60 protein-coding genes (1 of these 60 only partly in view) are annotated in these 57171 nt (G+C 58.7%); 19 read left to right on the top strand and 41 right to left on the bottom strand.

Going from position 1 to position 57171, the window contains the following annotated elements; translation table 11 throughout:
• A partial coding sequence (locus ILT44_RS07385) for a hypothetical protein (protein WP_204238932.1) occupies positions 1–261 on the top strand: 261 nt, incomplete at its 5' end.
• A 66-nt stretch (positions 262–327) separates the two neighbouring features.
• Here the strand turns inward: ILT44_RS07385 and ILT44_RS07390 are convergent.
• The 18 genes from ILT44_RS07390 to flgF all read right to left on the bottom strand — a co-directional run bounded on the left by ILT44_RS07390 (position 328) and on the right by flgF (position 14857).
• Positions 328–1179: a CheR family methyltransferase gene (locus ILT44_RS07390; protein ID WP_204238933.1), complete on the bottom strand. Its 852-nt coding sequence runs from the start codon at positions 1177–1179 to the stop codon at positions 328–330.
• Entirely contained in the window at positions 1176–2291 is a 1116-nt protein-coding gene (locus tag ILT44_RS07395; protein ID WP_204238934.1) for a protein-glutamate methylesterase/protein-glutamine glutaminase, read from the bottom strand. The genes ILT44_RS07390 and ILT44_RS07395 overlap by 4 nt, the downstream gene beginning before the upstream one ends.
• 4 nt (positions 2292–2295) lie before the next feature.
• Complete coding sequence (locus ILT44_RS07400; RefSeq protein WP_204238935.1) at positions 2296–2679, bottom strand: response regulator; 384 nt, start codon at positions 2677–2679, stop codon at positions 2296–2298.
• 52 nt (positions 2680–2731) lie between these two features.
• Complete coding sequence (locus ILT44_RS07405) at positions 2732–3181, bottom strand: hypothetical protein (protein WP_204238936.1); 450 nt, start codon at positions 3179–3181, stop codon at positions 2732–2734.
• Positions 3178–3522 carry a magnesium transporter CorA family protein gene (locus tag ILT44_RS07410; protein WP_204238937.1) on the bottom strand — a complete coding sequence of 115 codons (345 nt, stop codon included), beginning with the start codon at positions 3520–3522 and terminating at the stop codon, positions 3178–3180. Before ILT44_RS07410 ends, ILT44_RS07405 begins: the two co-directional genes overlap by 4 nt.
• A 40-nt stretch (positions 3523–3562) precedes the next feature.
• On the bottom strand, positions 3563–4066 hold the full coding sequence (locus ILT44_RS07415) for a rod-binding protein (protein WP_204238938.1): 504 nt from the start codon (positions 4064–4066) through the stop codon (positions 3563–3565).
• A gap of 47 nt (positions 4067–4113) precedes the next feature.
• Complete coding sequence (locus ILT44_RS07420; RefSeq protein ID WP_204238939.1) at positions 4114–4512, bottom strand: hypothetical protein; 399 nt, start codon at positions 4510–4512, stop codon at positions 4114–4116.
• A 6-nt stretch (positions 4513–4518) separates the two neighbouring features.
• On the bottom strand, positions 4519–5274 hold the full coding sequence (gene fliR, locus ILT44_RS07425; protein ID WP_204238940.1) for a flagellar biosynthesis protein FliR: 756 nt from the start codon (positions 5272–5274) through the stop codon (positions 4519–4521).
• Entirely contained in the window at positions 5271–7346 is a 2076-nt protein-coding gene (gene flhA / locus ILT44_RS07430) for a flagellar biosynthesis protein FlhA (RefSeq protein WP_204238941.1), read from the bottom strand. The genes fliR and flhA overlap by 4 nt, the downstream gene beginning before the upstream one ends.
• A 127-nt stretch (positions 7347–7473) precedes the next feature.
• Positions 7474–7740, bottom strand: a complete 267-nt coding sequence (locus ILT44_RS07435; protein WP_204238942.1) for a flagellar biosynthetic protein FliQ — start codon at positions 7738–7740, stop codon at positions 7474–7476.
• A 1-nt stretch (position 7741) separates the two neighbouring features.
• Positions 7742–8137, bottom strand: coding sequence for a flagellar hook assembly protein FlgD (flgD, locus tag ILT44_RS07440; protein WP_204238943.1), 396 nt, complete (start codon positions 8135–8137; stop codon positions 7742–7744).
• 14 nt (positions 8138–8151) lie between these two features.
• Positions 8152–8571 (bottom strand): flagellar biosynthesis repressor FlbT, encoded by a 420-nt coding sequence (gene flbT / locus ILT44_RS07445; protein WP_204238944.1) that lies wholly within the window; start codon positions 8569–8571, stop codon positions 8152–8154.
• A complete protein-coding gene (flaF, locus tag ILT44_RS07450; protein WP_204238945.1) occupies positions 8568–8915 on the bottom strand; it encodes a flagellar biosynthesis regulator FlaF in 348 nt (115 codons plus the stop codon). Before flaF ends, flbT begins: the two co-directional genes overlap by 4 nt.
• 16 nt (positions 8916–8931) lie before the next feature.
• Positions 8932–9993: a flagellar hook-associated family protein gene (locus tag ILT44_RS07455; protein ID WP_204238946.1), complete on the bottom strand. Its 1062-nt coding sequence runs from the start codon at positions 9991–9993 to the stop codon at positions 8932–8934.
• 3 nt (positions 9994–9996) lie between these two features.
• Positions 9997–11460, bottom strand: a complete 1464-nt coding sequence (flgK, locus tag ILT44_RS07460) for a flagellar hook-associated protein FlgK (protein WP_204238947.1) — start codon at positions 11458–11460, stop codon at positions 9997–9999.
• A 31-nt stretch (positions 11461–11491) separates the two neighbouring features.
• Positions 11492–12706 (bottom strand): flagellar hook protein FlgE, encoded by a 1215-nt coding sequence (locus ILT44_RS07465; protein ID WP_204238948.1) that lies wholly within the window; start codon positions 12704–12706, stop codon positions 11492–11494.
• Between the two features lie 94 nt (positions 12707–12800).
• A complete protein-coding gene (gene fliI, locus ILT44_RS07470) occupies positions 12801–14123 on the bottom strand; it encodes a flagellar protein export ATPase FliI (RefSeq protein ID WP_204238949.1) in 1323 nt (440 codons plus the stop codon).
• An 8-nt stretch (positions 14124–14131) separates the two neighbouring features.
• On the bottom strand, positions 14132–14857 hold the full coding sequence (gene flgF, locus ILT44_RS07475; RefSeq protein ID WP_204238950.1) for a flagellar basal-body rod protein FlgF: 726 nt from the start codon (positions 14855–14857) through the stop codon (positions 14132–14134).
• A 212-nt stretch (positions 14858–15069) separates the two neighbouring features.
• Between flgF and motA the strand changes: the two genes are divergently transcribed.
• From motA to ILT44_RS07515, 8 genes are all read left to right on the top strand, one after another.
• On the top strand, positions 15070–15951 hold the full coding sequence (motA, locus tag ILT44_RS07480; RefSeq protein WP_204238951.1) for a flagellar motor stator protein MotA: 882 nt from the start codon (positions 15070–15072) through the stop codon (positions 15949–15951).
• 3 nt (positions 15952–15954) lie between these two features.
• Entirely contained in the window at positions 15955–16884 is a 930-nt protein-coding gene (locus ILT44_RS07485) for a flagellar motor switch protein FliM (protein WP_204238952.1), read from the top strand.
• The gene (locus tag ILT44_RS07490) at positions 16868–17179 is read left to right on the top strand and encodes a hypothetical protein (RefSeq protein WP_204238953.1); all 312 of its coding nucleotides are present in this window, start codon (positions 16868–16870) and stop codon (positions 17177–17179) included. The genes ILT44_RS07485 and ILT44_RS07490 overlap by 17 nt, the downstream gene beginning before the upstream one ends.
• Before the next feature lie 11 nt (positions 17180–17190).
• Positions 17191–17547 carry a flagellar motor switch protein FliN gene (fliN, locus tag ILT44_RS07495; protein WP_204238954.1) on the top strand — a complete coding sequence of 119 codons (357 nt, stop codon included), beginning with the start codon at positions 17191–17193 and terminating at the stop codon, positions 17545–17547.
• A 14-nt stretch (positions 17548–17561) separates the two neighbouring features.
• Positions 17562–18590, top strand: a complete 1029-nt coding sequence (locus ILT44_RS07500) for a flagellar motor switch protein FliG (RefSeq protein WP_204238955.1) — start codon at positions 17562–17564, stop codon at positions 18588–18590.
• A gap of 17 nt (positions 18591–18607) precedes the next feature.
• A complete protein-coding gene (flhB, locus tag ILT44_RS07505) occupies positions 18608–19672 on the top strand; it encodes a flagellar biosynthesis protein FlhB (RefSeq protein WP_204238956.1) in 1065 nt (354 codons plus the stop codon).
• On the top strand, positions 19669–20172 hold the full coding sequence (locus ILT44_RS07510) for a BspJ family T4SS effector nucleomodulin (RefSeq protein WP_204238957.1): 504 nt from the start codon (positions 19669–19671) through the stop codon (positions 20170–20172). The genes flhB and ILT44_RS07510 overlap by 4 nt, the downstream gene beginning before the upstream one ends.
• Positions 20173–20417: 245 nt before the next feature.
• A complete protein-coding gene (locus ILT44_RS07515) occupies positions 20418–20891 on the top strand; it encodes an AprI/Inh family metalloprotease inhibitor (protein ID WP_204238958.1) in 474 nt (157 codons plus the stop codon).
• Positions 20892–20930: 39 nt separating this feature from the next.
• Here the strand turns inward: ILT44_RS07515 and ILT44_RS07520 are convergent, their stop codons facing one another.
• From ILT44_RS07520 to flgB, 16 genes are all read right to left on the bottom strand, one after another.
• Entirely contained in the window at positions 20931–21557 is a 627-nt protein-coding gene (locus tag ILT44_RS07520; protein WP_239467988.1) for a transglycosylase SLT domain-containing protein, read from the bottom strand.
• Positions 21499–22884 carry a flagellar hook-length control protein FliK gene (fliK, locus tag ILT44_RS07525; RefSeq protein WP_204238960.1) on the bottom strand — a complete coding sequence of 462 codons (1386 nt, stop codon included), beginning with the start codon at positions 22882–22884 and terminating at the stop codon, positions 21499–21501. Before fliK ends, ILT44_RS07520 begins: the two co-directional genes overlap by 59 nt.
• Positions 22881–24167: a MotC family chemotaxis protein gene (locus ILT44_RS07530; RefSeq protein WP_204238961.1), complete on the bottom strand. Its 1287-nt coding sequence runs from the start codon at positions 24165–24167 to the stop codon at positions 22881–22883. Before ILT44_RS07530 ends, fliK begins: the two co-directional genes overlap by 4 nt.
• Positions 24168–24172: 5 nt before the next feature.
• A complete protein-coding gene (locus ILT44_RS07535) occupies positions 24173–25372 on the bottom strand; it encodes a MotB family protein (protein ID WP_204238962.1) in 1200 nt (399 codons plus the stop codon).
• Positions 25369–26031 carry a hypothetical protein gene (locus ILT44_RS07540; RefSeq protein ID WP_204238963.1) on the bottom strand — a complete coding sequence of 221 codons (663 nt, stop codon included), beginning with the start codon at positions 26029–26031 and terminating at the stop codon, positions 25369–25371. Before ILT44_RS07540 ends, ILT44_RS07535 begins: the two co-directional genes overlap by 4 nt.
• Positions 26031–27668 (bottom strand): flagellar basal-body MS-ring/collar protein FliF, encoded by a 1638-nt coding sequence (gene fliF / locus ILT44_RS07545; RefSeq protein WP_204238964.1) that lies wholly within the window; start codon positions 27666–27668, stop codon positions 26031–26033. Before fliF ends, ILT44_RS07540 begins: the two co-directional genes overlap by 1 nt.
• A gap of 121 nt (positions 27669–27789) precedes the next feature.
• The gene (gene fliP / locus ILT44_RS07550) at positions 27790–28527 is read right to left on the bottom strand and encodes a flagellar type III secretion system pore protein FliP (protein ID WP_204238965.1); all 738 of its coding nucleotides are present in this window, start codon (positions 28525–28527) and stop codon (positions 27790–27792) included.
• A 57-nt stretch (positions 28528–28584) separates the two neighbouring features.
• Positions 28585–29094: a flagellar basal body-associated FliL family protein gene (locus tag ILT44_RS07555; protein WP_204238966.1), complete on the bottom strand. Its 510-nt coding sequence runs from the start codon at positions 29092–29094 to the stop codon at positions 28585–28587.
• Between the two features lie 23 nt (positions 29095–29117).
• Positions 29118–29816, bottom strand: a complete 699-nt coding sequence (flgH, locus tag ILT44_RS07560) for a flagellar basal body L-ring protein FlgH (RefSeq protein ID WP_204238967.1) — start codon at positions 29814–29816, stop codon at positions 29118–29120.
• A complete protein-coding gene (locus ILT44_RS07565; protein WP_204238968.1) occupies positions 29813–30313 on the bottom strand; it encodes a MotE family protein in 501 nt (166 codons plus the stop codon). Before ILT44_RS07565 ends, flgH begins: the two co-directional genes overlap by 4 nt.
• An 8-nt stretch (positions 30314–30321) precedes the next feature.
• On the bottom strand, positions 30322–31419 hold the full coding sequence (gene flgI, locus ILT44_RS07570; protein ID WP_204238969.1) for a flagellar basal body P-ring protein FlgI: 1098 nt from the start codon (positions 31417–31419) through the stop codon (positions 30322–30324).
• Positions 31419–31883 (bottom strand): flagellar basal body P-ring formation chaperone FlgA, encoded by a 465-nt coding sequence (flgA, locus tag ILT44_RS07575; protein WP_204238970.1) that lies wholly within the window; start codon positions 31881–31883, stop codon positions 31419–31421. Before flgA ends, flgI begins: the two co-directional genes overlap by 1 nt.
• A 24-nt stretch (positions 31884–31907) precedes the next feature.
• Entirely contained in the window at positions 31908–32696 is a 789-nt protein-coding gene (flgG, locus tag ILT44_RS07580; RefSeq protein WP_204238971.1) for a flagellar basal-body rod protein FlgG, read from the bottom strand.
• Between the two features lie 104 nt (positions 32697–32800).
• Entirely contained in the window at positions 32801–33130 is a 330-nt protein-coding gene (fliE, locus tag ILT44_RS07585; protein ID WP_204238972.1) for a flagellar hook-basal body complex protein FliE, read from the bottom strand.
• Position 33131: 1 nt separating this feature from the next.
• Entirely contained in the window at positions 33132–33548 is a 417-nt protein-coding gene (flgC, locus tag ILT44_RS07590; RefSeq protein ID WP_204238973.1) for a flagellar basal body rod protein FlgC, read from the bottom strand.
• On the bottom strand, positions 33545–33934 hold the full coding sequence (gene flgB, locus ILT44_RS07595) for a flagellar basal body rod protein FlgB (RefSeq protein ID WP_204238974.1): 390 nt from the start codon (positions 33932–33934) through the stop codon (positions 33545–33547). The genes flgC and flgB overlap by 4 nt, the downstream gene beginning before the upstream one ends.
• A gap of 400 nt (positions 33935–34334) precedes the next feature.
• On the opposite strand from flgB, the gene ILT44_RS31690 reads away from it, so the two are divergent.
• The 3 genes from ILT44_RS31690 to ILT44_RS07610 all read left to right on the top strand — a co-directional run bounded on the left by ILT44_RS31690 (position 34335) and on the right by ILT44_RS07610 (position 40584).
• Positions 34335–37073, top strand: a complete 2739-nt coding sequence (locus ILT44_RS31690) for a PAS domain S-box protein (RefSeq protein WP_204238975.1) — start codon at positions 34335–34337, stop codon at positions 37071–37073.
• Between the two features lie 10 nt (positions 37074–37083).
• The gene (gene fixJ, locus ILT44_RS07605) at positions 37084–37659 is read left to right on the top strand and encodes a response regulator FixJ (RefSeq protein WP_307826367.1); all 576 of its coding nucleotides are present in this window, start codon (positions 37084–37086) and stop codon (positions 37657–37659) included.
• Positions 37660–37824: 165 nt separating this feature from the next.
• Positions 37825–40584, top strand: coding sequence for a heparinase II/III domain-containing protein (locus tag ILT44_RS07610; protein ID WP_204238977.1), 2760 nt, complete (start codon positions 37825–37827; stop codon positions 40582–40584).
• A 93-nt stretch (positions 40585–40677) separates the two neighbouring features.
• Here ILT44_RS07610 and ILT44_RS07615 read toward each other — a convergent pair whose 3' ends face one another.
• The 5 genes from ILT44_RS07615 to ILT44_RS07635 form a co-directional block, all read right to left on the bottom strand.
• On the bottom strand, positions 40678–41379 hold the full coding sequence (locus tag ILT44_RS07615) for a protein phosphatase CheZ (protein WP_204238978.1): 702 nt from the start codon (positions 41377–41379) through the stop codon (positions 40678–40680).
• 20 nt (positions 41380–41399) lie between these two features.
• The gene (locus ILT44_RS07620) at positions 41400–41783 is read right to left on the bottom strand and encodes a response regulator (protein ID WP_307826360.1); all 384 of its coding nucleotides are present in this window, start codon (positions 41781–41783) and stop codon (positions 41400–41402) included.
• A gap of 53 nt (positions 41784–41836) precedes the next feature.
• On the bottom strand, positions 41837–42325 hold the full coding sequence (locus tag ILT44_RS07625; protein WP_204238979.1) for a chemotaxis protein CheW: 489 nt from the start codon (positions 42323–42325) through the stop codon (positions 41837–41839).
• 2 nt (positions 42326–42327) lie between these two features.
• Positions 42328–45129, bottom strand: a complete 2802-nt coding sequence (locus ILT44_RS07630) for a hybrid sensor histidine kinase/response regulator (protein WP_204238980.1) — start codon at positions 45127–45129, stop codon at positions 42328–42330.
• A gap of 838 nt (positions 45130–45967) precedes the next feature.
• Complete coding sequence (locus tag ILT44_RS07635; protein WP_204238981.1) at positions 45968–46654, bottom strand: response regulator transcription factor; 687 nt, start codon at positions 46652–46654, stop codon at positions 45968–45970.
• An 837-nt stretch (positions 46655–47491) separates the two neighbouring features.
• Here ILT44_RS07635 and ILT44_RS07640 point away from each other — a divergent pair.
• From ILT44_RS07640 to ILT44_RS07650, 3 genes are all read left to right on the top strand, one after another.
• Positions 47492–50491 carry a bifunctional diguanylate cyclase/phosphodiesterase gene (locus ILT44_RS07640; RefSeq protein ID WP_204238982.1) on the top strand — a complete coding sequence of 1000 codons (3000 nt, stop codon included), beginning with the start codon at positions 47492–47494 and terminating at the stop codon, positions 50489–50491.
• Positions 50492–50971: 480 nt separating this feature from the next.
• Positions 50972–52558 (top strand): S8 family peptidase, encoded by a 1587-nt coding sequence (locus ILT44_RS07645; protein WP_204238983.1) that lies wholly within the window; start codon positions 50972–50974, stop codon positions 52556–52558.
• A 146-nt stretch (positions 52559–52704) separates the two neighbouring features.
• The gene (locus tag ILT44_RS07650) at positions 52705–53589 is read left to right on the top strand and encodes an aldose 1-epimerase family protein (protein ID WP_204238984.1); all 885 of its coding nucleotides are present in this window, start codon (positions 52705–52707) and stop codon (positions 53587–53589) included.
• A gap of 15 nt (positions 53590–53604) precedes the next feature.
• Here ILT44_RS07650 and ILT44_RS07655 read toward each other — a convergent pair whose 3' ends face one another.
• Positions 53605–53994: a response regulator gene (locus tag ILT44_RS07655; protein ID WP_239467989.1), complete on the bottom strand. Its 390-nt coding sequence runs from the start codon at positions 53992–53994 to the stop codon at positions 53605–53607.
• A gap of 71 nt (positions 53995–54065) precedes the next feature.
• Here ILT44_RS07655 and ILT44_RS07660 point away from each other — a divergent pair, with 71 nt between their 5' ends.
• Positions 54066–54302 carry a hypothetical protein gene (locus ILT44_RS07660; protein ID WP_204238986.1) on the top strand — a complete coding sequence of 79 codons (237 nt, stop codon included), beginning with the start codon at positions 54066–54068 and terminating at the stop codon, positions 54300–54302.
• Between the two features lie 76 nt (positions 54303–54378).
• On the opposite strand, the gene ILT44_RS07665 is transcribed toward ILT44_RS07660, so the two are convergent.
• Positions 54379–54594 (bottom strand): hypothetical protein, encoded by a 216-nt coding sequence (locus ILT44_RS07665; RefSeq protein WP_204238987.1) that lies wholly within the window; start codon positions 54592–54594, stop codon positions 54379–54381.
• 353 nt (positions 54595–54947) lie between these two features.
• On the opposite strand from ILT44_RS07665, the gene ILT44_RS07670 reads away from it, so the two are divergent.
• The 3 genes from ILT44_RS07670 to ILT44_RS07680 form a co-directional block, all read left to right on the top strand.
• On the top strand, positions 54948–56498 hold the full coding sequence (locus ILT44_RS07670) for a UbiA family prenyltransferase (protein ID WP_204238988.1): 1551 nt from the start codon (positions 54948–54950) through the stop codon (positions 56496–56498).
• A gap of 82 nt (positions 56499–56580) precedes the next feature.
• The gene (locus tag ILT44_RS07675; protein ID WP_204238989.1) at positions 56581–56976 is read left to right on the top strand and encodes a GtrA family protein; all 396 of its coding nucleotides are present in this window, start codon (positions 56581–56583) and stop codon (positions 56974–56976) included.
• Positions 56973–57171, top strand: the 5' end (the start) of a protein-coding gene (locus ILT44_RS07680; RefSeq protein WP_204238990.1) for an FAD-binding oxidoreductase. Its footprint extends 1136 nt past the window's final position; 199 of the gene's 1335 nt are visible here — the first part of the coding sequence; its start codon is at positions 56973–56975; its stop codon lies beyond the right edge, outside the window. The genes ILT44_RS07675 and ILT44_RS07680 overlap by 4 nt, the downstream gene beginning before the upstream one ends.

Raw genomic sequence — 57171 nt, forward strand, 5'->3', positions numbered from 1 at the left:
GACCCAGCGGAGGGGTGTCATACCTCGAGAGAGCTCTCGATCCGCTGCTCACATGCATCCGGGCTTGCGCCGGAACTTGGGCCAGGGCATCATGCCGTGCCTGAAAAGGCAACCCAAAGTGCTGTTCTTGCAGCAAGGGCGGCTATCACTTCCGCCTCAAGCTGTATTGCATTCTTTCTACCTGCTCCCATACCTTGCGTCAAGCACGAAAAACGGGAAATATTCAGGAAGAAAGATTTTTACCTTTTGTTAATCATTTAAATCTGTGCGGAAATGCGAAGATCACAAGCATCCGTATCATTTTCGGAAAATGAATACTAACGAAGACTATCGTCCGCCGACGGCAAACTGCTTGGCAGGCCGATCGGGCAGCGTCTTCGTGTACAATCCCCGATAGGCGGAGTTGAGCGTCAAGGCATCCGTGACACCCAGAACGGTCTCGGAGGCGCCCAAGACGAGAGAGCCATCGGCCGCCATCGTGTTCGCGATCCGGCGCAGCACATCGGCTTTGAGGTTGGGATCGAAATAGATCAACACGTTCCGGCAATAGACGATGTCGAACTGACCCAGGCGGCTGAAATCCTCGATCAGGTTCAAGTAGCGAAAATCGACCATTGAGCGGATCTCGGGCGCGATCTGCCACTGGTCCCCGATCTGCTTGAAGTACTTGACGAGGAAGCGGATCGGCAATCCGCGCTGGACCTCGAACTGGTTGTAGAAACCCACCTTCGCCTTCTCGAGAACATCGGTCGAGATGTCGGAGGCAACGATGTCGATGTGCCATCCCGGCATGCGGGGGGCCGCTTCCTTGAGCAGCATGGCGAGCGAATATGGCTCCTGGCCGGTCGATGCCGCCGCACACCAGATCCGGAGCCGCCGGTTCGATGCCCGCTCCTTCAGATATTTCGGGAGAAGGACATCCTGGAACAGATCGAACGGCGCCTTGTCGCGGAAGAAGAAGGTTTCGTTCGTCGTCATCGCCTCGATCGTGGCCTTCTCCAGCGCGATCGAGCGCCCCGCCCTGATCTCGCGCACGAGATGGGACAGGCTCTCGATCTTGAACCGCGTGCAGACCGAGGAGAGACGGCTTTCGACGAGATACCGTTTGTCCGGCGAAAGCGCCAGACCCGACCGGGCCTTGAGAAAGGTGCGCAGGGCTTCGAATTCCGCCTCGGTCATTTGGACGATCCGGTGATGAGGCCTCTCAGAGATCGGCCGATGGCTTCAAGGGGTAGAACCTCGTGGGCCAGACCGGCCTTCACGACACTTCCCGGCATTCCCCAGACGATGCTCGTGGCTTCGTCCTGAGCGATGATGGTGGCGCCGGCCTTCGTAAGGTGACGCGCTCCGTGGGTTCCGTCAGATCCCATTCCGGTGAGCACCGTCGCGAGAGCCGAAGCACCGAAGACGGCAGCAGCCTCCCGGAACAGCACATCGACGGCGGGACGGCAGAAATTCTCGGCCGGCCCGTCGTTCAGCCGGATGAAGGCTTTTCCGCCGGAGGTGGTCACGCCCATATGACGCCCGCCGGGCGCGACAAGGATCGTTCCGGGAAGGATGGCGTCACCGTCCTTAGCCTCCCGCGCAGGAACGGAGAGAAAGGATTGCAGATGCTCGGCAAAGACGGCCGTGAACATCGCAGGCATATGCTGCACGATCAGCACGGGTATCCTTGAGAGAGCCGGCTTCAGATCGAGCAGGACCCTCTCCACGGCGCGAGGACCTCCGGTGGAGGACCCGATCAGAAGGCATTGCGGCTTCATCGCCGCTGGCCTTGAAGCACCCGGGACAGACGGCGCCTGCAGGACGGACAGGACCGGCGCGGGCGACCTCAGTGGCCGGACTCTCGCCTCGCCGAGCGCGCGCAGCTTCTCAATGAGGTCACGACGGAAATCGGCGGCAGCGCCGGCCGCACGGGCACTTTCCGGCTTCGCCAGATAATCCACGGCCCCCAGGGAGAGGCACTTCAGAGAGATTTCGGCATTTCGTTGAGTGAGCGTCGAGATGACGATGATCTTGCTGGCCGGATGAGCCTTCAGGATCATCGGCAGAGCGGCGAGACCGTCGACCTCCGGCATCTCGAGGTCGAGTAGGATGAGTTCCGGCTTGGAGCGCTCGGCGGCATCGACCGCCGTCCGTCCGTTGGCAGCGGTCGCGACGATATCGAAGCCTCCAGCTTCGGTGAGCCAGCGCGCGATCATCCCGCGGATGACGGCGCTGTCGTCGACAATCATGACGCGTGCCGACCGGCTCTGCGCAGGTCCGGCTTGGGTGACAGAAGCAAACGACATGGCGTCACGCCGGATGGGAAGCTGAGAGAATGCCCAGTTCCTGGAACTTGGCGGCGACGATATCCCTGTCGAACGGCTTCATGATGTACTCGTTCGCTCCGGCATCCAGGGCACGCGTGATGTACTCCACGTCGTTTTCCGTGGTGCAGAAGACGACCTTCGGAGACTGCCCGTCAGGCATGGCGCGCAAGTTCTTGAGGAAGCTGTATCCATCCATGACCGGCATGTTCCAGTCGAGGAGGATCACATCAGGCATCTCCCTCTGGCAGGACTGGAGACCCAGTTCGCCGTTCTCGGCCTCCGCGACACGGAAGGCAAGGCTTTCCACGATGTCACGGGAGATCTTTCTGATGACCCGCGAGTCGTCGACGATCAAGCAATAATTCATAAAACAAATTCCTGTCTCTCAGCTATCCGGCTTGAGACATAAAGATTGGAGCTTAAGAGCGGATAGCGGACTTATCGACGAAGTTGAAATTCTCGACCAGGATTTCCTTGACGATCTCGGCTCCCAGTCGCTTGTTGATCTTCTCGCGAACGTTGCTGATCATCCCGTTGACGTTGTATCGGGAGAGCTTCCTGAAATCGAGCGTTTCATCCGCATAGACATGCCGGAAGATCTCGTCCTGAATGAAAGCTTCAGGAGGGACCGTGATCTCCCGCAAGGTCTTGGCATCGGCCGTGAAGACCAGGTTCGCGATCACGTATCCCTGGACGGCTCCTTCAGCAATGACCGGGATGTTCATCGCGGGAAGCTTCTTGTACTGCAATCCTTCGTAGTTTCCCTTATCCTCGACCGGCGCTTTTCCCACGGTCCACGTGATCGCCGCATAGCACGATGCCAGCGTGACCGCGCAGACCCAGAAGCCCGCCATGACGTTCTTGATCATGCGCCGTAACCCGTCTTGGCGATATGGGCCGAATAGGTGCTGTCGGACTCGGCTTTCTGGATCGCATTCGAGATGATGCTCGCAACCTCCTGCACCGCGTGCATGTGGCGGCGCAGGATGTCCTGATTGCGCTCGATCTTGCCCTGAAGGTTCTGGAGGCGCTTGGTCCCGTGAGGATCGAGGGCGCTGATCTCGGCTGTGCGCACGATCCGGCTGATCTCGAGAAGGCACTGGCTCTTGCGGCGGTTGAACTCCTCCAGGTTGGAGAGGTCCCGCGCCATCAGCGCCGACGTCTCCATATCGAGCGTCTCCTCAAGACGATCCAGCGATTTCATCAACATGCGCATCTTCCTCTGTTCGATTGATCTCTCGGCGCCGGCATCACACCTTGCCGAGCAGGACGTTCACCGGCCGGCCCGGCACCTGAGGAGCATCAGTGGATGAGCCGGGCTTGCGGGCATTGAACAGCTTCTCGGCGATGCCGATGCCGCCCGCCTTCGAAAGCTGCGCGCCGATCTGCTCAGCCAGCATGGACTTCCAGATCGAGCCGGCGTTGCCCTTGCCGTAGGTATTCTCGGCGTCCTTGGGGAGCATCGACTCGACGAAGGTCTGCAGAATGTAGGCTTCGAACTCCTGATGGGCCTGCCGCGCCTTGGCGGAGCCCGTCGATTCCGCATCGTTGCGAAGCGAGTTGCGAAGGGAATAGATGTCGGTGCCGGACATCATCAGGGACTTTTCCGAGGCGGCCTTCACCGCATCGTCGAAGCTCGCGCCTTCCACGGGCGAAGCTCCTTCGGTCAGCTTCCGGGATGCGGCCTGAAGGCGGGCCGGATCGACCGCTCTCGCGACGTCGCTGATAATATCTGAGGGCGGGCTGATCGCCATCTGATCACTCTCGTTATCTCTGTTCTAACCTTCCTACTTCAGCTAGCTTACGGGAAGCTTGCGCGGCTGCCCTTCGCAAGCGTCTCGATGATCGAAGCGAGATCCTTCTTTTCCATCTCCCGCCGGTTCTGATCCTTGAGGTCCAGCAGCATCTTCTCGGCACGCTTGGCCTGCATCGCCTTGTCGAGAGTGACGCTCCTCTGCTTGACCTTGGCTTTCTCGACATGACTCGCCTGTGTCGACAGAATCTGAAGACGCTTGGCCGCCACATCCACGAACAAACCGTGCAGCGTCTCGTGATCGTTCATCGACTGAATGATCATCTCCTGCGCGGTCTTCAGGTCCGCTGATTCCCGCTCGAGAAGAGAGAGCCGCAGCTCGGCCTCTCTCTTGAGATGCTCCTGGACCTTCAGGATGCGATCGATCTTGCGGATCCGTTGTTTCATGAAAGCCTATCCGTTCCGAAGCCAGGTGGAGAACGCCTCCATGAAGAGAAGCACGTAATCATGTGCGGCGAAGTACATCACCAGCAATCCGCCGAGCATGACGAAGGGCGTTGCCAGAAAGTAGACCGGGATCTGGGGTGCCAGCTTGTTGGTCAGGCCCACCGCAAGGTTGACGATCACCGAGTAGACGATGAACGGGCTGCTGATCCTGAGAGCCAGAACGAAGGCGGCGCCAACCTGATCCACCAGCTGCGTCAGGGACAGCCGCATCCCGAACCCCACCCCCATCGGCAGCCGGTCATAAGAAGCGACAAGCCCGCGATAGAGCTCCCAATGCAGGTCGGAGAAGAAGAGGATGGCGGTTGCCGCCATCATAATGAAGGACGAGATGGGCGGAAGAGGCTCCGATTCATCGATCGGCGTCCCCGGCATGCCGCCGAGGCCCAGCGCCATGGCAACGGCACTCAGCATAGTCTGCAGCGCGAGAAAGTAGACGCGCCCCAGCAACCCGATGAGCAATCCGGTCAATAGCTCGGACCCGATCGAGACGAGCATCGTCGCAGGCACCTGGGTCGTGACCCCACCGCTAACCTTGCCTAGCAGAACGGGAGCCAGTGCCAGGCTCGTCGTCAGGGCGATGAAGAGGCGCACCTGCATCGGGATCCGGTTGCTCGAGAAGCCGGGGGCGATCAACAGGCAGCCCCCCACCCGGCAGAAGATCAGGAAGATCCCCAGCAGGATCTCGGAGGTGGCCTGCGTCACGAGATCGTTCCGAGCGAATTGACCTCCACGCCGCGGGCGATTTCCAGATGAGACAGGACGGGCAGCGAGGAGAACATGCGCTCGATGATCATGCGCACGTAAGGGCGCGCGTCCGGCGCGGTCACGATGGCGAAGCTCTGAACCTGCCCCATCCTGGCCTTGATCGCGTCGGAGGCCTCCGCGCCAAACTGTTCGACGAGGCGCGGGTCGATGTCGAACTCGACGACATCGCCCTTGGCATCCCGCTTCAGGCTCTGATGGAAGGCGATGTCCCACTTGTTGCCCAGGCGCAGCACGTTGAGGGCGCCTCCCTCTGCAAGATCGCCGCAGATCTGCTGGGCGATGCGCACCCGCACATGCTCCACCAGCTGCTCGGCCCGGCGGGCATGAGGCGCGATCTCGGCGATCGCTTCGAGAATGAGGCTGAGATTGCGCACGGATACCCGCTCGGCCAGAAGAAGCTTCAGGACGGCCTGCAAACCCGAATAGGAGATCTGCGACGGGCAGATATCGTCGAGCAGCCGCTTGTACTCGGGCTCGAGGCCATCCAGGAGATTGCGGACGTCCTTGTAGGAGAGAAGCTGCGGCAGGTTGTTCCGGATCACCTCGCTCAGGTGTGTGAGCAGAACCGAAGCCCCGTCGACGGCGGTAAAGCCCTGCCGCTTGATTTCGCTCACATAGACGTCGGAGACCCAGAGCGCCTTCATGCCGAAGGCCGGCTCGCGCACCTCGTCGCCGGGAACGTCAGGCACAGGACCGTCTCCGAGCACGACGAGAAGATCGCCGGGCCGGACCTCCTGCGTCGCCACCACGGTCCCATGAATCTTGATCTGGTAGCTCTTCGGCGGGATCATCAGGCTATCGGACAGCTTCACATCGGGGAGAACGAAGCCGTAATCCTGCGCGAACTTCTTGCGCATCTTGCTCACGCGATGCGCGAGGTCGCCGTGGGAGCCCGCCAAGTAAGAGGCGAGGTGCTTGCCCAGGCACAGCTCGATCTCCGCGAGCTTGAGGGATTCTTTCACCGACTCCCGCGACTCCAGCAGGTTCTTCTGCTGCTCTTCCGCCAGCTTGGCCTGAACCTGGGCTTCCTGGTTGGCTCGCTGCTTCGGGATCGAATAGGCGATGAAGCCCATGCAGCCGCCGAGCAGCAGGAAGGGGATCATGGGAAGACCCGGCACGATGGCGAACACGAACATGAGGGCCGCGGCCACCATCAGGGCGCGTGGATAGGCTCCCAACTGATCGAGAACCGCCTGCTGCGCCTGACCGCGCGTGCCGCCTTTCGAGACGAGAAGACCGGCCGCCAGGGAGACGACGAGAGCCGGGATCTGGCTGACGAGGCCGTCGCCCACCGAGAGCTGCGTGAACACGTCGGCCGCCTTAGACAGAGGCATGCCGTGCCGGGTGACGCCGATGATGATTCCGCCGAAGATGTTGACCGCGATCGTGATCAGGCTCGCGATGGCCTCGCCGCGGACGAACTTGGAGGCGCCGTCCATGGAGCCGAAGAAGGCGCTTTCCTCCTCGAGCTCCCGCCGCCGTCTCTGAGCCTCCTTCTCGTCGATCAATCCTGCGGAAAGGTCCGCATCGATGGCCATCTGCTTGCCGGGAATCGCATCAAGCGTGAAGCGGGCGCCGACCTCCGCGATTCGCGTGGCGCCTTTGGTGATGACCAGGAAGTTGACGGTGATGAGGATGATGAAGACGACGATGCCGATGACGAAGTCGCCGCTCATCACGAATTGCGAGAAGCCGCTGATCACGTGACCGGCCGCATCGACGCCCTTGTGACCGTCCGAGAGGATCAGCCGGGTTGATGCGATGCTCAGCGCAAGCCGCAACAGCGTCGCGATGAGGAGAACTGTGGGAAAGGCAGAGAACTCAAGGGGCTTCTGAATCCACAGGGCCACCATGAGGATCAGAACAGAGAGAGCAACCGAAAAGGCAAGCCCCAGGTCGATCGCCATGGGTGGGATCGGCAAAAAGAGAATGGCAAGGATGCCGACCACGGCGCCGGCAAATGCCAGATCCCTGCCACGGCTCAGCGCTGTAGATTGAACTGCTTCCATATGCCTGCCAGCTCACCGATTGAACGTTGAACCTGACAGATGCACCATGAAGCTTGCGCGGAGGTCGCAAACCCCTCCGAGAGCGGGAGGAACTCTTCCCCAAGCCCGGCGCGGAGCGCCGGGCCGCTCAGAACCCCGTCACGATCCTGCCGTAGACGAGTTCGGTGAAGGCGAAGATCTGAGAGCCGACGAACGATCCCGTCACCAGGGTCACGACCAGGATCGCGATGATCTTCGGAATGAACGTGAGGGTGACCTCCTGGATCTGGGTCAGGGCCTGAATCAGGGCGATGACAATGCCGATCACCATGGCCGCGGCAACGGCTGGGCCCGCTCCGATGATCACCGTCCAGATCGCGGCGCGAACCAGTTCCAGGGCATCAACTTCGTTCATGTCAGCTCACCACGATGCCCGGGCCGAGCAGGATCTGGGCACCGCTTGCCAGCTTGGCCACGGCTCCCTCATTGGTGATCGTGACCGAATCCACCTTGCCCGAGATCTTGCCGTCTGCCGTCGTCACGGTCCGGCCGATCACGCTGTCGGCCTGGGACAGGGCGGAGGAGGCGAGCAATGCATCGAGCTTGGCATTGCTTTGAACCGTCTGCTCGACCTGGGAGAAGGTTGCGAGCTGTGCCATGTACTCGGTGGACTTCATGGGCTCGGTCGGATCCTGATTCTTCATCTGAGCCATCAGAAGCTTCAGGAAGTTGTTGTAGGTTGCCGTGGCGGTCGACTCGCCCGCGGCGGACGATCTGCCCTGGACCGAGGATGAAACGGAGGTCACATTCATCATAAAACTCCCGGTCAGGCGGCCTGGACCGCGGCGGCGGTGGCCGGCGCGACGGAACGTACGTCAGGCTCGAACATCGTTCTGATGACCTTCAGGGCGTCGAAGATCCGATCCGCCTCCACCAGCTCACCGGCCCTGCGAAGGGTATCCTTCGTCGGCTCGTCATTCGTGACCAGCATGAGCGAGTCGTAGAGCTTACGGAAAGCACCCATGACCTTGCCCGCATCCTGGGGGTTGATCAGGATGGATTGGGCGACGAAGTAGAGCTGGCGCATCGGGGTCGTCGCCTCTGTGACCTGAAGCACGTGGCTTTCAAGGAGGAAGCGCGCCTCGTTCAGAAGGCTCAGAGTCACCTTCTGGCTGACCGTCAGAACAGCCCCGTTGATGAAAATCCGCTCGCCAGCCTTGAGGGAGAACCGCATCTTGGCTTTCATTTCAGGCCCTCCTGGATCATGGCATTGATATCGATCAGAGCTTCGAGATTGTTGTGCTCACCCCTGACGACCCGGTCCGACTCGCGCATGACCCAGAGCCCGATGGAGATGAGCTGTCCCTTCAGTTTGTCGGGAAGGCCGTTGTCCGGATGGCCGAGATCCTTGATGAGGAAGGTCCACAGCCGCTGGACGAAGACGATGGCCTCGAGCATCTCCTGAGACTGCGACGGCTTGCCGTCCGCAGCCTTCATCATCTTGATCGCACGGTCGAAAAGATCGTACTCGCGGTAGCGGCAGTCCCTGGAGGAGTCCTCGATAACTTCGGCGTAAGAGAAACGATACATTACTGGAATCCCACCCTTATAGGTAGTTGATCAGACTCAGGCCCTTGAGTTGCGCCGTGAGTGAATACGATGTCTGAATCTGCGTCATGATCTGATCGACCCTGATCTTCGCCTCGGCCGGATCGACGGCTTCCAGATGGGCGATCTTTTCTTCGAAGATGATCTTCTGGAGGCTCATGCGCTCGTTCGCCTGCTCGAGCTTTTCCTGAACAGTGCCGAGCCTGGCGCTGATCTCTGTCATCCCGGATACGGCTTTTGAGAGAGTCCCGATGACCTTGTTGACGAGAACCTCCCGCGTCTCCTCGCTGAGACGGTCGATGCCGAGGTCGAAGACCATGGTATAGGCCATCGTCAGCTTCTGAATTGCCTCATCGTTGGCGTTGGCTGTCACTTCCACCCGCTCCAGCGGCGAGATCCGGCTCTGGATGTTCTCGCTCGACGCATTGGACCAATTCTGCCAGTTGGCTCCCGTGAAGAGGTTCGCGAACGAGCCGTTCAGGAAGGTGTCCATATCGGCCGGGGTGATCGTGGAAACGCCGGCGGCGCTTTGGGGAAAACCGAAGCCTGCCGGCGGAGCGGCCGCGAATGCCGCATCCAAAGCCGCTTTCGCGGCTGAGGGCGCTGCGCCGCCCAAGTAATCGTTGAACGGCTTCTCCTGCGAGTTCACGCCTCCGAAGACGAACTGGCCGTTCACGTCGCTGTTGAGCGCCGTCGTCAGGCTGCTCAGGCCGGCCTGGGCCTGATACTTCAGCACCCCCATCGTTGCCGATGTCAGAGGCGTCGAGATGAGGGCATCCATCAGCTTGTCGGCGTTGCTTCGAAACTGATCGAGCACCTTCGTCATGGACTTGAGGCGCAGCGTCGTTGACGCGTTGCTGTCGGTTAGAACATCGAGTTCGGCCCGATCTTGGCGCAGGGACAGCGTCGTTCCGGTCTTGTAGCCCAGTTTCAGGCCGACATCGGCGTCACGGCCCGTCGTCAGCTCCTTGTTGGCCTTCACCAAATTGGCCTGGAGCTTGTCCAGGGTCGACTTGGACGAGTTCCACAGCGACACGGTAGAAACGAAAGTCGTTCTCATGGCTTAGCCTACGACGCTGAGGAGGGTTTTGAGCATCTGGTCGATCACGGACAGCAGCTTCGCCGACGCGGCGTACGACTTCTCCAGCTGCAGCATGAGGGCGGTCTCATCGTCCATGTTGACGTCGGTGGCGTTGGACAACGCCTCGGAGGCATGGGCCAGAAGCGTCGTCTGGTAATCGACGCTCTGGCTTGCACTCTGGCGCGAGGCCTCGACCCAGCTTCCGGAGAGAGACGCGAAGGCCTGCAAGGAGGCACCGGTCCCAAATCCGAGGGAGGGATCGAAGGGGCGCTGCGCGACCATCGCCTCGGACAGGGCGAAGAGCCGCTCCGAGAAGGCCGCACTTGCGTTTCCGTCAGGGTTATAGACGTAATCCGCGCTGGTTGCGCCGCCGTCTCGAATGACCTCGAATTTCCCGCCCTTGGTCGGATCGACCGCGTCATTCACTTGGATGAGGCCGGCCAGCCCGGCGGAAGCGGGCATGGTCGGAATCCCTGTCGCCCCCGCGTAGGTGAAGACACCGGGCATGTCGGGCTGCCCGCCGCCGCTCTGGTCGGTTTCCCTGAAAGCCTGGATCAGCCCGCGCGCGAGCTCATCGAGCTGCTTCTGATAAGTGACGGCCACCTCGTCCCGGACCCGCGCTAATCCAGCAAGGTTGCCGGAATTGAGCGGCATGGGCGCTCCCGGTCCCGTCACCTGAACCCCATCGATGAAGACATGGGCTCCGGAGACGCCGGCGTCGAAGGCAGCCGTGGGGCTGAACTTCACCAGGCGCGGGCTGCGATCGAAGAGCGGCACGCCGCTGTCGGTGTAAAGGGCGATATCGTTGTCGGCGCGCGGCACGACCGTGATCCCGATTTCTTCCGAGAGCTGCGCAATCAGGTTGTCCCTGGTGTCCATGGCGTCGGAGACGTCGGCGCCGAGGGCGGAACCGCTCATCACCTGCTGATTGGCCTTCTCGAACTTCTGCAGAAGATCGTTGATGCGGCCGACCGAGCCGGCCATGGCCTCGTCCGTCTCCAGTCGAATCGCCTGAATTGTTGCGGTCGCCTGGTTCAGGGTAGCGGTCAGATCGGACGCCGCCTTGACGAAGGCACGTGCAAGCACGGGGTTGTCCGGCGCATTGGCATATTGCTGGAGCGCATGATCCAACGCCCCCACCCGGGCTGCCGGCGATTGATCGAGCTCCGTGTCGCCGATGGTCTGGCTCAGCTTCTGCAGGCCGTCGAGCATGGCCTTCTGCGTAGCGACGTCGGAGGTCGTCTCAAGCATCTTCGTCAGAAGCGCCTGGTCGCTCGCCCTGAGCACCGTGATGCGCGCGAAACCGCCGGTGGTCGTGAGAGCGCCGATCTTGCGGGAATAGCTTGGATCGGACGCACCCGACGTATTCCGGGACACGATCGCCATCTGCGATTGCGACGCCTGGAGCGATGAGCGTGCCGTGTTATAGGCAACAGACAATGACATGGATCAGTGGCCCTGGGGCAAGAGTGCAGAGTTACCGCTTCAGGTTCATCAGAACGTCGAGCAGTTCCGACCCTGTCTGGAAGACCTTGGAATTGGCGGTGTAGCTGGTCTGGGCCTCGATCATCGCCGTCAGCTCGGTTCCGATATCGACGTTCGATCCCTCGAGAGCACCCGAGGCGATGGAGCCGAAGCCGGACATCTCCGGGAATCCGACCTGATACCCGCCCGAGGCAGCGGTCGTCTCGTAGACGTTGCCGGCGCGCGGATACAGATTGTCGGGGCTTGGAACAGTGGCCAACGGAATGCGATAGGCGCCGACTCGCGAGCCATCCTCGTAGACGGCATAAACGGTGCCATCGGATGCGAACTCGACGTCCTTGACGGCGGAAGGCGCGTTGCCGTTGGAAGCACCCTTCACGTTGTACTCGCCGGCAAGCTGAGTCATGCCCTTCATGTCGAGGGCGAAGGGTTCGCCGCCGGGAATGTTGAAGTTCAGCACGGAGGTGCCCATCAGCGCCATATCCAGCTGACCGTCGGCGTCGAATTCGAGGGTCTTCGTCAATGTTCCGGTCAGGGGATCGAGAGGATCGGTGCCGTTGGCGACCGTCATGGTCCACGTGTCTGCATCCACTTTGACCAGCGTGATGTCGATCTTGATCGGGTTGCCGACCTTGTCATAGACCTGAAGCGACGATTTCTGATTGTAGGCAGGCGCAACCGCCGGCGCATCGCTGTAGGGCAGATTGCCCGCGAACGTTCCCTCGGTCGACCCGGAGGCCTGCATGCCGAAGGATTTCATGTTGACGGGCTCGACGCCATCGAGGCTATTGAGAGCCGGGTTGGCCGAGCCGGACGCCAGATTGTAGCCCATGAGCGTGAAGCCGGCGGCATTGACGAGATTGCCGCTGCGGCCGTCCACTACGAAGTTGCCGGCGCGGGTCAGGTAGGGCGAGCCGCTCGGATCCGAGACCACGAAGAAGCCGTTGCCGGAGATGGCGAGGTCCGTTCCGGACGTCGTATAGGCAATGGGTCCCTGATCGCCGATCGTGTAGCGAACCTGGCTGGTGACGGATCCCGAATTGTAGTTGCCTTCGCTCGAGGGCAGGATGAGCGACGAGAACTCCGTCGAGGCGCGCTTGTATCCAGTGGTGCTCGAATTCTGGATGTTTTCGGCGACAGTCCCAAGCTTGTTGGACTGGGCGTTCATGCCAGAGACGCCGCTACGAAGAACGCCATAAAGACTCATGTATAGCTCCTGCGATTTCAGCTCGAACTAAACACCACGACGCTTGTGCGAAGCTGTGTTGGAACGTGCCGTTGATAGGGATGAGAAGGACAAACTACTGCCTCAGGATCTGGGCCAGATCCATGAAGGCGTCGCGGCTGGCCGGCATGGATGGATCCTGCCGCAAGGCTTCATAGATCTTCGGGACGATCACGACGGCCTGATCGAGTTCCTGATCGTTGCCAGGATGATAGCCGCCCATCAGCCTGAGATCGCGGGTATCCTCGAAGCGCGCAATGAGGCTGCGCAGGCGCCGCACGAGCTCCTTCTGATCGGGAGACCACACGTGATCGGCCAGACGCGAGATGGAGCCTAGAACATTGATGGCCGGATAGCGGCCCTGGTCGGCAATGGAGCGGTCGAGAACGATATGCCCGTCCAGTGTTCCGCGAATGTTGTCGGCGACCGGATCGTTGTGATCATCGCCATCGATGAGCACCGAGAAGATGCCCGTGATCGCTCCCTTGCCTTCCTCTCCGGGCCCGGCCCGCTCCAGAAGGCGGGGCAACTCGCTGAACACGCTGGGGGTATAGCCGCGCGCCACGGCAGGCTCGCCGGCGGCAAGCGCCACGTCGCGGGCCGCGTGGGCATAACGGGTGACAGAATCGACGATGAGCAGCACCGATTCCCCGCAATCGCGGAAATATTCAGCCAAGGCCACAGCCGTCCTCGGCGCCTGACGGCGCATCATCGGGCTCTCATCGCCGGTCGAGACGACCATGATGGACTTGTGGAGATTAGCCTGGATCGGCCCCTCCAGAAATTCCCGGACTTCGCGCCCGCGCTCTCCGACAAGAGCGACCACAATAGTGTCGAAGCCCTCGCATTTCGCCAGCATGGTCAGGAGGGTGGACTTGCCGACGCCCGAGCCGGCAAAGATGCCGATGCGCTGCCCCTTGCAGATGGGTGTGAACAGATCGATCGCCTTCACACCGGTTCTCAACGGCTCCTTGACCCTGGAACGGGTCATGGCAGAGGGAGGCTCGGCATCGTTGCGGACTGCCATCGCGCCGGGAATGAGTGGGCCCATTCCGTCCAGGGGCTCGCCGAGAGCGTTGATCACTCTCCCGCGCCAGCTGTAATCGGGGCTCAAGCCGATATCGCCTGCGAGAAAGGCTGGCGTGCCGAGGCCGGCCTCGATCCTTCCGTTGAATGGTTTGACCGTGACGCCGCCATCGTCGATGCGCACGACCTCTCCGATCTCGGTCTTCCCCTGAGCCGAGAAGCCGACTCGGTCTCCAAGCCTGACGAACTGGGACAAACCCGTGACACGGTAATAGCTGGGCGTGACCTCACGGATGACGCCGCTGATCTTAACCTTTCGCCGTGTTCCACCTTCGGTGAGGACGAGTTCTTCAAGCGATTGCAGCGCGTTCATCGCAGTCATCAGGTGCTAGGACCCAGGGTCCTGATGGCATCCATGAGCGTTGACTCGCTTTCCTGGATCGTCGTTGCCGCACTCTCGAAGTTTCTCTGAACGGCGATCATCTTGGTCATTTCGAGGACCGGATTGACGTTCGAGCCTTCACTGTAGCCTTGCTGGATGCCGGTCGAGTTGAAATCCTGCACGACTTCACCGGCGACGTTCGGAATCACGCCCGAGTTTCCGAAGCGCGTTAGCTTGGCATCGGCTCTCAGGTTGAAGAGTCCGATGGCTCCGACCTGGTTGCTGCCCTGGGTGATCGTGCCGTCGCGGCCGATCGTCGGCGTTCCTGCCATCGGATCGAGGGCAATGGGCGTGCCTCCGGCATCGAGGACCTGATATCCATCCACCGTCAGCAGATCACCATTCTCGTTCATCTTGAAGCGGCCGTCCCGGGTATAGACCGAGCCATTGGGACCATTGAAGGCGAACCAGGCCTCACCCTGGATGGCGACATCGAGCGGGTTGTCCGTCTTGATGACGGGTCCCGTGCGGCGGGACACGAAGTTCTGGCCGGACGATGCAAAGGAGACGTTCTCCTTCGCTGCCAGGGACAGGATCTCCTCGAACTTCACCTCATCGGCGCGAAAGCCGCCCGTGTTGATGTTCGCAACATTGTTCGCAATCGTATTGAGGCGCTTCTCCATGGCCACTTGGGCCGACAACGCCACATAGAGTGAAGATTGCATCTGAAATCCTCCAGCCTGAGTCTCCCTTAAGAGACCAATGCCATCGGAAGCGCGCCAGCCTTCCGCATGCGGCAGCTGCAAGACCGATGATCATGGCAGGATCCGTAGTCCAGCAGCCTTGCATGGGGCTTGCTCCCGCGTTTCCAGCTTCGCGCAAGCCTCCGCGATTAGGACATTCTCAACAGGATGGACTTCGAAAGAGGACTACGGCATTGGGCGTCTTAATCGGACTGGCAGTTGCCATCGGCTCGCTCGTGAGCGGCTATGTCGCCATGGGAGGGCATCTGGCCGTCATCTGGCAGCCTTGGGAATATGTGATCATCTGTGGCATCGCGATCGGCACCTTCATCATCGCCAATCCTATGGCCCTGGTGAAGGATACCGGGCGGGCTGCCCGCGAGGCGATCTCGGGAGCCGTTCCCAAGCGGGAACACTATCTTTCGATTCTCGGCCTTCTCTACGCCCTCATGCGGGAGCTGAAGAACAGGCCGCGCAACGAGGTCGAAGGTCATATCGATCAGCCCGAGGAATCGGAGATCTTCAAGGCTTTTCCGAGCGTCCTGAAGGACAAGGATCTGACCCTCTTCATCTGCGACTATGCCCGCCTCATCATCATCGGCAACGCCCGCCCCCATGAGATCGAAGCGCTCATGGCGGAGGAGATCGCCACGCTCAAGCGCGACCGCACGAAGCCGTACTATTCCATCAACACGGTCTCCGAAGCCCTGCCCGCACTCGGCATCGTGGCCGCCGTGCTCGGAATCGTGAAGGCGCTTGGCGCCATCGACCAGTCTCCCACGATTCTCGGCGGTCTGATCGCCTCGGCCCTTGTCGGCACCTTCGGCGGCATCTTCATCTCCTACGCGTTCCTGTCTCCCCTGGCCAACAAGGTCAAGGCGACCCGCGAGAAGCAGACCCGCGTCTACGTCATCGTAAAGCAGGCTCTCATCGCCTACATGAACGGCGCTCTGCCGCAGATCGCCGTCGAGCATGGGCGCAAGGGCATCTCTGTCGAGTACCGTCCGACCATCGACGAGGTTGAAGCGGCCACGACGACGGGCGGCCGATCCGAAGAGCTGAAAGAGGCGGCTTAACCCATGAGCGGGACACACAGCGCCAACGATATTCGCGACATGCTGCTGGACTCCGCGGGCCTGACGCTCGACCGGCTTCCGATGCTGCATGTCATCTTCGACCGCATGTCCACCAGCTGCGCCGAGCATCTGCGTCACATGGCGGCCTCGCCCATGTACTACTCGCTCAGCGGCCTCGAGAGCGGACGGGTCACGGAAATCCTGGAGATGTACGAGGCAAACGCCGTTGCGGGCATCTTTCATGCTCCGGAATGGGACAGCCACATCCTGATCGGATTTGATCGCGACTTCATCTATACGATGGTGGAAATCCTCTTCGGATCCGATGGATCCGAACCGCCGGTCGAAGAAGTGCGCGGCTTCTCCAGCATCGAGTTGCGAATGGCGCAGACGCTCTTCGAGCAGGTCGCCAAGGCCCTGCAGGCCTCTTTCGCACTGGTGGCCGATACGAAATTCAAGCTCGAGCGCATCGAGACCCGCATGGACTTCGCGGTGATCGGCCGCCGCAACAATCAGGCCGTTGCCGCGAAGTTCCTGCTTCAGGCTCTCAATCGCGGCGGCGAGATGTTCGTCATCATTCCGCAATCGGTCCTGAACCCCATGCGCAAGGTGCTCTCCCGCGTCGTCAGCGGCGAGTCGTCCGGCCGGGATCCGCGCTGGATGAAGCAGATCGCGACCGAGGTGAAGAAGACCGAGGTGACGCTCAAGGCGGTTCTCGAGGAGCGTTTCCTCTCCCTCGGCGAGATCGCCGACCTGAAGGTGGGCGACGTTATCGAGCTGCAGGCGACACCGCGCAGCCGCGTGAAGCTCGAAGGCAATCAGCAAGGCCTCTTCTGGTGCAATATCGGCCAGTCGGAAGGCAATTACGTCCTGAAGGTGGACGAACTCATCGACCAAGAGAAAGAATTCCTCGACGATGTCCTCCCTCGCTAACGTCATCCTCTTTCTTGCTCTCGTGACGACCAGCGTCATGGTCGCGGTCATGTACGTGAAGCTCAAGAAGCTCGACAGGTATCATGCCGAGTATCAGCAGATCTTCGACAGGACTGGAGAGGCCCTGAAAGGGGCTCAGACGGCCGTCATGAGCTTCGGCTCCGAAGGCAAGGAGACCCTCAGCTTGCTCGGCTCGCGCATTGAGGAAGCCAAGGCGGTCGCCAGGCAGCTCGAAGCGCTCACGCGAGAGGCGCACCAGCACACGCAATCCCATTCAAACTCGCTTAAGTCCTAAGGCTCAATCCCATGACAAACCCCTTCGAAAGTAAATCCCAGGACAAGGCTGTCTGGCAGCAGGAGAGCGCCTTCTCCGCGCAGGACGACAAGTTCGGTGGCGGCAGGAACCTGGACTCGATCCTGCGCATCCCGGTGACCATTCAGGTTGTTCTCGGCTCTGCCACGATGCCTGTGGCGAACCTGATGAAGCTCGGCAGAGGCGCCATCGTTCCTCTCGATCACCGCGTGGGCGAGCCCGTCGACGTAGTCGTCAACGGCAGGATCATTGCGCGCGGCGAAGTCGTGGTGGTCGAAGACGACAATTCCCGCTTTGGCATCTCGCTCACCGAGATCGTCGGGCCTCCCACCAACGATCTTAACGGCTAAAGTGGTTGTCCAGCATGGTCTCACCCGTTCCTATTAAGGCGAATGGCACCAAGGTCCTGAAAGGACCGGATCGTGTCGCAACATTGCTGTTTGCAATGGGGAAGCCTGCTGCCAGCAAGGTCCTCAGGCACTTCAGCGAGGATGAGATCCGCCTCGTCACCAAGTCCGCTGCGCAGCTGGGAGCTGTTTCTCCCACGCAGATCGAGCAGCTGGTGGAGGAGTTTGCGTCCAATTTCACGGACGGGGCAGACCTGGTCGGAGGCGCTGCTCACATCGAGAAGCTGCTGACGGGCATCCTGAGCCCCGAGCAGATCGCCAACATCATGAGCGAGGTCGTCGGAAACGCCAACAGGAACATCTGGGAGCGAATCTCGACTGTGTCGGAGAGTGCCATCGCCTCGTACCTCATGAAGGAGCACCCGCAGACGGCGGCGCTGATCCTCTCGAAGGTTAAGCCATCCTGCGCCGCTAAGGTGATGACCCAGCTGCCTCAGCCGCTGCGGAACAACCTCATGCGCCGCATGCTCAGCATGAAGCCGATCGTGGATGAGACCATGAAGAACATCGAGAAGACGCTCCATGAGGATTTCATGGCGAACTTCTCGAAGAACGCCGGCGCAGACACCCATGCGAAGATCGCCGACATCATCAACAAGATGGAACGCGATCACATGGAGGATGTTCTCACCAACCTCTCCTCGGTCCGCCCGAAATCGGCGGAGATCCTCAGGGGCCTGCTCTTCACCTTCGACGACATCGTCAAGCTCACGCCCAAGGATCGCACCACTCTCTTCGATCAGGTTCCCCCGGATCGGGTCGTTCTCGCCCTCAAGGGCACGAACGACGAGTTCCGCAAGGTCGTTCTGTCGGCCCTCTCGTCTCGCGTCCGCCGCATGATCGAGCACGAACTGAACAGCAAGGAGCCCTCGTCCCATCGCGACATCGCGGAAGCCCGCCGGACCATCACCGATCTTGCCTTGGAGATGGCCGGTCGCGGAGAGATCGTGATTAATTCAGAGACTGAGGATGAAGCCTACTTCTAAACGTCAGGCTTCAGGCGATGTCTGATACGGATGACAAGGACAGCAAGACAGAAGCTCCTTCCGAGAAGAAGGTCCGCGATGCCGTGGAGAAAGGGAATATCCCCTTCTCCAGGGAAGCCCCCATGTTTGCCTCCATCCTGGGCATCCTTATCGGCTTGGCCTTTGCCGTGCGCAGCAATACCAGGACGCTGACGGAAAAGCTGTCGCTCTTCATCAACCGGCCGGAGGATTTCCGCCTCGAAACCGGATCGGATGCGGCAGCTCTGATCCAGGCTGTCGCTCTCGAAGTCGGACAATGCCTGGTGCCCGTCATCGTCATTCTCGCTGCCTGCAGCCTGGCTGCTTCGATTCTTCAGAATGTCCCATCCGTGGTGTCCGAAAGGATCAGGCCGCAATGGAACAGGATTTCGCCCGCCAGCGGCTGGAAGCGCATTTTCGGCCGTCAGGGCCTCGTAGAATTCTTAAAGTCATTGTTCAAGTTCGGAACGATGACACTGGTCAGCATCCTGCTCCTTAGATCGGAGCAATATAAGGTCTTGAATGCCATGTTCAGTGATCCGTCTCTACTTCCGGAGCTGATGTTGACCATGGCCATGCGCCTCGTCTCCGCCATCGCGATCGCGACGATCGTTCTCGTGGCCGCCGATCTGCTCTGGGCCCGCTTCAAGTGGCGCAGCGACCTGAAGATGACCCATCAGGAGGTCAAGGAAGAATACAAGCAGATGGAAGGCGATCCGATGGTCAAGGCGCGCATGCGCTCACTGGCCCAGGACCGCAGCCGCAAGCGGATGCTCGCCGCCGTTCCGAAGGCGACCTTCGTCATCGCGAATCCCACCCATTTTGCCATCGCCCTGCGTTATGAGCGCAACGAGGCAAGCGCACCTGTCGTCGTTGCCAAAGGCCAGGACCTCATCGCCCTCAAGATTCGCGAAATCGCCGAGAAGAACGGCATCCCCGTGATCGAGGACAAGCCTCTGGCAAGATCCATGTACAATCATGTTGAGGTGGATCGAATGATTCCTCCTGACTTCTACAAAGCTGTTGCGCAGATCCTGTTCTACATTCTCACGAGGTCGAAATGAGAAGCCTTCGCACCGTTGACATGGTGGCTTCATCGAGGGAGCACCTGGATATTCAAGCCTTTGAGGAAGTGCTGGCTTGCAATATCAAGGATGTCATCGCCGACTTCTGCCTCACGGATGCGGAGATCATCCGGTTCTATGCCGACAATCAGCTGCACGGCAACATGGATGAGATGCTGGCGTCATCCGCCGAGCTGTTCTTCAAGGGCGAGACTTTATCCTATGGCCATGTCGCCCATGTCAGGACGGGGCGCGACGATCATTCGTGCGTCGTTCTCGACATGGAGTTCGTGCACGATGCCGTCACCGTCTTCTTCCAGCTCATCTTCGGTGATTATTATATCGGCGTGAAGATCAGCAGGGTTCTGCTGGATCCTGCCTTCCAGCGTTCCGAGTTCAATCTTTCCTCCTTTGCGCGGATCGTCTCCTCTGCACGCCTGCAGCCTGTCCCTCCCCGTTTCCAGTCGCCCTACTGTCTGGCCGATGCCGCCCGGCACTGATGACTGACGACTGGCAGTTTTTTCTGATGATTAGCAAAGCTTGTCCGCGTATCGGGCTCTTCGTCATTGCAGCAGCGTTGTCCGCCTGCAACTCGACCGGGAGCCTGAATAGCCAGGGGCCCTGGGGACCTTCCGCTATTCGAAGAAATTATCCTGAGTATCCTGCTCCGTGGGGAAGGCCTCCGGTCGTCTCCGGATACGGCGTTGCTGTTCACCCAGCCGCTGTTCCCCCCTATCTCGTGGAGATGGAAACCCTCCCTTCTCGAAAAGCTTATGGGGTCCAACTGGAGCCGGAACTGCCTCCGGAACCTTCCGTCGCCGGATCTGCAGCTGAAATCGGCTCGATCCCAGAGCCTCGGCCTCTTCCCGAGCAGCCGGCCTCTTCGCAACACGCGGCCAGCTCAACAGCTCAGGCGAATGCCCCCGGCGTCTTCACGCCTCCCCAGCGCGCTTCGTCCTATGCCGGCGCGTGGAAAGCCAATACCGGTTCATCATCATGCCGCATCCAGCTCTCGAGCGTTCCGTCCCTCGATCTCTACAAGGCTTCGGCTCAAGGTTGCTCCGACACCGCCCTGAAGACCGTCAACGGGTGGAGCTTCCGTGACGAGCAGGTCGTGCTGTTTTCCCGCGGTCAAGTCATTGCCCGATTGTCGGGCGCCGAAGCGGCTCTCGCCGGAACGCTGAGCGGTTCGAAGGCGGATTTGACGATGACGCGCTGACGCCTCCTCAGCAACGGAGGGCATCCTCGCGTCGGCTGCCTAGCCTTCCGAGGCCGTCTGCCCTGGCGTGAGGCCCGGAGCATCCGCGCAGAACGATCGGGCCCCAGGAGTCCATGCGCCAAAACCCGCTGCAACCATGTTGGCGATCACGCGGCACACATAGCGTTTCTGGGCGGGGTCATTGTTGGGCCCTGCATGATAGCGGGCAACCGCCATGGTCCATGTGTCATGACGAGCCTTCAGCTCCTTCAGGAAGCGGGCTGCATATTCCACGTTCATGCGCGGGTTCAGCATGCTTTCCAGCGACGGAAAATTCTCGCGATGATAGAGATGATTGATCTGCATGCAGCCCATGTCGATCAGCCTCGCCCCTGATCGGCTCGCCTGCTCGAACTTCTGGATCGCCTCTGTCGCGCTGCTGGAGAAGACGGCCTTCCCCTCGACATTCATGGCATAGGGCTGAAGGCTTCCTCGCTTGCCCGTCTCGGTGAGCCCGACAGAGTAGAGCATTCCCAGTGGGACGCCGTAGATCGCCGAGGCCCTCGTCATCTCCCGCTCGCAGAGTCCGGCTTGCGGCTGCGCAACGGCCGGCGTTGGGCTGGCCGTGCTAGAGGTAAATCCCGCCAGAGCCGCCGCGATCAGAAATCCGATCTTCCTTCGGTTCATTGCGGGCTTCCGCTCCTTCCGCGCCGTATGGGTCCTTCCTATGACCGGAGGAATGACCCTGCCCGGCTGCAGCCCCTTGGAAACTCTGGTCTTGCGTACCCTGTTGAGGACGCTGAAGCGCGTTGCGATCATGGGTGGTCGTGTCGGTTGATTGGATCGTGATCACGTCAGGCCGGTATCCGGAGGTTCTCAAGAGGCTGGACAGCTTGTCGGCGTCGTTTCTGAGAAGCTCCGCAGTCTCCTCTTTCTCAACCTGCAACTCCATCTCCAGGCTGTCGCCGGCAAGGCGCATCTTGATCGTCACGAGCCCTAGTTCCACCGGGTTGAGCTGGAGGCTGAGAACCCGAAGGACACCGCCTGATGCACGGGCAACGGCGACGCGGTTGACACCATCGCCCTGGAATGACGCTTCCTGAGGCTCCGAGATTCCCCCAACGTCATCCAGAATCGCTCTTGCCATCTGGTGGAGGGTTTCGGACGGCAGTAAGCCACCGTCCGCCTTGCTGACCGGAGAGGCTTGTTTCTGCACCTCCGGTCGATCAGCGACGCGGTCGAGCGAGAACCTCTCGAAGCTCTTCTCCCCATTCGGTCGGGTGCCGACGGGGTCAGCATCGAGAATGAGTGGCTTGTCGCCCAATGCCCCCTGCAAATTGCCGGAAGGCAGCTTCGCTGAAATCTCTTTTGACTTCTTGCCGGCACCCTCGCCCTCGAACGCTGCACCCTGAGGATCGATCGATCCGTCCGGTGCCGGTTCTTGAAGCGCAGACTCAAATCCTTCGATAATGGGACGGAAATGGGTCTCCTGGTTCTGAACCGAGACCGCCAGCCTCGATCCATAGGCGGAGCTCAGGATTCCCTCGTCAGCCTTGTCCAGGGAAGGCGTCGCGAGCATCGGGGAGGCCAAGGCGCCATCGCGCAACTCCGGAGCGGGCTGCCCGCTCGCGCCTGCTTGGGGAAGAATCCGTGGCAAAAGGTTTTCGAGCACGGAATAGACCTGACTTCCAGGCTGGAAGGCCGCTGCTCCTGCTGAGGCGCTGTCCGCCGGGGTCGTGGGCAGCAGAGCCTGCAGGGACGTCAGATCGACAACAGGAGCGTCCTTCGCCCCGTCCGTTGACAGGTCGAGCAGATCGATATCCGCAAGAGGATCTGCGTTTTCCCTGCTCTGCTCCTTGGAAAAACCGTCGAGCATTGAATCGAACCCCTTCATCTCGCTTCCGGAGCCGTTGCCGCCCTGCTGAGCGCCAGCTGCGGAGGAAAACCCACGCGGCGTCTGCGATGTTTCGACGGATCGTGATGGGGTCTGAGGCATAAGATCGAGTCGGCTCATGGGCTTCCGGACGCCTGGTTCTTGATTAACCTGTCAACGCGGCTCAAAGCGTCGCGTGCCCTGGATAAGGCCTGAAGCTGTTCCAGCCCTTGCATCGGATTGTATGCTTCCGCTGTCTTCTCGGCGACCATCTTGACGAGTTTTGGTTTCGTGTTTTCAGCTGGTACGATCGGTGCGTCGGGCATCCTGCGAATTTGCCCAGCCATCGCAATGGCTGCATCCAGCAGGGCCACATCGCTCGTGGGGAGAATCGACCTGTCGATCGCCTGGAGTTCGTCAGCCGCAGCCTTGATCTCCTGAGGCAACGTGATCATGGAAGCGGCATGGTAGAGCCTTGCTCTTGCGGCGCTCACCCTGTCCCCCTCCGCTAGCTCCCGTGCTTTGTCTGCCAGGAGGCGAGCGGACTTGACGTATCCCTGTTCGACCGAGGAACGGGCGGCCAGAAGATAGAGATCGCGCCTTGCTTCCGGCTCCAGCTCCTTCATCATCTCGACAAAACCGTCGAACCGGGATGATTCTTTGCCGAAATCGATCCGGGTCAGCGCCGAAGCCAGGCGCTGCCTGAAATTCCCGGCATAGACCGAGTGACGATATCGTCTCAGGTAATCCGTTGCCAGAAGCTGAAATTTCCCGATGTGATCGGTCTGGCTGGCGACGAACACCTGCCTTCGTAGCGCCGCCTCCTCCAGAAGGGTGCCAGGCGCCTGGAGCCTCACGAAGTCCAGGAGTTCATCGGATTTCTTAGGATCCTTTCGAACCACGAGCGCCGACTGGACGAGGGCGAGCTGTGCGCTCAGGGTCGGTGGAAGCGTACGCGGGTCCAGAGATGCGAGAGCGTTGTGTGCGGCCTCCTCCCGGCCTTCGACGTAGGCGAGAGCACCTTCGACCAAAGGTCTGTCGCTCTCCGTGACGACGGAGGAGCCTAATTCCAGAAGCTTCCTCAAGATGCCGGGATTTCCACCGCTCAGAACCAAGGATACGGCAGCCCGAAGGTTCTTGCCGTTCTGCCAGATCTCCGGGGCAAATTCCATGAATCGGGTATCGAGAACAGTCAGCAGCCCTCTCTGTCCGACATGGGCCTCGGTGGATCCCGTTGCGATCTGATCCTGCATCAGGTGCAGCGTTCGCACCATCTGGAGGGGACTGGGAGCAGTTGGAGGCCGAGCTTCCTGCTCGACAGCGGGCTCCGCCGCGGCGTCGGCAGGACGGCTGCTCTCCGTCGCTGCAGCATCAGCAGCGAACAGCAGGATCATACCGAGAGCAGCGAGCGAAAGCACGTTCACCGTCATTACTCCTGCAGAAGGATTTCGACCCGGCGGTTCTGGGCCGCATTGGGATCAGACGGCGTCTTGGGATCGCGGTCCGCATGACCTTCGACCCGCACGATCCTGCTCTCGTCCAATCCGCCTCGGACAAGCATATACAAGGCCATCTGAGCCCTGGCATGGGACAAGCGCCAGTTGTCGTAGTTGGCGGACTTGAAGGGGCGGGCATCGGTGTGGCCACGAATCACGATCTTGCCCGGACGCGCCTGCAGGATCTTTGCTATCTCAGCCATCGCTCGCACGACCTTGGCATGTGGCTCCGCCGAGCCTACGGCAAACATCGTGAAGTCGAAGTCGTCCGTGAGGCTGATCAGGGTTCCAGCACCGGTGCGCCGGACGTCGATATGCGGCTTTGGCGCGACATCCTTGCCAGGCTGGACTGCCTTGAGGATCTCGCTCTTCAGCTCAGCCGCCTTCAGATCGGCGGCATTTGCTTCGGAAGTACCCTGGCTTCCACTCGTCGCATTCTGTTCCGCGACCGGTCCGGGCGCAGCTTTCCCATCCTGGGACATGGCGCCCCTTCCAGGTGTTTTCTGCGCCGACGCAATAGCGTCGATTACAGCCTTGGACGGCGCAACTGGAGCCGTGCCGGGCTTCGACGGCGTATCGGTCTTCAGCTCCTCGACAGGTGCAACCTGCCAGTAAAGCGGGTCAAAGGGATCGCGGAAGGCCTCTCCAGCCTTTAGCCCCGGCACCTCGCTTTCACCGGGGGTGACATCGGCACCGAGCGTATCGTGCGGGGTCGCCTCAACCTCATCGGCAATCCTGGCGAGCACGGCATAAGGATCCTGGAACAGGGCTCCCTCCTTGAACCGGGGCTTCTGCAGCTGGTGGGATTTCCCGCCCGTTCCCTCGCCGCTTCCTTTTTCCTTGCCATCCTTCGTATTGTCCGTCTCGTTGTCGGGAGGAACATTCTGCGGGTCGTCGAGGCCTTTCTTGTTAGGCGTCGATTCGGCGAGCTTCACCGGGTTGAAGTAATTCGCGACGCCGCTCCGCGTCTCTTCGTCCGTCAGGCCGATGAGCCACATTACGAGAAAGAAGGCCATCATTGCGGTCATGAAGTCCGCATGCGCGATCTTCCACGCGCCGCCTTTCACGACATCCTCACCATCGTCACTTCTTCTGACGATGACGATCTCCTGCGCATCTGATTTCGTCTTCATGACTCAGCCTTCAAAGCCTGTTCCAGCCGCCCCGCCCAGAGACCGAGCTGCGTCTGCACGGTTGTGTCACGGACACAAATGCTCACCTCGACGTGATCTCCCGGGAGGAACTCTACGGCTCCTCCATGAACGCCAAGGGTTGCTCTCAAGGCCTGGATAAGGTCCTCAGGTCCGACGATCTTCATAGGGGTCGGCTCTTCTCCCAATAGAAGCGTCGCAATCGCCTCCCTGAACTCGGCGATGCTCTGCTGCCGGAAGGCCTCGGAAACGAAAGGCTTCAGAATGTTCGCAACCCGTTCGGAGAGGATGACCTCGATGCGTCCGATGCTTTCGACAAGCTGCGTCGAGAGCTGTTCAGCATGCTGCTCCACCCAGATCACGCGCTGCGCCCTGAGCTCGTCCTCATAGCGGGCCTTCTCGGCCGCGACCACTTCCTCGAGCTTCGTCTGAGCCGCTTCCCTCTCCTCGGCTCTGACCCTTGCCTCGACGGACTTGATGAGTTCAGCCTGACGGTCCACAGGCGGCGGAGATGGCGCCGGAGCAGAGGTCGGATCCGGCTGGGTTGTATTCCTGACGGCGCGCAGAATGCCGATCCCTAGAGTTTCACCCCCTGAAGACGGAGAGAAATCCTCCAGGAGGCTGGCGATCACGCCCGCCATCACGCGGCCTCCCGTCCGAGCCACTGCTTCAGAACCGCAGCAGCCTGCTCCTCGCTGAGTTCGATGATCTGCTCAAGTTTGCGCTGGGGTGTGCGAGGCATCTCGATGAGGTGCTGCTCCTCCTTCTCGAAGGCCGCCTGGAGAGCCTGCTTTCCAGCCTCCTGCTTCTCGATTTCCTCCTCGGCCGCAGCCAGGGCGGCAGCCTGCTCCCGCTGAAGCTCGAGCTCGACCTGATGACGTGCGATCAGCATTCTTACGGCGGGACGCAGGCCGAACCAGATCATCATCGCGCACAGGGCCAGGATGGTCAGGGCATTCACGACCGTCCCGAACTGGCGCATGAGGATTTCGGACAGGGGGGGGCTTGGCACGGGCTGCAGCATCCCACCATCGTCCACGAAGCTGACCGCCGCGACCTTGATCTGGTCGCCCCGTGATTTGCTGAAACCCGTGGCAGAGGAAACCAATTGCTCGATTTCGGCAATCTTCGCGTCCATCTGGGCCGAGGTGGCATTCTCTCCCAGCAGGGATGTAATGCGGGACTTGTTCACCAGCACGGCAACCGAAAGATTCTTGATCTGGTAGCCATCGCTGATTGTCTGGATCGTCTTCGACGAGATCTCGTAGTTCGTCAACTCCTCGCGACGCTGGTTGTCTTCGCTGGAGCTGTCGCCGGATTCCGCACGAACGTTATCGTCCGGCAGGTTCTGCTGAACGGTGGTCGGCTTCTGCCCGCTCTTGTTCTGGGCGACTTCCGTCTCCTTGATCGTACGCACCGAGCGCTCGACCTTTGATTCGGGGTTGTAGATCGTCTCGTTGGTGCTGACCTTGTCCGTGCTCAGGCGAGCGGCCACGCTGATCTCGAAATTGCCGGTTCCAAGATAGGGCGCCAGTGTGCGGCGTACATTGTCCTGGATCTCCAGCCCCACCGTCTTCTCGAGCCTCGCCATCTTCCCCGTCGATGCATTGGCAGCATCATCGCCGGACATCAGAAGAGTGCCGTCCGTATTCATGACAGTCACTTTGTCCACGGCCATGCCAGGGATCGCGGCCGCTACGAGGTGCCGGATCGCCTGCGCCGAGGAGGGATCATCAGCGGGCAGAGTACGGATGACGACGGAGGCCGAAGGCGCCTGCTGCTCACGGCGGAACGATCCGCGTTCAGGAAGGACAATATGAACGCGGGCAGCCTTGATACCCTTCATGCCCTGAATGGTGCGCGCCAGCTCGCCCTCGAGAGCACGCACCTTCGTGACCTCCTGCATGAAGGACGTGAGGCCCAGCGAACCCAGATCGTTGAAGAGCTCGTAACCAGACTTCGTGCTGTGCGGGAGGCCCTTCTCCGCCAGGAGCATCCTGGCCTGAGCCGTATTGCCATAGCTGACCAGGAGGGCGGTGCCGTCTGAACTCACATCGAAGGGAATACCAGCGTCATTGAGGACAACTCCCATCCGCCCGACATCCTCACGGTCCAGGCCGGTGTACAGGGTCTCCTGCGCCGGGCGGCTGAGGTAGTAGGCTCCGATACCGACAGACATGAAGACAGCGAGGCCGATGGCGGCCAGGGCCGCCAGGCGACGCGGGCCCAGCAGCAGCAAACTACTCCAGAGTCTTTCGGCGTGTTGACGACCAGGCATTGGGAATCTCGGTACTGATAAATGTTCTCGAGATTACTTTTGCGCCGCCAACCTTGTGCGAAGGTTGCTGCCTCTCAGAGTTTGCTCAAATCGTGCCCGTGAGGCTTGGTGCGAAGAGCGGTCAGAAGTAGGATCGCACCAGCCCGCTCACAAGGATGTTCCAGCCGTCGATCAGGACGAAGAAGAGAATCTTGAACGGGAGGGCGAGAACGGTCGGCGGCATCATCATCATACCCATGGACATCACCAGGGTCGCCACGATCATGTCGATGACCAAGAACGGAAGCGCGATCAGGAAGCCGATCTCGAATCCCCGCCTCAATTCGGAGATCATGAAGGCCGGAATCAGAATCCGCAGGTCGATCTTCTCGCCCTCGCTGGGTTTCGGGTAATTGACCGCGGCCAGATCGCTGAACATCTGGAGGTCCTTGGGCCTCACATGCGTCAACATGAAGTCGCGGAAGGGTTCCGTCGTCTTGGTGAAGGCCTCGGACTCGGAAATCCGGTTCTCCGTCAGCGGACGCACGCCGTCGTTCCAGGCCCGGTCGAAGGTGGGACCCATGACGAAGAAGGTCATGAACAGAGACAGGCTGATCAGGAAGAGATTAGCGGGCGTGCTCTGAAGGCCGAGCCCGGAACGCAGGAACGAGAACGCCACCACGAATCGGGTGAAGCTCGTCACCATGATCAGCAGTCCTGGTGCCAGGGAGAGCACCGTCAGGAGGACGACAAGCTGGATGATCCTTCCGCTGGCGGCGCCATCGCCCGAAGGGATCAGCGCCTGAAGATCGGCCAGCTGGGCATTGGCGCTCGAGGCCAGAAGAAAGAATGCGCCGGTGAGGATCAAGCGGAAGGGCATGGGCAAAGGACTTTCGGGAAAAGGAGCAGGCGATTCGAAAATGAGGCTACGCGCGATTTACTGAACGATAAGGGTTTCGAGGACCAGCTCCTGAACCACCCCTTTCGAGCGCAGTTTGACGCGCTCGTTGAGATCCTCTCTGAGGTGGAGAAGACCGCTTGGTCCCTGGATCTGGGCAAGCGACAAAGTCCGGAGGTAGGACAGAACGTCCTGCCGTATCTCTCCAGCCATGACGTCAGGATTTTCCCCATCGCCCAGCTTATGGACGATCGAGGCCTCGATCCTCACCCAGTCGTCGTTCGAGCCGGCGAGATTGGTGACGACCGGAGCAAGTTTCTTGATGCCGATATTGCCCGCGTACTGACTTGCGACCGCGGGTTGCTCAGGCAGAGCCTTGTATTTCTCCTCGACGCGCTTCTCGATTCCCGAGACCATGACGAATCCGAAACCGCCCCCGATCACGGCGGAGAGCAGGGTCAGAAGCCCGAGCGTCAGGAGCCATCTCAACGACCCCTCTCGGGCTGGAGCGCTCACGGTTGGAGCCGGAAGTTCCAGTGCCTTGGCCATGCTTGCTGCGTCCCCGTACCTGCCTAGAAGGGTGCCAAGACATCGTACAATTGCTGCCCGTAGGCGGGCTGCTGGACCTCCATGAGGCGCCCGCGGCCGCCATAGGAAACCCTCGCCTCGGCGATCTTGTCGTAGCTGATGGTGTTCTTCGGTGAGATGTCTCGGGGCCGCACGATGCCGGCGATGTTCAGCACGCGAAGCTCATAGTTCACGCGCACTTCCTGCGAGCCGCTGATGACAACGTTGCCGTTCGGCAGGACCTCGTTGACGACCGCCGCCACCGACAGGCGCAGCTTCTCCGAGCGGTCGATGGTTCCCTGCCCTGTGGAAGACGACGAGGAGTTGATGCCGGCATCGGCTGTCCCATCTGAATTCCAGCCTTTGAACGATAAGGCATAATCGAGTCCGGCCCTGATCGACGACTGCCGTGATCGATCGGAGGCATTGTCGAACTCGGCTTTGTCGTCAATCTGGATATTGACGGTCACGATGTCACCCACCTGACGGGCGCGCGGGCTTGTGAAAAGATCGGCGCTGGCATTGCTCCAGGTGGAGTTCGCAGCCGAGGAGCCGGTGCCTTTGAACAGATGCGGGAGCGGTTCGCGATCCACGGCAATACCCGACCCGATGGGAGTCATGACCGGCTCACGACCCAGCTCCTCCGGCCTTGTCGCGCAGGCCGCCAGGAAACATAGGCCGACGATGGCGATGAGATGCTTCAATTTTGTCTCCCGGAGTTCTTTTCACGCTTGGGAGCGTCGGTGATGACATTGGCCAGTTGAGCGGCCCGGGCCGGTTCCATTTCATTGAGAACCGCGCTGGCAGCGCGAGGATTGAGTTTCGCGACGACGGCTGCCGCAATCTCCTCATCCATGTTCATGAGCTGCAACGCGGCCGCATCCGGACGCATCCGCGAGTAGATCATGACGATCGTCTCATCGGCTTTTTCCAGGACCTCGTTGCGGCGCTTGAGCCATTCCTCATACTCGGCGCGCCTGGCCTCCAGAACCTTGATGCGGCCCTCGATTTCCTTTTCCATATCGGCAAGCGCCTGCTTCTGGAGAGCAAAGCGGGCATCCGAGGCAGCGTCGGCGATGTTCGCGCAGTATTGGCTGTTCTTGCTCTGAGCCGCAGGCTCCTGGGCCTGTGCGACCGCCTGAGACGCGACTCCAAGGAACAAAGCCGAGACTGCCGCTTGCCATGCCTTCTTGCGTGTCATGCGAAAGATCATTGGATCACCAACTCCGCTTGCAGGGCTCCGGCCGTCTTCACCGCCTGGAGGATGGCGATGACATCGGATGGCTTGAGGCCCATCTGGTTCAGGCCTTTGACGAGGGTCTGCAGATCCGAGCCCCTGACGATAGCGAGGGGCACGCGTTCTTCCGCCGCCGTGATCTGCGTGCGCGGCACCACCACAGTCTGCCCCATCGAGAAGGGGTCCGGCTGCGAGACCTCAGGCGCCTCGGTCACACGGATCGTGAGGGCCCCGTGAGTGATGGCCACGGTCGAGATCTGCACGTTCTTCCCGATGACGACCGTTCCGGTCCGCTGGTCGATGACGATACGAGCGGGCGTATCGGGCCTAATCTCGAGATCGCCGAGTTCGGCGATGAAGCGGGTCGCTGCGATGTTCTTCGGCTTCTGCAGCACGACGGTGCGGAAATCTCGCGGGGAAGCGACGCGGACGCCGAAACGCTGCTGGGCATACTGGTTGATCGCGTCGGTGATCAGGGTCGCTGTCTTGTAGTCCGGGTTCTTGAGCTCGAAGGCCAATCCGCCGACGGCGTCGAAGCCTCCCTGGACCTCACGCTCGATCAGAGCGCCGTTCGGAATACGCCCTGCGGTCGCAACGCCGGAGGTCAGAGTCTCTGCCTGACCCTGCGCAGAGAAGCCGGACACCACGATGGCGCCCTGAGCCACCGCATAGACCTGACCGTCGCCGCCCTGCAGAGCCGTCAGCATGAGAGTGCCGCCTTTCAGGGATGTCGCGTCACCCATGGAGGTGACGGTCACGTCGATGCGGGAGCCTGTTCCTACGAAAGGGGGCAGATCAGCTGTGACGATAACAGCGGCGACATTGCGGGTACGCAGGTTGATGTCACGGACGTTCACGCCCATGCGATCAAGCATGGACTGGAGGGATTGCTCCGTGAACTGGGAATTGCGGAGGGTATCGCCGGTTCCCTGCAGGCCCATGACGAGACCGTAGCCGATCAGCTGGTTGTCCCTGACGCCCTGAACCGAGGCCACGTCCTTGATGCGGGTGGCAGCCTGAGCATGCACCGAAAACAGAGCAGACAGGAGGAGCAGAATGACCCGGAGCATCAATAGAATCCAATCCGGATGCGGCCGTCGGCCTGAACCCGTCCGGTAATGATCCGGCCGCTATCGACATTCTTGACCTGGATCGTCTCACCCATGGTGCCGGATTGCAGAGGAATGCCAGTTCCCATGATCGACAGCCCACCCTCCTCGAAGACGATCTGAGCCTGGACGCCGCGCGTGACGAGCTTGGGGTCATCGACGGCGTTCATCGGGATCGGCTCACCGGGCAAAAGAGTCCGGCGCGCCATCTTTCCGGTCAGCACGCGAGGGGACTCCACGACTGCGGTACGGTAGCGGTAGTTCTCCGGAAACGCTCGATCCTTGAGCATGGACTCGTTGATCGTATCCCCCGGATAGATCGTGACGGACGGAACCGGGAGGATACGCTCCTCGGCTACAGCCATCTGCAGCGTTGTCACACTGAAGATGGCTGCGGCGAAAGCAAGCTGGAGGAAATGCTTCATGAGAGGATCACCCGGACTCCGCTTTTAGCGGATGCCTTTTGAGACGGTTCCGGCCATGTCGTCCGCTGCCTGGATGACTTTCGAGTTCATCTCGAAGGCGCGCTGAGCCGAAATCAGATTCGTGATTTCCTTGATGGGATCCACGTTCGATGCTTCGAGATATCCCTGATGGATCTTCCCGTAACCGGGGTCGGAAGGAATGCCCACCGCTGGCGCGCCCGATGCCAGAGTCTCGCGGTAGTAGTTACCGCCGATCGGCTCCAGGCCAGCATCGTTGGCGAAATTCGAAAGGGTCAGCTGGCCAAGGTTCTGGGGCTGGGCCTGTCCGTCAATCTTTGCGAAGACCTCGCCGGATTCATTGATCGTCACATCCAACGTGTTCGGCGGGATGATGATAGGCGGGTTGAGCGTATACCCGTCGAGGGTGACGAGCTGCCCGTCCCCGTTCTTGTTGAAGGATCCTGCGCGCGTGTAGACGATCTCACCGCTCGGCGCGTTCACCTGAAACCAGCCGCGCCCGTTCAGGGCGAGATCGAACTGGTTCGATGTGTTCGTCAGGGAACCCTGCCGGTGAAGATTGCGGATGGCCGCCGTGCGCACGCCCAGACCCAGCATGGCGCCCTCCGGAACCGGGCTGGAACCTGCCTGGTTGGGAATAGCCTGGGAGCGCTCGGTTTGATAGAGAAGGTCCGTGAACTCTGCCCGTGCTCCCTTGAAGGCGGTGGTGTTGACGTTCGAGATGTTATTGGCGATCACCTCGACATTCAGCTGCTGTGCATTCATTCCCGTTGCAGCAATCGCAAGCGCTCTCATTATCTTATCCCTTTCGAGCTGTTTCCACTTGCGTGAAATCATCTCTCTTCTTTGTTACGCCGCATCTTTTGACGACGAACCGGATCCACTTCGTCGAAAATGCTCTAGATCGCCATCCGCGCGATTTCCTGGTAGGCCGCAACCACCTTGTCGCGGATGGCGATCGCGGTCTGGAGTGTCTGTTCGGCGGACATCACAGCCTCAACGACCTGCTGCACCGAGGCTTTTCCCTGGATGCCTGCGATCGATGCGGCCTCGCCTGCCTTCAGCGTGTCGATGGATGATGTCGCCACCTGAGCCATCATGTCGCTGAAGCTCACCTGCGAGGCGCCAGCGGCTGCTCCTGCCGCCGGCTGCGCGCTGAAGGTCGGAATGGCCGTGACTGCCGCGGGGCTGTCAATCATTGAGGAGATGGAGGATACGGCACTGATCATATCAGCCTCTCATGAGATCGATTGTTGCGGAGATCATGGCTCGCGCCTGCTTCATCATCTGCAGATTGGCCTGATAGGAACGGTTGGCCTCCCGCATGTCGGCCATCTCGATCAACGTGTTCACGTTCGGCTTCTTGACCATGCCGTTCTCGTCAGCAGCCGGATTGCCAGGATCGTACTCGACCGGGAAAGGCGCCTCGTCCTGGCCGACGTCCTTGACCGACACCGAAGCCGCTCCAAGCGTCCGATCCAGTTCGGAGCGGAACGTGATCGTCTTGCGCGCATAGGGATCGGATCCCGGTGTGCGACCGGTCGATTGTGCGTTTGCGATGTTCTCCGACACGACCCGAAGGCGTGCCGATTGAGCCTCCAGTCCGGAGCTCGACAACTTGCTGGAGGCGATTAGGGGATCGATCATGGCGTAGTCCTCACGCTGGACATCAGCATTCTGTGAAATGACTTGACGATGCTCGTATTCAGCGAGTGCTGACGATTCACTTCGCCGGCCTTGATGAGTTCCTGCTCAAGGCTCACGGAGTTCTTTGAATAAACCGTATCCCAGCTCTCGGATTTCTTGACTTTCGTCGCTTCAGCGCGTGACGGAGAAAAGCCGATATGGCTATCGTTCGTCGCAGCCATCACCAACTTCGTCTTGTCCAGGATATCGGCGAACGGCTCGACATCCCGTGCCCGGAAGCCAGGAGTGTTGGCGTTAGCGACATTTCCGGAAATCGTTGCCTGGCGTGCGGCAAGCCATTGAGCCTGCCGTGATGCCAAATCAAACAGATAGACAGGTCCCGTCACAGGAATCTCCGAGCAAACATGGTAAAGAGGGGTTTAATCCTCCAACCTTGCACGAGGCTGACTTGGCTAGCCTTATAGGGTCTGCGATGGGAGAGACTGGCGACGGCCTCTCCGTTTAAATGTTGGGCTGGATGAGGCGGTGGCATCTGCCGGTCTGCATGGCGGCATGAAGCAACACTGTTGCCATACAATCAATGCGAAACTTAGTTTCCTTGTGTTGCTGAGCGCTACCATGCCGCAAGCGAATCAGTTGCTTTTCGGTTGTCTGTCTCCATGAAGTGTTTCGCATCGCCGGAGCTCTTCTGCTCCCGGACAGTCGGATGCACTCGTTCGATTTGCACGATCAATTGCCAATACGTTAAGAAACCTGCAAGCAACGCAGCGACTGGGTTGGGGGGTTATGACTCATACATCTGCGTTAAGAGATCAGTTCGACGGGCCGGCGGTTCGCGCGGGGCTTGATCCTGCGCATGTGCTCAATGCGGTCAGCGACTTTGCCGTGATCACTCTCGATCATGCAGGAAACATTATATCATGGAATGTAGGCGCCGAGCGCATCTATGGCTGGCAATCGGGTGAAGTTCTAAACCGCCACTTCTCGATGCTCTATTCCTCCGATGCGCAGCGCCGCGGAAGGCCCCTCCAGGATCTCAAGATCGCAGCCGATTCAGGACATTCCGCGGACCAAGTCCGTTGCAGGACAAGAGATGGAATTCACATCCTGTGTCGTGTGGCGATCGACGTGATCGCCACCGAAGCAGATGAGGATCCCAGCTTTGTTCTGACCGCCCGCGACATCAGTCGCTTCATGGCTGCAGAAGCTGCCTTGAAGACGCAGGAGGAGCGGTACCGCGCCCTCATCGAGGCGAGTTCAGCGATGGTCTGGCGCGCGGCTCCCAATGGCATGATCATCGAGGGGTCCCTGGGATGGGATACGGTCCCGGGTGCCTCCTCGGGAGGCGCCGCGGAATATGCTTGGTTGGATGCTGTCCACCCCGAGGACCGGGAACGCGTGACTGCAGCCTGGATGGAAACCCTGGCCTCTGAACAGACCAGGACCAACGAATATAGAGTTCTGGCACCGAACGGCGAATTTCGATGGGTTCTGACGAGAGCCGTTCCCCTCCGTGACGCAGATGGCGCAGTGCAGGAATGGGTGGGAACCGTTACGGACATCCATGAACAGAAGTCAGCGGCCGAGCGGCTCCGCCAAAGCGAAGAGCAGTACCGTGCTCTGATCGAGGCCAGTTCCGCCATTGTCTGGCGTGCGGGGACGGATGGGGCCATCACCAAAGTCTGGGGCTGGGAAGCCTTCAGCGGGCAGACCAAGGAGGGTTATACGGGCTACGGCTTCCTGAATGCCGTCCACCCTTATGACCGGGATAAACTTCTCGGCCAGTGGCAGTCGGTCCGTGATTCGGAGGAGCCGGGCACGTTCGAGTACCGGGTCCGTCGCTTGGACGGCAAATACCGCTGGATGCTGGCCCGGGCAGTCCCCCTCCTCAACGAGGATGGCAAGATCCAGGAATGGGTGGGAACAGTCACGGATATCCATGATCAACGCCAAGCCGAGATGAAATTGCGCAGCAGCGAAGAAAGGCTGCGCCTGGCCATCGAGACGACGGCACTCGGCATCTGGGATCAAGACCTTGTCACCAGCCGACGGCAGTGGATGCCCGAAGCCCGGCAGATCCTGGGTCTGACGCCGGATGTCACTATCACGCGTGACGTTATCCTCAACTGCGTTCATCCCGATGATCGTGAGCGCATGGAGAATACCTTCTACGACGACGAGCCGGGTAGCGAGCTGACCTATAGCGGCAGCTTCCGCGTCGTTCGCGCCGATACGGGGGAGGAGCGCTGGGTCACAGCCATCGGTCGCACCCTGGTCGATGAGGACGGGCGGCCGGTCCGCAAGATTGGGACGGTTCAAGATATTACAGAGCGTAAGTTGGCAGAGAATGCTCTACGGTCAAGTGAGGAGCGCCTGCGCACAAGCGAAGCCCATCTCAGATCCATCCTTGAGACGGTTCCCGATGCCATGGTCGTTGCAGATGAGAGCGGCATCATCCGCTCCTTCAGCGCCACAGCCGTAAACATGTTCGGCTACCAGCCCGAGGAGGTTATCGGCACGAACGTCAAGTTCCTGATGCCCTTGCCTTACCGCGAGCAGCATGACGGTTATATCCGTCGCTACCGCGAGACCGGGGAGCAGCGCATCATCGGGAGCGGGCGCGTGGCCGTTGCTCAACGGAAGGATGGCTCGACCTTTCCCATGGAAGTTCAAGTCGGCGAGATGCAAACGGGAGGGGAGCGTTTCTTCACGGCCTTCATCCGCGATCTGACGGAGCGCCAACGGACCGAGACGCGAATGCAGGAGTTGCAATCCGAGCTTGCCTACATGTCTCGCTTCACAGCTCTCGGAGAGATGGGTTCAACACTGGCCCATGAAATCAACCAGCCGCTCACGGCCATCACCAGCTACTTGAAGGGATGCGGTCTCATCCTTAGCAATGTCGAAGGTGAGAAAATCTCCCTTGTCCGCCATGCTGTGAATGAAGCCGCCGAGGAAGCGTTACGCGCCGGAGAAGTGATCAGGCAATTGCGGGAATTTGTGGCTCGGGGAGGAAGCGAGCATCAGATTGAGGGACTTCAACGGCTTGTCGAGGAGGCGAGTGCCCTGGCTTTGGTGGGAGCCAAGGAAAAAGACGTGAAGGTCGAATATGATTTTCCGTCGGAGAGTCCCCTGGTCTTCGTCAACCGCATCCAGATCCAGCAGGTTCTGCTCAACCTGATCCGCAACGCATTCGAGGCGATGCAGGATACAGATCGCCGCGATTTGGCGATCAAGGCTCAGCTTCTCCCGTCTGTGGCTATGGTTCAGGTCAGCGTCCAGGATACGGGACCTGGGATCGCACCCGAGGTCTTGAAGAACCTTTTCAAGCCATTTACCACCACGAAAAGGAGCGGTATGGGCGTTGGCCTCTCGATCAGCCGGACGATTGTGGAGTCCCACGGCGGCAAGATCTGGGCTGAGTCCATTCCCGGTATAGGCACCACCTTCCACTTCACTTTGAGAACCGTCGACAAGGAGGATATGGCCAGTGTCGAACACGCCGATCGTGTATGTGGTGGATGATGACGTCGGAGTGCGAAAAGCTCTCTCCTTCTTGCTGGTATCGGCTGGCCTGAACGTTCGGCTCCATGAATCAGCCAAGGCGTTTCTTGACGAGGTCAGCGACCCCGGAAGATGCTGCATCGTTACAGATGTGCGCATGCCTGGCATCGACGGGCTGGAGTTCATTCGACGTCTCAACATGCGGGGGCTAAATGTTCCTGTCATTGTCATGACAGGTCATGCCGACATTCCCCTCGCCGTGGAAGCCATGAAGGCCGGCGCCATCGACTTTCTCGAAAAGCCGTTCCGGGAAGATCGCTTTCTGGAAGTCGTCCGCTTCGCTCTTGTCTGCGACGAGAAAAGCGTTCGCAAGAACCAGGAACTCCTCCGGACCCAGGCGCGCCTGCAATCTTTATCGCAAAGGGAGCGCCAGGTTCTCGAGGGCTTGGTCGCAGGCAAAGCCAACAAGATGATCGCCCACGAGCTGAACATTAGCATTCGGACTGTCGAAATTCACCGTTCGAACGTGATGGCGAAGATGGAGGCGAAGAGCCTGTCAGAACTGATCCGAATGGCTTTGTTCCTGGAGGTCGCAACAGGAAGCTAGACCACCTGCGCGTCGAAGAGACATGGCAAGATTGGTCAAACTTACAAAACGCGGCAGGCGGTTTCTCCTTCTCAGCGTATCCAGCCGCGGCATCTGGTCCTGCTCACTCTGCTATGGCAGATACATCCTCGACCAAGAATCCAAACAGAGAACTCTGGTGCCCCAATGGCCGATGTCAGACAGATCCTACCAACGGCTCCAGAGCGTGACACTGAATTAGGCCAGGAAGAGTCCGGCAGGAAACGTCAGCACATCGTTTCCAATCAGAACCGCTGGTCACGGACCGTTCTTGAATTCAGGGACCTAGCCGCAAATAGTTGGTGCGAGCTGAACTTTCAGATCTCCTGGCATCCCGAGGAAAAGAGCCGGACGGCTCACGACTTCGCCATGGTCGGTGTAAACTTCCTGACCGAGGACGGATCGAGCATCGACTTCGCACATGTTCCGGGTTTGACCAGAGCCCAACTCGATCCCCACAGCTGCAATGTCGCAGGGCCGAGCTACTACGAGCGGGGCAGTGACGACATGCATACGGGGAAGGTCCATATCACTTTCCTCATTCCTTCTCCGGCCAAACATGCCACTGTTACGTTTCGCAGCTGGCGCAACTCCCATCCCTTTACGGTGATCGATCCCAAACTCTCGCAGATCATTCATGCTGCCGGCAGCGAGGTTCACAAGAACACTGCTCCGGATCCATCGGATTCGACGATCAGTGATCCGCGCCGCTCATGGTTTCGCCTGAGCACTGAGCCAGTGTGGTTCCGCTATGGTGTCGTGCCCATCCAAACGCTGTTTATTCGGGGGCAATTGGTCAGCGAGATTGCAAAAAGCGACGGCGCTTTAGCGCGTGTCATTTTTCGCAACAGACACGGGGAAATTATTGCACCGCCCAATGACCTACCGGTATCCCCCGTCGTTGGAGCTTACATCGACATTCCTGTTCATCGCCAGACGAGGCGCTTCACGATTGAACTGACTCCACCTGACCAGACTGTAGCGGTTGACCTCGGTTTCCAAGTCTGGCGGGATGATTCTGAGATCAGCCTTGTCGCGCCGCTTGAGACGTCCCTTGGCGACAACCTTCAGCTGGAGAGCATTCTGTCCGATGAACCTACCGATGCACCTGCCTTCGTAAAGGAAGTCTACAGGAGACTGCAGGCGGAATCGAAACCTGCGCATAAATTCACGGATACCAGTCTTATTGACGAACTGATCGATCGCCCGACGCTCCTGGCGGCTCCAACGATACACGAGAAGCTGCTTGCAGTTCAGCAAAGCCCGCTCGCAGCTTTCGTCCAGGGACAGCTGACACTCGGCAACTTTGAAGCTTGGTCCCTGCCTCAAACCCCAGACTGGACTGAAGATCCGTATCAGTCACCGGCATGGCGGCTGGAATATCAGTCTCTGTCCTGGCTGCTGGATCTCACGAAAGATCATAATCCAGGAGCAATTCAGAAGGCTCTCGACCTTGCCGTGTCTTGGTCTCTTGCCAATGCTTGGGGGCAACCAAGAGATCCGCTCAGCGCTTACCCTGCGTCAGTGGCTACACGCACGGATGTTCTTCTTCGACTGCTTGCGGCCACATCCTCCACGAAGAAGCGGCATCTCGAGAAAACCCGGATCATTGCTGCGGAGATCATCCGACATGGATTTGCCCTGTCCGAGATCCTCGGGCAGAACATCTTTCTGCAATCCGTTCTTCAGATCCGCATAGCCTGTGCGCTGTTTGCCATCTCGAACGGACTTCCAGATTTTCCTCTTTCCACCTACTGGCGATCCATAGCTCTAAACCAGCTGCGCATCGGCTTCGATCAGCTTCTAGGTTCTGATGGATCATCGAGTGAACAATCCCAGTATTATCGCCTAGAGTTGATCTCCCTGGGCATGATTCTGAGGCAGCAACTGCAGGAGCTCCCAGAGTGCGAGGAGTTCAGGCATCGACTCGGCAATCGTCTGAAGGACAACCTCAAGATAGCCGTTGCGGCAACCGATCCTGCTGGCATGCTCCCCCCGTTTGGAGACACTCCGCACAACCACCACCATGCATCCTGGTTGCGTCGCCTCATCTCCGAGTATGGAAGGCATCTCTTATCGGATCCGGAGCTCTCCAGAGAATTGTCATATCCATTGGGTCCCAAGGCTCTTATCTCGAATCCTGCAGGTTTGCTTTCCTTTCGATATTACCTGCAGAAGCCCAATTGGAGCTATTTCTGTGCCACCATTCACGAGCAGCGCCATGAGAATGGACATAGCGACTGTACGTCGTTCGTTTACACAGCTCGCGGGGTGAGGTGGATAACCGATTCTGGAGGGTCCGGACCTCATGAGGCCGGCCCTGCACGTCAGTATCTGCTTTCCTCAAGAGCGCATAATGTGGCCATCCCGGACACACGCGAGCAATCTGCGGGCCTCGGATGGATTGAGGCAAGTATCTCGCTCGATGAAGCACATGCCGTTCGCATAAGAACGAATGTGCATGGCCCTACATATGATCACGCTCGTACTGTCTTATGTTTGGACAACTTGGATGCTGTTGCGGTCTTCGACAGCTTCGAGTCATCTCAGGAAGCCGTCAGCTTTGAAGCCTTTCTTCACTTCGAAGAAAACATTGCCGTCGCGCTTGCCACAGCGAATCTCGCGATCGCCTTCCACAAGAAGGACCGGCTGCGGATCATTCCTCATCCTGTGGTAGGGCAATTTACCGGCTTGGGGATTAAAAATGGCCATGTCGGGAGAGCCGGAGCCCTGCAGGGCCATCTCTCCAGCCGCACCGGCGGGTTGCGTCCGGCAAACACCCTGCACTATGGCTTCGCCGGTTCATCCAAGGTGTGCGGCGGGGTCATTCTCACGATCAATGAAGCGGGCCTGCGAAGAATACTAGATCTAGTCTCCACTCAGCCACTGCAGGACTTGCTTAGGTAAGTTCTCTGATCAAACGGGTTTCGAGTGAAAAAGCCCAGCCGGTCTAAGGCTGACTCCAGATGATCTGGTAACTTCGGCGAGTTAAACGCAACCTTAGTTAAACAGGGCGTCGATGTCGTCTTGAGATGTCACGCCGGTATCCGACACTAGGGCAGGCCCATTAAGGAGTGCTTTGTCCCCCTGACGCTTCGGATCGTCGATCGTCTTGACATCCTTGAAGCTTTCCATACCACCCCAGATATCCATCATATGATGAACACGTTCCTCGACGAACTTCATTGCATTCACGACCTTGCTGATACGCTGGCCGGTAATGTCTTGAAAATTGCAGGCTTCAAAGATGCTAATCACGTTATCGAGAATCTCACGAGAGATATCCTGGTCTCCGCCGGACAGCCGGGACGACAGGTTGCTGGAGAGTTCATCGATCCGCTCAGCAGCCGCCAGAATAGAGTTCGTGGCCGTCTCGGTCCCAGTCACGATGGCTCCGAGTTCATCCGTGACCCGAGTGATTTCTTTTCCCTGAGCACCAGCATATCGAAGCGTCGCAATCTCCCTCTTCGTACGCTCGATTGCCTCATAAATGGAATCGAGCTCTGCTTTCAGGCGAAGCGCTTCCTGCATGTCGCGTCTATGCTCTTCAAGCAGGGAGGTCGATATCTCCTTTGCAGGAACGATCGACTCCCTGATCGTTGCCAGCATGCTCATGATTTCAGAATGACGCTCGAAAACTCCTTCGTCTTGCGAGATGCCACCGAGACTCGCCTCAATACGATAGCTCTTTTTCGGGTTCATGATTGTCGCTCTTGGCATACTTAGACGCCGAATACAGTACTGATCTTCGACCGGAGGGTTTCGGCATTGAAAGGCTTGACAATGTAGTTGTTGACACCAGCTTTCTTCGCCGCGACGACGTTTTCTGTCTTTGCCTCGGCGGTGACCATGATGAACGGCAAGGAGCTCAGTTCCGCGTCAGAGCGCACCTGCTGAAGCAATTCATAGCCGGTCATGGGCGCCATGTTCCAATCGGAGATCACGAGCCCATACTTCTTGGCCTTCAGCTTCTCAAAAGCCGCCTGGCCGTCGGAAGCGTCATCTACGTCGTTGAAGCCGATCTGTTTGAGAAGGTTCCGAAGAATTCTGACCATCGTCTGATAGTCGTCTACGACGAGGACGGGTGTGGAAAGATCGAGACTCACGACAAGGCATCCTAAATAGTTACAATAGACATGTTGCGTTGAGCGGAAAAGCCTTACGCAGCTTCCCGCTCCGTTTCGAATGCGAGAACCGCGTCGACATCGAGCACGATCAGCAATTGATTCCGAAGCTGATGAACGCCCTGTGAAAGCCCGACCCAACCGCGATCCATATGTACTGGGTTCGGCTGCATCTCGTCAGGGTCCAGCTTCAGGACCTCACCCACGTCGTCCACGAGAAGACCGTACGCCTCTCCCTGGTTCTCGAGTCCGACAGCCATGCGGCGACTTCCCTCGTAGATGTCGTTCAGTCCGAGACGCCGACGTAGCGAAACCGCTGTTACAACTCTTCCACGGAGGTTCAAGAGGCCTGCGATCTCCCCAGGTGCAAGCGGGACAGTCGTCATTTCGCTCACGACGAAGACATCATGCACTCGGCTTATGGGAAGGCCAAGCAGCTGCCCGGCTACGGTAACCGTTACGAACTCCATCTGCTTCGAAGTGATTTTCGCGGTTTCAGAAGATAGTGAATCGATCAATTTCATGATTAGGCAGCCTCTTCGAGAGATCCGTTGAGCTCTGCTAGAGCGGAGAGAAGACCTCTGCGATCGATCTTTGAGACGATCTCGGAGATGTGCAGCTTCCTCGCTAGAGCAATCTGCTGAGGATCAGGCTTTACGGTCATACCAATGACAGGCGTCTGGCTGTGTTGCGGATCAGCCCGCAAGGAGGCAACCAAGGCAAAACCCGAATGCCCTGAAAGCTCGAGATCCGTCACGATCACGTCGACGTTCAGCCCGTTAGATAGCAGCCGAACCGCTTCCTGGGCTGTAGACGCGGTCTGGATGCGATAGCCCGATGCCCTTAGTACCGGCACCAGCATATCCCTGAAGAACGTCGAGCTATCGACGAGGAGCAGCGACTTCTCTGCTTCGCCTTTCCGGTCCTTGCGAGACCACGTTTCAAGAACCAGCGGCAAGTAATGCGCCACATTGACAATCTCAGTCGTGCGTCCCCGGACTACCGCCGAACCGACAAGATCGGAGCGCTCCGCAAAGAGTTCGATATCGAGCTTGTCCTCGACGATATCGACAATCTCCGCGACGGCTAGTCCCATCGATACCTCTCCGTCCGAGAATACCAGAAGAGACTGCATTCCCTGACGTTTGATGCCGAGATCTTCATCGCACGAAACGAGTGGCATCAACCGGCCACGATATTGAACAACCGGGCGACCACTCGACCATTCTATCGATGAAGCTTCGATTTCCTCGAGGCGTGTTACCAGAGACAGCGGGACGGCTTTCAAGCTCTCTCCGCTGCCACGGAAGACTAGCAGACTCGTCATCTCGTCCGCAGCAACAACAGCCTGCTCGTGGGTTGCATCGCTCTGGAATTCATTCCGGTCAGATTCCGAACCCACCATGCGGGCAAGCCCATTGGGATCGATGATCAAGACAACCGCGCCGTCACCGAGGATCGTATTGCCTGAGAAAAGCTGGATATGCCTCAGCTTGGAGGACATCGGCTTCACGACGATTTCCTCCGTGTGGAACACGCCATCGACGAGGATGCCGAAACGCTGTTGCGCGACCTGCGTCACAACGACGAAGCCATGATCGGCATCCTCATTGCCGGACAGACCCATGACCTTCGACAATGGCACGATTGGCAGCAGACGGTCACGCAGGCGCAGGATCGGGGTTCCATTGATGCGTTCGATGGAGTGCTCCGATGACGGGGACACACGCACGAGTTCAGACACGGCGACCTGCGGGATGGCGAAGCGCTGATCCTTGGAGGACACGATCAGCGCGGCCACAATCGCGAGGGTCAGTGGGATCTTGATCGTGAACGTGGTGCCACGTCCCTGCTCGGAGCGAATATCGACCGTTCCACCGATCAACTCAATATTCGTCTTGACCACATCCATGCCGACGCCACGGCCTGATACCGATGTGACCTTCGCGGCTGTCGAGAACCCCGGATGGAAGATGAACTTCGCCACTTGAGCATCGCTCATTCGCTCCAGTTCGGCGTCGTTCGCGATCCCACGTTCGGCGGCTTTCTTTCTGATGGCGGCGAAGTTCAACCCCTTGCCGTCATCGGAAATCTCGATCGTGATCGAGCCACCCTCATGATAGGCATTGAGACGGATCGTTCCCTTCTCCGACTTTCCCGCTGTCTTGCGCTCAGCAGGGCTCTCGATGCCGTGATCCGCCGAGTTGCGAACCATATGGGTGAGCGGATCCTTGATGACCTCGAGAACCTGACGATCAAGTTCGGTATCGGCGCCTTGCATCACGAGCTCGATCTTCTTCGAAAGCTCGTTCGCAAGATCGCGCACGACACGAGGCAGCTTCTGCCAGGCATTTCCGATCGGCTGCATCCGGGTCTTCATCACCCCGTCCTGCAGCTCGGCCGTCACCTGCGACAGGCGCTGCAGAGGTACCTTGTAGCCATGGTCCTCGGAGCTTCGGCGGGCAATTTCGAGAAGTTGATTTCGGGTGAGAACCAGCTCGGACACCATCGTCATGAGGTGCTCGAGAGTATCCACGTTAACGCGGATGGTCTGAACTTTCCCGGCGATGCCCTCGCCGCCCTCGCTACCTTCCGAAACCTCCGTGCTCTTCTTTGAAACTGCGGGAGTTACAGAGGAGATTATGGGGTCTGCACTCGAAGACTTCGCAGCGGGTTTGTCAATAACCAGAGGTGCCGGGCCTGGTGCTTCCCGGAATGCGCGCTCGAGATCGTCCAGTGAAACCTCGCCAGGCTTCAGAGGGCGCTCGAGGACTTGGTATGTCAGTGTCCCGCTGGTTGTCGACTTTTCGGGGCCAGGAGCCTCCTGGAATGCACGCTCCAGCTCATCGAGCGAAACCTCGCCGGGCTTCAACTCCCGCTCAAGCGCCTGATAAAATGTCCCGTTTCCTTTTTGAACAGGCTCCGGGGATGGCACACCCACCGGGGCCGGAGGCTCATGAGAAGCCATTCTGTCCAGCATCTCAATCAGATCGCTGTCCGATCCCTCGGGTTCTGCCCCTTGGCGCTCCAATTCTCCGAGGATTTCCTTGATGCGATCAAGAGTGCTGAGTATCAGCGATACAGCTGGCGTCGTGACCGGCATCCCGTCACGGAACTTGCCCATCAGCGTTTCCGCTGCATGGGCCAGCGCTTCAAGCCGGGGCAGCCCCAGGAACCCGCACGTTCCCTTAATGGTATGAACCAAGCGGAAGATATTGCTGAGGATTGCTTCGTTGTTAGGATCCTGCTCGAAACGGACCATCTCCACGTCGACCGTTTCGAGATGCTCGTTGGTCTCTGTAAGAAACTCAAGAAGAAGGTCGTCCATTGCCGTGTCTCAACTCTTACTATTTGAACTGAAAGCCACCGATCGTCTGGCGTTTCAGAATGGAGAATCGTACGGCCTTCACGCCGGCAATAAAGCACTGGACCTCATGTCCATGCCTGGAAGCTGAAGGATAGACCTCGGCCCTGTACTCAGGAGCCGAGAAGTAACCGCCCCCACTTCCCTATGCCGTCACCGGCAAATATTTGTTCTTCACAACCCTGCTGCAGCACACTCCGCCTGCCGCGTCAGCTTCGATGATATAAGCTGAATGACTTGACCGATCATTACTTCGGCAGGAGTGCAGACGAAGAATTGCTCGGCTTGGCTTGACGTCCCTGCAGCCGCAATCGTGACGTTGAGTAAGAATAAGGCGCTGTTTCCTGCAATAAAGTTAACGCAACTTTGGAATGCGTGTTTTAATTCGCTGATCTATGAGCAGAAATCGATGAGAACATATGAGTCATTATTACAGTCGCGCGCTATGTCTACGTTTGCCTACCGAATGGGGTATGCGCGCTGTTGGCGCAAAGCGAATGCATGTTCAGGAAACGGACGTCTAGGAGCGAGACATTATCAGAAGGATCTAAGGCTTATGCCTTAAACGGAACCCGCTACCTCAAGGAACTTGAACTATGTCTCAAGGTCGTGATGGTCTGACGAATTGAATTCGCCGTTCAGTTCTTGAAGGCACCGAGTCAAGGTCCGGTTCAATCAACCAATTCGACTGATGCGATCCTGCAGGATGATCGGAGCACATTGATCTTCAGCGCCAGCGAAGGCAGGAACTGTACTGACTGTCGATGAACGTTGACGGCAGTCAGAATCTCTTGTCGGGGAATCAGGAGGCAGCCCCTACGTAGGAATAGCCGATGTACCTTTTTGCATCGATAGGATCATACCCAAGACGCTGGCGCAGCTTCTTTCGCAACTTGCTGATGTGGCCCTCGACAACGCTGTCCTCGACGTCATCGCTGTAGATCCCATAGACGGCATCAAAGATCTGCTTCTTGGTGAGGCGGTGTCCCTTCTTGCGAACCAAGTACTCGAGAATGTGCCTCTCGCGTCGCGGAAGAGCCAGCGGGAAGCCATCGATTTCCGGGTCGCGGCCATCGAAGAAGACTTTGAGCCGATCACCGTCGTCCTGGGCCTTCTTTCCGGAGCTCGCATTCACCCGACGCCAGACAGCCTCAGCTCTTGCGAGAATCTCTCGGACGTGGACGGGTTTACGAACAACGTCATCGAATTTCGCGGTAAAGAGTTCCAGCGTCTCTTCGAGAGAGCGGACGTCGCTCAAAGCGATGATTGGGGCCTTGGAGTAGCGGCGGATGCTCTCAGCGGAATGAACTCGCTCCTCGAAGCTACCCAACAGGAAGCCCTGTACGGCCTCTAAATCGGAATCGGAGGCCGTCTCCAGCCAGTCATTGAACTCATCTGCATACAAGCCAAGGGAGGATATGCCTTCACGCTTGAAGCTCGCAACATATCCGGACGTAACCATCTGCCGGTCATCGACGACGATATACATTTCTTCTGCCCCGCCTTAGTAATTAAGTGCGTATCGTATTTCTTTTATTGCTGCCTATCATTTTTATTCTTTGATCATCATGATCAGGCGGCTGAGATGGAAGCTATATTTTGATCTCATCGCGTACAATACGTAAATAAAGGGAGATGTAGCCCGCTTATGGTTAATGGTCTTTAATCATCATGAATCAAAGCTTTACGCGCGTTCATAGGCTTTCACCTCAATGGAGCGAGAGGAGATCGGGAGCGCCAAGGGTCTGTTGGCTTTGGCTTTTTTGGAATGCGCGGCATTCCCCTGCAAATTTGTCATGGACGGCAGCCATGACTTGTAACTCAATTCATACGTATTTACCGAAATTCGAGGCTACGTAGAACCACCTATACTGCGTCCGAAGCCGGATATGGGGCCGCTGCGAAAATGGGTCAAAAGAACTGGTCTGGGGTTCTCGTCTTACAGGCACCCTAAGCGTCCCATAGCTTCATCCGTTCAACACTCTTCGGCTTCACGTGATGACTCGTGACCCTGTGGCTCTCGGGGTAAGCTTATGAGGTCTCTGTTAACTCTATACTCTGCTCCATTCTGCTGCTTCTTGACCATGAACAGCAAGCCAAGTACCTCATTCATCTGACTATCGTTCAATCATTGCGGACAATAGATCAGCACTATGGCAAGCCCTCTCCCGAGGGCCGCATGACGCTCCGCCATTTTACCGGTCAGCCCGGATCAGAAGTACGCAACGGGTCGAGAGATGCTCGAGGCATGACGCCACTCCGTTGGGTCGGTTGAAGTCCGACATTGTTGAACATCTCATATGCTTTCGAATGGGCAGTTTTTTGCATGATACAGCATCATGGTCACAGCAATCTGCCTCGATGGAAGGAGGTCGACCGCCTTGCCGCGCTTCAGAAGTTCGACATTCTGGACTCGGAGCCGGAAGTTGAGTTTGACAGCATCGTGAAGATAGCGACCCAGATCTGCAACACTCCGGTCGCCTGCATCTCTTTCCTCGATGAACGTCGTCAATGGTTCAAAGCCAAGATCGGACTTGAGCTTATAGAGACACTCCGCGAAGCCTCTGTCTGCAATCATGCCATCCAGCAAGCCGGCCTATTCATTGTTCCCGATTTAAGCTTGGATCCCCGGTTCCAGGGCAGGACCATAGTGGAGGGAGAACCACGTCTGTCCTTTTACGCGGGAGTTCCTCTCACAACAAAGGATGGTTTGCCCCTCGGGATGCTCTGCGTTCTCGATCACGTCGCGCGCCCTGAGGGCCTTACCGAGCAACAAGGAGAAGCGCTGACCACGTTAGCGCAGGCCGCCATGTGCCAGCTTGAATTGAAGCTCGCCATCAGGACAGCCGCCGAGAACGAGGAGTTCACGCGCCGCCTGCTCGCAAGTTCCGATGACTGCATCAAGGTCTTCGACTTAAAAGGTCACCTCCGCTTCATGAGCCAAGGTGGTTTGCGCGCCATGGAAGTAGAAGATTTCAGCAAGATAGAAGGCCGACCCTGGGCCGAGATCTGGGGCAGCATTTCAGGGGAGGATATCCAAAAGGCGGTTGAAGCTGCGAAATCGGGCGAGACGGGGCGTTTTCAAGGCTCTTGGGCAACGATGACTGGAACGCAGAAGTGGTGGGACGTCATCATTACGCCCATCATGGGGCGGAATCGCACACCCCAGGGCTATCTCTGCATCTCGCGGGACATTACAGGTTTCCGCGAGACTGAGGAGTGTCTGCGCAAAAGCGAGAAGCGCCTTCGCGCGCTCGTCGATATCATGCCGCTGTCATTTCACTCCCCCCAGGTTGTGTGGTTCAGCAACCCGGACGGGAAGTTCACCTACTGCAATGACGTCTGGTACGAGTACACAGGTCTTCGACCCGACGAGAAGTCGTCAAATGGCTGGACTTCAGTCATCCAGCCATCGCATCGTGAGCAGGTTCTTGAACTATGGAAGAACACTCTTGGCATGGGGGAGCCCTTCGAGGTTGAGATCTCATTCCGGCGTGCGTCAGATGGCATGTATCGTTGGTTCATCGTTCGTGGGCAGCCGTTAAAAAACGAGAATGGCAAAATCGAACAATGGTTCGGCATGGCCATGGATATCCATGAGCGTAAGCAATCAGAACAGGCTCTGAGGGAGAGCGAAGAACGTCTGCAACTTGCCCTGAAGGCTGCTCACATGATCGCATGGGAGTTCAATCCCCAGTCAGGCGCAACCACCCGCTCAGAGAACGCTCTCGCGCTACTGGGAATCAAGCCGGGCTTCGACAAGACGTTCATGACGGGCATCCATCCTGAAGATCACCATAAGGTGGAAAGCTTCCTGGAGCACATCCAGATGGATGGAGCGAGCTCCGTAGAATGCCGTTATTTGATGGGCACCGGAGAAACCCGGTGGCTGCGCGCCCGCGGAGAGCAAGCCGGACCGGACAGGATCGTGGGCGTTACCTTTGACATCAGCGAGCATAAGGAGGCAGAGAAGGAAATCTGGCATTCGGCCAATCATGACGCGCTGACCGGCCTCCCGAACCGCACCCTTTTTCAGCATCGCCTCGAAGCTGCCCTTCAGCACGCAAACCAGAGCGGCACGAGCATCAGTCTCCTGCTCATCGATCTGGACGATTTCAAGGACATCAACGATACCCTCGGCCATGACGCCGGAGACGCCCTTCTGCAGGAAACTGCGCGACGTTTGTCGTCCATGGTTCGCGGGTGCGATACCGTGGCGCGTGTTGGCGGTGACGAATTCGCCGTCCTCGTCGTTGATCCCCTGAAACTGGACAATGCGACGCGGCTCGGTTCACTGATCGCCGAGATGCTGCGCCAGCCTTTCATCTATCAGAAGCGAACGCTGACCAGCCGCGTGAGCATCGGGATCGCGGCCTTTCCAGACCATGACGGCAACCCAGCTGAGCTCATCAAGGATGCTGATATAGCAATGTATCAAGCCAAGTCTCAGGGGCGCAACCGGGTCATTACGTACTCCCCCGAGATGCGAAGCGTCATCGAGCAACGTGTCTCTCTCGGAAGGGGAGTGCGCGAGGCGATTGCAAACGACGAGATAGTGCCCTTCTATCAGCCGAAAGTCTGCCTGACGACGGGAGAGATCGTCGGACTTGAGGTTTTGGCTCGGTGGCAACACCCCACGAAAGGCATTCTCACCCCAAGCTACTTCGGTGCAGTCTTCGAGGACCACGACATTGCGGCTTCGATTGGCAAGCAGGTCATTGCCAAAGTTGCAGCGGATGTTCGTAGCTGGCTTAATCAGAATCTCCCCTTTGGCCGTGTTGCGCTCAATCTCTCGCCAGCCGAATTCAGCCAGTCGGGTATTGTCGACAACCTTCTAAGGACGCTTGATTGGCTGAAGATCCCAGCCTCGTTCTTCGAAGTGGAAGTCACTGAAACCGTTCTCCTTGGCCGCAATTCGGACAACGTTTCCTCGGCTCTCACTCAGTTCCGGCAGCAAGGCGTCCAAATTGCGCTCGATGACTTCGGCACTGGATATGCCTCCCTCACTCATCTGAAGCAATTTCCGGTCGACCATATCAAGATTGATCGCAGCTTCGTGCGGGATCTTGAGCAGGACTCTGATGATGAAGCCATCGTCGCAGCCGTCATCGGACTCGGGCGGAGCCTGCAGCTTCAGGTTACGGCAGAGGGAGTTGAAACTCACGGTCAGGCGCGAAGGCTGCGCGAGTTGGGTTGCGATCACGCGCAGGGCTTCCTGTATGCCAAGCCAATGGCCGCGTCACAAATCCCGGATCTGTTGGGCCGGTGGATTGCAATGCTTGTCAGACCCCGTCCTGACCGAACAGCTGCATTGCTAGGCAGATAACCTTTCATGTCAGCTTGGCTCACCAGAGTCGCTTCATAACAAGGTGGACTGGCTTTGGACCGCCGGCGTCTGCGGGCGAATTAATGCATTCGTTTTTGATCGTCTTACCAGTTGACCCGCTGCCGCCGCTCAGCTCCTCGGTTGCAGATGATGAACATCGAACTACGCGAACAACCCAACCTCAACGCAGAGTCGTGCGGAAGGCCTTTGGCTGCGTCGGTCATGCAACGTACTGTGAGGAGCTTTGCTCCACCAGATTATTGTTTCCAGCATACAAGTCTGAAGCCATGATAGCTTTGATATAATAATATACTAGAGACTTAGCTAGACCATCATTATATATCGCTTACGATTACATTCTTAATATTGGCAAAAGTTCCAATAACCCAAGTATAGTTGACATCTGCCCTGCAACCGTCACTATCTCATATCCTTGAAATCTCAATTCTCTCGCCAAAAGAATTGTTGGAAGGATGAAGCATGGTTCACGGAGCCTCACCTCTTGGTCTGCAGCTGCCTTTGAACGCATCCGATACAAGCCAAGTGGCTCAGGATAATGCCTTGATAGAGACAGATGTCATCAATGCAGCGCCAAGCAGTGCTGCGAACATCCCGTCAGCCGCTTCCCTGATCAATTTCAGTGGTTTCCGCCAAAATCCTCTTTATGCCGGCATCGATGGAACCGGAACGACGGTGGTCGTGATCGACACAGGAGCCGACCTCGACCATCCGGCGATTGGGGATGACAGAGACGGCAACGGGATTGCCGATCGCATTCTGTTCCAGCATGACTTTTATGGAACGAATGATGACGATGCCAGCGACAGTTACGGCCACGGAACTCATGTCACGGGCGTGTTGGGATCGCAGGACCCAGCCCATCTTGGCATTGCCCCGGGAGTGAATCTGATCATTCTCAAGATTGGCAGCGACACGGATGGCAGCGCTCCGACGGCTGACATGGAAGAGGCCTGGCAATGGGTCGTCGACCATCACGACGACTATAACATCGCTGCTGTGAACATGTCCTATGGTATCAGCAACACCTACCATGACACTGAGGTGCTGACAGAGCTGTCAGATGAAATCCAGACGCTCACAGAAGCAGGCATTGCGGCAGTTATTGCAGCGGGAAACGACTATAACGGCGCACCAGGGGTGAATTATCTGTCCGCTTCCCCTTATGCTTGGTCCATTGCCTCGACGCTTGATGACGGGAGTGCCTTCTCGTCGTTCAGCCAGCGCTCCTCAACCATGTCAGATCTCGCTGCCCCTGGCTCCGACATCATGTCGTCGACGATGGGCGGCACCTATGGTGCAATGGGCGGTACGAGCGTAGCGGCACCGATGGTGAGCGGTCTCGTGGCCTTGGCGCAGGATCTCTCACAAGAGATCACGGGCGGCAGGACGATCCCCGTGATGACGCTTCTTCACCTGATGCGATCGGCGGGCCCCAATGTAACGGATGGCACGTCTACTGTTCCACGGATAGACGCCCTGAAAACGCTCGACGCCGTCGTTGCCTATTATCAGGCAAGCACGAACGGCAACGATTCGATCTGGGGCTGGCGGGGCAATGACTCGCTTAACGGAGGAGGCGGGCAGGATACGATTTTCGGAAACACCGGAAACGACATTCTCAACGGAGGCCTCGGTTCCGATTTACTGCAGGGTGGAGCAGGCAGCGACCGTCTTTTAGGCTTCTCAGGCAAGGACACCCTCTACGGAGACTTTGGCAAGGATGTCTTTGTGTTCAATGCCAAACTTAGCTCAAATACAAATATCGATCGCGTTGTCGACTTCAATGTCATCGATGACAGTTTCCAGCTGGACAATGCAGTTTTCAGGAAAGTGGGATCAGGAACATCCTCCAAGCCACACAGGCTGGCTGCCGACATGTTTACGACCGGCACCAAAGCTCGGGATGCCGAGGATCGGATCATTTACGACAAGGTCAAAGGAAAGCTGTACTACGACGCCGATGGCATTGGCACAACGAATCAGGTTCAGTTCGCCTCCCTATCGAAGAACCTCAAGATGACGTGCTTTGACTTCTTCGTCATCTAAGTCCCTCCCCGATCTGGTAGATCAGCAACAAGCTTCCTGCTCTTCTTGAACCTTGGCATCTGTCTTGCCTAGGCCTCTCACGACCCCATCTGTCTACCCGAACGTCCATGCTGGAATCAGCGTACCGGGAGCAGGAGCATTAAGGAATGACTGTCACCATCTCAAGCCCACAGTTGCGGGCCTACGTATCTGCCCAAGGGGCAGAACTCGTCCGGCTTCAGGATGGGCAGGGACAGGATTGGCTCTGGGATGGAGACCCGACCTTCTGGGCCGGACGCTCTCCTCTGCTGTTTCCCATCGTCGGTCGGGTAAGAAACGACCGCATTCATGTGAACGGCTCAGCCTATGAACTGCCGAAACATGGATTCGCCCGGACGTCTCTCTTCCAGGTCGAAGAAGTGAGCGCATCCATGTGCCGTCTCCGGCTCTGCGCCAGCGAGGCTACGCTCAAGTGCTATCCGTTTCCGTTTCAGCTTGATGTGACCTATGCGGCAGAGGGTGAGACTTTGAGGATCACGGCCGCCGTGACGAATACGGGCGTTACGCTCATGCCGGCTTCCTTCGGCTTCCATCCGGCCTTCAGATGGCCTCTGCCTTATGGTGCTCCCCGCGGGACGCATCAGATCCGGTTCGAGCACGAAGAACCGGCATCTGTCCGTCGGCCTGTGGACGGTCTGCTCAGCCAAGAGGTGGAGCCCAGCCCCGTTCAGGGACGTACCCTTGTCCTGCATGACAGCCTCTTCGAGACGGATGCCCTGGTTTTCGATCAACTCAGAAGTCGCTCTGTGGAGTACGGCGCCCCGGGCAGTGCTTCGTTGCGGGTCGACTTTTCACAAATGCCCCATCTGGGGATCTGGACCAAACCCGGAGCGGGGTTCATCTGTATCGAACCCTGGCAGGGCCACGCGGATCCAGAGGGCTATGAAGGCGATTTCTCAGACAAGCCTGGAGTTATCTTCATCCAACCTGGAGCAACCAGCCGCTTCACGATCGCTGTGACGATCAACCTCCAAGGCGCTAGCCCACCTTAAAAACGCAGATTTGAATCAATGGCTCGTCACGAGCTCGCGAATCTGCTGAACAACATCATCGCTGCAATAAGGTTTCGACACGAACCGCCCGTCATCCGGGATCTGTCCGGGAACTGGCTGATGATAAGCCGAAGAGATCAAAAGCGAGATATGAGGCCAGCGCTGCTGAACACTTTCAGCCAAGTCCAATCCGTTCATGGAGCCTGGCATGTCAATATCCGTGAAGAGAACCTGCACGTCATCGGAGCAGGATTCCAAGACAGCCAGGGCAATGTCAGCATTGGCCGCCTCCAAGACATGAAAGCCAGCTTCCTGAAGGTCGTCAGCCGCAGCCATCCGCACGAGCGGCTCATCCTCGACGAGCAGAACGCAGGGGGAGTGGTGTTGTGAATAATTGTTCATCATGAGGCTTGGAACGAAACTAACCTATGTTAGTTCCTACTGCTCAGGTGGCTTTTAAGCGGGGGAACCAAGCCATGACGTCGCACAAATTTAAAGTCGGAGACCAAGTTCGTCTGGTCAAGCTTGCAAGCACGAATACGGTGGAAGCGTTTCTCAACATGGTCACAACCATCGGCGCCACGGACCCGCAGGAAGTATGGGAGGTCACGCGCGTTCTGCCAGCCGATAACGCCGGCTTCCAATATCATGTCAGAGGATTTCACGAAGGTCCCGATCGCCTCGTGCGAGAGGAGCAGTTGCAGCCTGCCTGAGCCGAAGCCGCCTAGCGGGAGAGCAGACCCCGCGTTGCCGCTGGCATCTTCGGTCTCCTGTTTCTCGAATACGCTCTCAACCGGCGATGCGTAGGGAAACCTCAGGCTTCTGGCTCACATCAGCAGCAGATTGATGTCGGCTTCGGAAATCGTGGAGTTCCTGTCTCACGGTTTCGAGAACCGGGTCGAAAGTCGACCCATGTTCCTTCGCGATCCCGACGAGCACATCGATCGCCCGGAGCAGGCGTTCCTCGGTAACAGGCTCCCACTTGCGTCCTGACCACTCGTCCATCTCAAATCCTCCTCATGGATAGAGACAGACACTGGTCCAACATCCTTGCATGTGGGTTAAGGGCGATGGTTAAAAAACTCCTGCTGGAAGCCTCATCTCCGCTCCTTCGTCATCAAGCCTCTTCCCACAAGAGGCCGAACTGCGCCTGAAACACATCGCGGCCACGTTTGTTGGTCCGCATTCAAGTTCCGCCCGATTGCCATATAACGAAAGCTTGGCGCTGCTAAAGGATGGCGCGCCGTGGTTGGAGAGAAGGGATCGCTTGGCGTGGTGCGGTTGCGCTCCATGTACCATCGGCGGAGCGATTGCCTACGACCGCCGGCGAAGCTTCTCAGGAAAGGGAGCATGGGCCCTTGGCACCATCTGAACTGAAATCGCAGATCCTGCCCCCCCGTTCCCGCAGCCTCCACCATCGTGAGCGTTTTGGACACCCGTATGAGAAGGACGAGGCGCACTGGACGACCCTTGAGATCCCTACGCCCGTACAGGAGGGTACCCGTCCTCTCGTCGTCGATCTTGACGGGACGCTCATTGCTTCGGACCTGCTGATCGAGACGGTCTTCTCGGAACTCGGCCGTCGCCCCCAATCCGTCGTCGACATGCTCATGGCCCTGTCCCGTGGCAAAGCCGCCCTTAAGCACCGCTTGTCAGAGCCGGTCGATTTCGATCCGAGCACATTACCTTACGATCCCGAAGTTCTGGCTCTGATACGCCAAGCGAGGGCTGCAGGCCGCCCCGTCTACCTGGCCTCCGCCAGCCATCAGCGTCTGGTGGAAAGCATCGCCGATCATCTTGGCTTCTTCACGGGCTGGTTCGCCTCGGACGAGACCACGAATTTGGTCGGACTCAGGAAGGCGCAGCAACTCGTCGAAGTCTTTGGAGAGCGCGGCTTCGACTATGTGGGCAATGACGCGGCCGATCTTCCCGTGTGGGGGAAGGCTGCCAAGTCCATAGCAATTCGGGCCCCTGTCGGCGTGAGGCGAAGGCTCGCCCGGCAATGTCCCGATGCAGAGCACCTGAACCATACCCGCCCGACCTGGCGGACCTGGGCCAGGATGCTGCGCGTGCATCAATATGCCAAGAACACCCTCATCTTTCTCCCTCTCCTTGCGGCCCACCTGTTCACTCCGGAGGCTTTCGCCCAAGCCATTCTGGCCTTCGTCGCCTTCTCGCTCTGCGCCTCGAGCATCTACATCCTCAACGATTTGGTGGACCTGCAGGATGACAGGGGGCATCGGAGCAAATGCAAGCGGCCCTTGCCGAGCGGTGCCATCCCCCTCATGCATGGCGTCGTCGCCATTCCCATCCTGTTTCTTGCATCCCTCGCCGTCGGATCCATCGTATCGCTGCCGTTCTTAGGCGTATTGCTCGGCTACTTTGCCCTGACAACGGCCTATTCTTTCGTGCTCAAGCGCATGATGGTGGTCGATGTGATCACGCTGGCAGGCCTCTATTCGGTGCGGGTCGTCGGGGGCGCCGTCGCCACATCCGTGTCTGCATCGGAGTGGCTGATCGCCTTCAGCATGATGATCTTCATGTCGCTGGCTCTGATCAAACGCTATGTGGAACTGGCCAGTCGCCGCGATGCTAACCTCCCCGATCCGACCAGCCGCGACTACAAGAACAGCGACCTCGATATCGTGGCGGCCCTGGCCGCAGCTGCAGGCTTCAACGCCGTCACCATCCTGGCGCTCTACATCTCCAGCGACAGCGTCAACGAGCTCTATTCGCGCCCCCAGCTCCTCTGGCTTGTTGGCCCGCTTCTCATGTTCTGGATCGCACGTGCTCTGATGCTGGCCGGGCGGCGAGTCATGGATGACGATCCTGTGGTATTTGCTCTCAGAGACCGAGGGAGCCTTCTTACCGTGGCAGCCGCAGTCGCCTTGATCATAGCCGCTGTCTAAAGCCATGTCTCAGAAGCAGATGATGGGACAGCGCGAGTCTCTCCTGTCGCCCTGTCCGGATCGGGATTGAAGCGGTGGATCCATGATGTTCGTCCGCTACGTCCTGTTTGCAATCGTTGCCACCCTGGTCAACCTCGGCACCCAGGAGGTGACCATCCGCATCGCTCCTGTTGCTCCCCTGGCCTCTTCCATCGTCATGGGAACGGCCGCAGGCTTCTTCCTGAAGTACATGCTCGACAAGAAGTGGGTGTTCGACGATGACTATGGAGGCCGCCAGCAAGAGCTCCAGAAGATCGCCCTCTATGGTGCCTTCAGCGTCCTGACCACACTGGTTTTCTGGGGCTTTGAAGTGGCTTTCTGGATGATCTGGCAGACGGATCTGGCAAAATATACGGGTGCCGTGCTTGGACTTGCGATCGGCTATGCCGCCAAGTTCATCCTGGACCGAACCTTCGTGTTCAGGGAGCGACAGGCATGACGGAGCTCACCGGCTGGGGACGCTATCCTCGCCATCGATCGGAGGCGCTCCGCCCCGCCTCTCCCAAAGCCCTGCCTCTGCTGATGGCCTCCCGGACAGGGCTGGTGGCCCGGGGCAATGGACGTGCCTATGGCGATGCCGCTATCGGAGAACGGGTCACCCTCCTGGCTACGGGGCTCGACCGCATCCAAGCCT

It is taken from the genome of Microvirga arvi (genome assembly GCF_016892765.1).
In the GTDB taxonomy this organism is placed as follows: domain Bacteria; phylum Pseudomonadota; class Alphaproteobacteria; order Rhizobiales; family Beijerinckiaceae; genus Microvirga; species Microvirga arvi.

Coding starts and splice junctions, on each gene's coding strand:
- ILT44_RS07390 (WP_204238933.1), bottom strand. CDS start 1,179: ATGACCGAGGCGGAATTCGAAGCCCTGCGCACCTTTCTCAAGGCCCGG.
- ILT44_RS07395 (WP_204238934.1), bottom strand. CDS start 2,291: ATGTCGTTTGCTTCTGTCACCCAAGCCGGACCTGCGCAGAGCCGGTCG.
- ILT44_RS07400 (WP_204238935.1), bottom strand. CDS start 2,679: ATGAATTATTGCTTGATCGTCGACGACTCGCGGGTCATCAGAAAGATC.
- ILT44_RS07405 (WP_204238936.1), bottom strand. CDS start 3,181: ATGATCAAGAACGTCATGGCGGGCTTCTGGGTCTGCGCGGTCACGCTG.
- ILT44_RS07410 (WP_204238937.1), bottom strand. CDS start 3,522: ATGTTGATGAAATCGCTGGATCGTCTTGAGGAGACGCTCGATATGGAG.
- ILT44_RS07415 (WP_204238938.1), bottom strand. CDS start 4,066: ATGGCGATCAGCCCGCCCTCAGATATTATCAGCGACGTCGCGAGAGCG.
- ILT44_RS07420 (WP_204238939.1), bottom strand. CDS start 4,512: ATGAAACAACGGATCCGCAAGATCGATCGCATCCTGAAGGTCCAGGAG.
- flhA (WP_204238941.1), bottom strand. CDS start 7,346: ATGGAAGCAGTTCAATCTACAGCGCTGAGCCGTGGCAGGGATCTGGCA.
- ILT44_RS07435 (WP_204238942.1), bottom strand. CDS start 7,740: ATGAACGAAGTTGATGCCCTGGAACTGGTTCGCGCCGCGATCTGGACG.
- flgD (WP_204238943.1), bottom strand. CDS start 8,137: ATGAATGTGACCTCCGTTTCATCCTCGGTCCAGGGCAGATCGTCCGCC.
- flbT (WP_204238944.1), bottom strand. CDS start 8,571: ATGAAAGCCAAGATGCGGTTCTCCCTCAAGGCTGGCGAGCGGATTTTC.
- flaF (WP_204238945.1), bottom strand. CDS start 8,915: ATGTATCGTTTCTCTTACGCCGAAGTTATCGAGGACTCCTCCAGGGAC.
- ILT44_RS07455 (WP_204238946.1), bottom strand. CDS start 9,993: ATGAGAACGACTTTCGTTTCTACCGTGTCGCTGTGGAACTCGTCCAAG.
- flgK (WP_204238947.1), bottom strand. CDS start 11,460: ATGTCATTGTCTGTTGCCTATAACACGGCACGCTCATCGCTCCAGGCG.
- ILT44_RS07465 (WP_204238948.1), bottom strand. CDS start 12,706: ATGAGTCTTTATGGCGTTCTTCGTAGCGGCGTCTCTGGCATGAACGCC.
- fliI (WP_204238949.1), bottom strand. CDS start 14,123: ATGAACGCGCTGCAATCGCTTGAAGAACTCGTCCTCACCGAAGGTGGA.
- flgF (WP_204238950.1), bottom strand. CDS start 14,857: ATGCAATCTTCACTCTATGTGGCGTTGTCGGCCCAAGTGGCCATGGAG.
- ILT44_RS07485 (WP_204238952.1), top strand. CDS start 15,955: ATGAGCGGGACACACAGCGCCAACGATATTCGCGACATGCTGCTGGAC.
- ILT44_RS07490 (WP_204238953.1), top strand. CDS start 16,868: ATGTCCTCCCTCGCTAACGTCATCCTCTTTCTTGCTCTCGTGACGACC.
- fliN (WP_204238954.1), top strand. CDS start 17,191: ATGACAAACCCCTTCGAAAGTAAATCCCAGGACAAGGCTGTCTGGCAG.
- ILT44_RS07500 (WP_204238955.1), top strand. CDS start 17,562: ATGGTCTCACCCGTTCCTATTAAGGCGAATGGCACCAAGGTCCTGAAA.
- flhB (WP_204238956.1), top strand. CDS start 18,608: ATGTCTGATACGGATGACAAGGACAGCAAGACAGAAGCTCCTTCCGAG.
- ILT44_RS07510 (WP_204238957.1), top strand. CDS start 19,669: ATGAGAAGCCTTCGCACCGTTGACATGGTGGCTTCATCGAGGGAGCAC.
- ILT44_RS07515 (WP_204238958.1), top strand. CDS start 20,418: ATGGAAACCCTCCCTTCTCGAAAAGCTTATGGGGTCCAACTGGAGCCG.
- ILT44_RS07520 (WP_239467988.1), bottom strand. CDS start 21,557: ATGAACCGAAGGAAGATCGGATTTCTGATCGCGGCGGCTCTGGCGGGA.
- fliK (WP_204238960.1), bottom strand. CDS start 22,884: ATGAGCCGACTCGATCTTATGCCTCAGACCCCATCACGATCCGTCGAA.
- ILT44_RS07535 (WP_204238962.1), bottom strand. CDS start 25,372: ATGAAGACGAAATCAGATGCGCAGGAGATCGTCATCGTCAGAAGAAGT.
- ILT44_RS07540 (WP_204238963.1), bottom strand. CDS start 26,031: ATGGCGGGCGTGATCGCCAGCCTCCTGGAGGATTTCTCTCCGTCTTCA.
- fliF (WP_204238964.1), bottom strand. CDS start 27,668: ATGCCTGGTCGTCAACACGCCGAAAGACTCTGGAGTAGTTTGCTGCTG.
- fliP (WP_204238965.1), bottom strand. CDS start 28,527: ATGCCCTTCCGCTTGATCCTCACCGGCGCATTCTTTCTTCTGGCCTCG.
- ILT44_RS07555 (WP_204238966.1), bottom strand. CDS start 29,094: ATGGCCAAGGCACTGGAACTTCCGGCTCCAACCGTGAGCGCTCCAGCC.
- ILT44_RS07565 (WP_204238968.1), bottom strand. CDS start 30,313: ATGACACGCAAGAAGGCATGGCAAGCGGCAGTCTCGGCTTTGTTCCTT.
- flgI (WP_204238969.1), bottom strand. CDS start 31,419: ATGCTCCGGGTCATTCTGCTCCTCCTGTCTGCTCTGTTTTCGGTGCAT.
- flgA (WP_204238970.1), bottom strand. CDS start 31,883: ATGAAGCATTTCCTCCAGCTTGCTTTCGCCGCAGCCATCTTCAGTGTG.
- flgG (WP_204238971.1), bottom strand. CDS start 32,696: ATGAGAGCGCTTGCGATTGCTGCAACGGGAATGAATGCACAGCAGCTG.
- fliE (WP_204238972.1), bottom strand. CDS start 33,130: ATGATCAGTGCCGTATCCTCCATCTCCTCAATGATTGACAGCCCCGCG.
- flgC (WP_204238973.1), bottom strand. CDS start 33,548: ATGATCGATCCCCTAATCGCCTCCAGCAAGTTGTCGAGCTCCGGACTG.
- ILT44_RS31690 (WP_204238975.1), top strand. CDS start 34,335: ATGACTCATACATCTGCGTTAAGAGATCAGTTCGACGGGCCGGCGGTT.
- ILT44_RS07610 (WP_204238977.1), top strand. CDS start 37,825: ATGGCCGATGTCAGACAGATCCTACCAACGGCTCCAGAGCGTGACACT.
- ILT44_RS07615 (WP_204238978.1), bottom strand. CDS start 41,379: ATGAACCCGAAAAAGAGCTATCGTATTGAGGCGAGTCTCGGTGGCATC.
- ILT44_RS07625 (WP_204238979.1), bottom strand. CDS start 42,325: ATGAAATTGATCGATTCACTATCTTCTGAAACCGCGAAAATCACTTCG.
- ILT44_RS07630 (WP_204238980.1), bottom strand. CDS start 45,129: ATGGACGACCTTCTTCTTGAGTTTCTTACAGAGACCAACGAGCATCTC.
- ILT44_RS07635 (WP_204238981.1), bottom strand. CDS start 46,654: ATGTATATCGTCGTCGATGACCGGCAGATGGTTACGTCCGGATATGTT.
- ILT44_RS07640 (WP_204238982.1), top strand. CDS start 47,492: ATGATACAGCATCATGGTCACAGCAATCTGCCTCGATGGAAGGAGGTC.
- ILT44_RS07645 (WP_204238983.1), top strand. CDS start 50,972: ATGGTTCACGGAGCCTCACCTCTTGGTCTGCAGCTGCCTTTGAACGCA.
- ILT44_RS07650 (WP_204238984.1), top strand. CDS start 52,705: ATGACTGTCACCATCTCAAGCCCACAGTTGCGGGCCTACGTATCTGCC.
- ILT44_RS07655 (WP_239467989.1), bottom strand. CDS start 53,994: ATGATGAACAATTATTCACAACACCACTCCCCCTGCGTTCTGCTCGTC.
- ILT44_RS07660 (WP_204238986.1), top strand. CDS start 54,066: ATGACGTCGCACAAATTTAAAGTCGGAGACCAAGTTCGTCTGGTCAAG.
- ILT44_RS07665 (WP_204238987.1), bottom strand. CDS start 54,594: ATGGACGAGTGGTCAGGACGCAAGTGGGAGCCTGTTACCGAGGAACGC.
- ILT44_RS07675 (WP_204238989.1), top strand. CDS start 56,581: ATGATGTTCGTCCGCTACGTCCTGTTTGCAATCGTTGCCACCCTGGTC.